This window comes from Rhizobium sp. FKY42, from assembly GCF_005222835.1.
In the GTDB taxonomy this organism is placed as follows: domain Bacteria; phylum Pseudomonadota; class Alphaproteobacteria; order Rhizobiales; family Rhizobiaceae; genus Neorhizobium.
Window position 1 is genome coordinate 228542 of sequence record NZ_STGA01000029.1, and the last position, 56617, is coordinate 285158.

The 56617-nt window shown below is 57.7% G+C and carries 53 protein-coding genes and 1 tRNA gene (2 of these 54 cut by a window edge); 26 read left to right on the plus strand and 28 right to left on the minus strand.

What is annotated here, in order from left to right:
• The 4 genes from E8M78_RS11925 to E8M78_RS11940 form a co-directional block, all read left to right on the plus strand.
• On the plus strand, positions 1-503 hold the 3' portion of the coding sequence (locus tag E8M78_RS11925; RefSeq protein WP_170973401.1) for an HD family hydrolase. The gene continues 115 nt to the left of window position 1, outside the view; 503 of the gene's 618 nt are visible here — the last part of the coding sequence; its start codon lies beyond the left edge, outside the window; its stop codon occupies positions 501-503.
• Positions 500-1030 (plus strand): tyrosine phosphatase family protein, encoded by a 531-nt coding sequence (locus E8M78_RS11930; RefSeq protein WP_137135252.1) that lies wholly within the window; start codon positions 500-502, stop codon positions 1028-1030. Before E8M78_RS11925 ends, E8M78_RS11930 begins: the two co-directional genes overlap by 4 nt.
• Positions 1031-1110: 80 nt before the next feature.
• A complete protein-coding gene (locus tag E8M78_RS11935; protein WP_137135253.1) occupies positions 1111-1494 on the plus strand; it encodes a hypothetical protein in 384 nt (127 codons plus the stop codon).
• A 95-nt stretch (positions 1495-1589) separates the two neighbouring features.
• On the plus strand, positions 1590-2405 hold the full coding sequence (locus E8M78_RS11940) for a mechanosensitive ion channel family protein (RefSeq protein WP_137135254.1): 816 nt from the start codon (positions 1590-1592) through the stop codon (positions 2403-2405).
• Between the two features lie 41 nt (positions 2406-2446).
• Here the strand turns inward: E8M78_RS11940 and E8M78_RS11945 are convergent, their stop codons facing one another.
• Genes E8M78_RS11945 through E8M78_RS11955 form a run of 3 tightly spaced genes read right to left on the minus strand, consistent with a single transcriptional unit; the run spans position 2447 to position 5108 of the window.
• Positions 2447-3259 carry an ABC transporter permease gene (locus E8M78_RS11945; RefSeq protein ID WP_137135255.1) on the minus strand — a complete coding sequence of 271 codons (813 nt, stop codon included), beginning with the start codon at positions 3257-3259 and terminating at the stop codon, positions 2447-2449.
• The gene (locus tag E8M78_RS11950; protein WP_170973402.1) at positions 3256-4044 is read right to left on the minus strand and encodes an ABC transporter ATP-binding protein; all 789 of its coding nucleotides are present in this window, start codon (positions 4042-4044) and stop codon (positions 3256-3258) included. Before E8M78_RS11950 ends, E8M78_RS11945 begins: the two co-directional genes overlap by 4 nt.
• A gap of 32 nt (positions 4045-4076) precedes the next feature.
• Positions 4077-5108, minus strand: a complete 1032-nt coding sequence (locus tag E8M78_RS11955; protein ID WP_137135256.1) for an ABC transporter substrate-binding protein — start codon at positions 5106-5108, stop codon at positions 4077-4079.
• Between the two features lie 237 nt (positions 5109-5345).
• Here E8M78_RS11955 and E8M78_RS11960 point away from each other — a divergent pair, with 237 nt between their 5' ends.
• The 4 genes from E8M78_RS11960 to E8M78_RS11975 all read left to right on the plus strand — a co-directional run bounded on the left by E8M78_RS11960 (position 5346) and on the right by E8M78_RS11975 (position 10919).
• Complete coding sequence (locus E8M78_RS11960; protein WP_137135257.1) at positions 5346-8072, plus strand: DUF2339 domain-containing protein; 2727 nt, start codon at positions 5346-5348, stop codon at positions 8070-8072.
• Positions 8073-8080: 8 nt separating this feature from the next.
• On the plus strand, positions 8081-8728 hold the full coding sequence (locus tag E8M78_RS11965) for an HD domain-containing protein (protein WP_170973433.1): 648 nt from the start codon (positions 8081-8083) through the stop codon (positions 8726-8728).
• Entirely contained in the window at positions 8728-9573 is an 846-nt protein-coding gene (locus tag E8M78_RS11970) for an MOSC domain-containing protein (protein WP_137135258.1), read from the plus strand. Before E8M78_RS11965 ends, E8M78_RS11970 begins: the two co-directional genes overlap by 1 nt.
• A gap of 116 nt (positions 9574-9689) precedes the next feature.
• A complete protein-coding gene (locus E8M78_RS11975) occupies positions 9690-10919 on the plus strand; it encodes an MFS transporter (RefSeq protein ID WP_137135259.1) in 1230 nt (409 codons plus the stop codon).
• Here the strand turns inward: E8M78_RS11975 and recO are convergent, their stop codons facing one another.
• The gene (gene recO / locus E8M78_RS11980) at positions 10920-11687 is read right to left on the minus strand and encodes a DNA repair protein RecO (protein WP_137135893.1); all 768 of its coding nucleotides are present in this window, start codon (positions 11685-11687) and stop codon (positions 10920-10922) included.
• 163 nt (positions 11688-11850) lie between these two features.
• Here recO and E8M78_RS11985 point away from each other — a divergent pair, with 163 nt between their 5' ends.
• Positions 11851-12243 carry a hypothetical protein gene (locus E8M78_RS11985; RefSeq protein WP_137135260.1) on the plus strand — a complete coding sequence of 131 codons (393 nt, stop codon included), beginning with the start codon at positions 11851-11853 and terminating at the stop codon, positions 12241-12243.
• Between the two features lie 10 nt (positions 12244-12253).
• Here E8M78_RS11985 and era read toward each other — a convergent pair whose 3' ends face one another.
• The 7 genes from era to rpoZ all read right to left on the minus strand — a co-directional run bounded on the left by era (position 12254) and on the right by rpoZ (position 18493).
• The gene (gene era / locus E8M78_RS11990; protein WP_170973403.1) at positions 12254-13207 is read right to left on the minus strand and encodes a GTPase Era; all 954 of its coding nucleotides are present in this window, start codon (positions 13205-13207) and stop codon (positions 12254-12256) included.
• Between the two features lie 9 nt (positions 13208-13216).
• Positions 13217-13933, minus strand: coding sequence for a ribonuclease III (gene rnc / locus E8M78_RS11995; protein ID WP_137135261.1), 717 nt, complete (start codon positions 13931-13933; stop codon positions 13217-13219).
• The gene (lepB, locus tag E8M78_RS12000; RefSeq protein WP_137135262.1) at positions 13933-14676 is read right to left on the minus strand and encodes a signal peptidase I; all 744 of its coding nucleotides are present in this window, start codon (positions 14674-14676) and stop codon (positions 13933-13935) included. The genes rnc and lepB overlap by 1 nt, the downstream gene beginning before the upstream one ends.
• A gap of 65 nt (positions 14677-14741) precedes the next feature.
• Entirely contained in the window at positions 14742-15167 is a 426-nt protein-coding gene (gene acpS, locus E8M78_RS12005; protein ID WP_137135895.1) for a holo-ACP synthase, read from the minus strand.
• Between the two features lie 273 nt (positions 15168-15440).
• Entirely contained in the window at positions 15441-15593 is a 153-nt protein-coding gene (locus E8M78_RS12010) for a DUF3563 family protein (RefSeq protein ID WP_082547010.1), read from the minus strand.
• Positions 15594-15727: 134 nt separating this feature from the next.
• Entirely contained in the window at positions 15728-17968 is a 2241-nt protein-coding gene (locus E8M78_RS12015) for a bifunctional (p)ppGpp synthetase/guanosine-3',5'-bis(diphosphate) 3'-pyrophosphohydrolase (protein WP_137135263.1), read from the minus strand.
• A gap of 114 nt (positions 17969-18082) precedes the next feature.
• Positions 18083-18493, minus strand: a complete 411-nt coding sequence (gene rpoZ / locus E8M78_RS12020; protein WP_137135264.1) for a DNA-directed RNA polymerase subunit omega — start codon at positions 18491-18493, stop codon at positions 18083-18085.
• A gap of 289 nt (positions 18494-18782) precedes the next feature.
• On the opposite strand from rpoZ, the gene E8M78_RS12025 reads away from it, so the two are divergent.
• Both E8M78_RS12025 and E8M78_RS12030 read left to right on the plus strand, forming a co-directional pair.
• The gene (locus tag E8M78_RS12025) at positions 18783-19361 is read left to right on the plus strand and encodes an NYN domain-containing protein (protein WP_137135265.1); all 579 of its coding nucleotides are present in this window, start codon (positions 18783-18785) and stop codon (positions 19359-19361) included.
• A 263-nt stretch (positions 19362-19624) separates the two neighbouring features.
• A complete protein-coding gene (locus tag E8M78_RS12030) occupies positions 19625-19915 on the plus strand; it encodes a hypothetical protein (RefSeq protein WP_137135266.1) in 291 nt (96 codons plus the stop codon).
• Positions 19916-19948: 33 nt separating this feature from the next.
• Here E8M78_RS12030 and smpB read toward each other — a convergent pair whose 3' ends face one another.
• Both smpB and dapA read right to left on the minus strand, forming a co-directional pair.
• A complete protein-coding gene (gene smpB / locus E8M78_RS12035) occupies positions 19949-20425 on the minus strand; it encodes an SsrA-binding protein SmpB (RefSeq protein WP_062552777.1) in 477 nt (158 codons plus the stop codon).
• Positions 20426-20536: 111 nt separating this feature from the next.
• The gene (gene dapA, locus E8M78_RS12040; RefSeq protein WP_137135267.1) at positions 20537-21421 is read right to left on the minus strand and encodes a 4-hydroxy-tetrahydrodipicolinate synthase; all 885 of its coding nucleotides are present in this window, start codon (positions 21419-21421) and stop codon (positions 20537-20539) included.
• Positions 21422-21649: 228 nt separating this feature from the next.
• Between dapA and E8M78_RS12045 the strand changes: the two genes are divergently transcribed.
• Complete coding sequence (locus E8M78_RS12045; RefSeq protein WP_137135268.1) at positions 21650-23725, plus strand: lytic transglycosylase domain-containing protein; 2076 nt, start codon at positions 21650-21652, stop codon at positions 23723-23725.
• 186 nt (positions 23726-23911) lie between these two features.
• Positions 23912-24745: an alpha/beta hydrolase gene (locus E8M78_RS12050; RefSeq protein ID WP_246658302.1), complete on the plus strand. Its 834-nt coding sequence runs from the start codon at positions 23912-23914 to the stop codon at positions 24743-24745.
• Between the two features lie 316 nt (positions 24746-25061).
• On the opposite strand, the gene E8M78_RS12055 is transcribed toward E8M78_RS12050, so the two are convergent.
• The 4 genes from E8M78_RS12055 to E8M78_RS12070 form a co-directional block, all read right to left on the minus strand.
• Positions 25062-26102, minus strand: coding sequence for a porin (locus E8M78_RS12055; RefSeq protein WP_137135270.1), 1041 nt, complete (start codon positions 26100-26102; stop codon positions 25062-25064).
• Positions 26103-26879: 777 nt separating this feature from the next.
• Positions 26880-27920 (minus strand): porin, encoded by a 1041-nt coding sequence (locus E8M78_RS12060; RefSeq protein WP_137135271.1) that lies wholly within the window; start codon positions 27918-27920, stop codon positions 26880-26882.
• A gap of 395 nt (positions 27921-28315) precedes the next feature.
• Positions 28316-28406: transfer RNA gene (locus tag E8M78_RS12065), tRNA-Ser, on the minus strand.
• Positions 28407-28521: 115 nt separating this feature from the next.
• Positions 28522-29739, minus strand: a complete 1218-nt coding sequence (locus E8M78_RS12070; RefSeq protein ID WP_137135272.1) for an FAD/NAD(P)-binding oxidoreductase — start codon at positions 29737-29739, stop codon at positions 28522-28524.
• 210 nt (positions 29740-29949) lie between these two features.
• Between E8M78_RS12070 and E8M78_RS12075 the strand changes: the two genes are divergently transcribed.
• Positions 29950-30300 (plus strand): hypothetical protein, encoded by a 351-nt coding sequence (locus E8M78_RS12075; RefSeq protein ID WP_137135273.1) that lies wholly within the window; start codon positions 29950-29952, stop codon positions 30298-30300.
• Positions 30301-30412: 112 nt separating this feature from the next.
• Complete coding sequence (locus tag E8M78_RS12080; protein WP_137135274.1) at positions 30413-31525, plus strand: pyridoxal phosphate-dependent aminotransferase; 1113 nt, start codon at positions 30413-30415, stop codon at positions 31523-31525.
• Between the two features lie 62 nt (positions 31526-31587).
• On the opposite strand, the gene E8M78_RS12085 is transcribed toward E8M78_RS12080, so the two are convergent.
• Complete coding sequence (locus E8M78_RS12085; protein ID WP_062552785.1) at positions 31588-31854, minus strand: sel1 repeat family protein; 267 nt, start codon at positions 31852-31854, stop codon at positions 31588-31590.
• Positions 31855-32322: 468 nt separating this feature from the next.
• Between E8M78_RS12085 and E8M78_RS12090 the strand changes: the two genes are divergently transcribed.
• The 3 genes from E8M78_RS12090 to amn all read left to right on the plus strand — a co-directional run bounded on the left by E8M78_RS12090 (position 32323) and on the right by amn (position 34564).
• Positions 32323-32664, plus strand: coding sequence for a DUF2147 domain-containing protein (locus E8M78_RS12090; RefSeq protein WP_137135275.1), 342 nt, complete (start codon positions 32323-32325; stop codon positions 32662-32664).
• A gap of 170 nt (positions 32665-32834) precedes the next feature.
• Entirely contained in the window at positions 32835-32999 is a 165-nt protein-coding gene (locus E8M78_RS23290; protein ID WP_170973404.1) for a hypothetical protein, read from the plus strand.
• 68 nt (positions 33000-33067) lie between these two features.
• Positions 33068-34564 (plus strand): AMP nucleosidase, encoded by a 1497-nt coding sequence (gene amn / locus E8M78_RS12095; RefSeq protein WP_137135276.1) that lies wholly within the window; start codon positions 33068-33070, stop codon positions 34562-34564.
• Between the two features lie 111 nt (positions 34565-34675).
• Here the strand turns inward: amn and E8M78_RS12100 are convergent, their stop codons facing one another.
• The gene (locus E8M78_RS12100) at positions 34676-35641 is read right to left on the minus strand and encodes a lysylphosphatidylglycerol synthase transmembrane domain-containing protein (RefSeq protein WP_137135277.1); all 966 of its coding nucleotides are present in this window, start codon (positions 35639-35641) and stop codon (positions 34676-34678) included.
• 127 nt (positions 35642-35768) lie between these two features.
• Here E8M78_RS12100 and E8M78_RS12105 point away from each other — a divergent pair, with 127 nt between their 5' ends.
• Both E8M78_RS12105 and E8M78_RS12110 read left to right on the plus strand, forming a co-directional pair.
• Positions 35769-36788: a glycosyltransferase family 2 protein gene (locus E8M78_RS12105; protein ID WP_137135278.1), complete on the plus strand. Its 1020-nt coding sequence runs from the start codon at positions 35769-35771 to the stop codon at positions 36786-36788.
• Complete coding sequence (locus tag E8M78_RS12110) at positions 36769-38286, plus strand: glycosyltransferase family 39 protein (RefSeq protein WP_170973405.1); 1518 nt, start codon at positions 36769-36771, stop codon at positions 38284-38286. The genes E8M78_RS12105 and E8M78_RS12110 overlap by 20 nt, the downstream gene beginning before the upstream one ends.
• A gap of 7 nt (positions 38287-38293) precedes the next feature.
• On the opposite strand, the gene E8M78_RS12115 is transcribed toward E8M78_RS12110, so the two are convergent.
• The gene (locus tag E8M78_RS12115; RefSeq protein ID WP_281405062.1) at positions 38294-39658 is read right to left on the minus strand and encodes an aspartate aminotransferase family protein; all 1365 of its coding nucleotides are present in this window, start codon (positions 39656-39658) and stop codon (positions 38294-38296) included.
• Positions 39659-39803: 145 nt separating this feature from the next.
• Here E8M78_RS12115 and E8M78_RS12120 point away from each other — a divergent pair, with 145 nt between their 5' ends.
• Positions 39804-41159, plus strand: a complete 1356-nt coding sequence (locus tag E8M78_RS12120; RefSeq protein WP_246658331.1) for a glutamine synthetase family protein — start codon at positions 39804-39806, stop codon at positions 41157-41159.
• 8 nt (positions 41160-41167) lie between these two features.
• Here E8M78_RS12120 and E8M78_RS12125 read toward each other — a convergent pair whose 3' ends face one another.
• A complete protein-coding gene (locus E8M78_RS12125) occupies positions 41168-42112 on the minus strand; it encodes a diacylglycerol kinase family protein (protein ID WP_137135280.1) in 945 nt (314 codons plus the stop codon).
• A 219-nt stretch (positions 42113-42331) separates the two neighbouring features.
• On the opposite strand from E8M78_RS12125, the gene E8M78_RS12130 reads away from it, so the two are divergent.
• The gene (locus E8M78_RS12130; RefSeq protein WP_137135281.1) at positions 42332-42946 is read left to right on the plus strand and encodes an MFS transporter; all 615 of its coding nucleotides are present in this window, start codon (positions 42332-42334) and stop codon (positions 42944-42946) included.
• 60 nt (positions 42947-43006) lie between these two features.
• On the opposite strand, the gene E8M78_RS12135 is transcribed toward E8M78_RS12130, so the two are convergent.
• The 7 genes from E8M78_RS12135 to E8M78_RS12165 form a co-directional block, all read right to left on the minus strand.
• On the minus strand, positions 43007-43630 hold the full coding sequence (locus E8M78_RS12135; RefSeq protein WP_137135282.1) for a L,D-transpeptidase: 624 nt from the start codon (positions 43628-43630) through the stop codon (positions 43007-43009).
• 78 nt (positions 43631-43708) lie between these two features.
• On the minus strand, positions 43709-44779 hold the full coding sequence (locus tag E8M78_RS12140) for a neurotransmitter-gated ion-channel ligand-binding protein (protein ID WP_137135283.1): 1071 nt from the start codon (positions 44777-44779) through the stop codon (positions 43709-43711).
• A 3-nt stretch (positions 44780-44782) separates the two neighbouring features.
• Entirely contained in the window at positions 44783-45889 is a 1107-nt protein-coding gene (locus tag E8M78_RS12145) for a cache domain-containing protein (RefSeq protein ID WP_137135284.1), read from the minus strand.
• A 152-nt stretch (positions 45890-46041) separates the two neighbouring features.
• Complete coding sequence (locus E8M78_RS12150) at positions 46042-46743, minus strand: pentapeptide repeat-containing protein (RefSeq protein ID WP_170973406.1); 702 nt, start codon at positions 46741-46743, stop codon at positions 46042-46044.
• Between the two features lie 221 nt (positions 46744-46964).
• Positions 46965-48623 (minus strand): electron transfer flavoprotein-ubiquinone oxidoreductase, encoded by a 1659-nt coding sequence (locus E8M78_RS12155; RefSeq protein ID WP_137135286.1) that lies wholly within the window; start codon positions 48621-48623, stop codon positions 46965-46967.
• A gap of 145 nt (positions 48624-48768) precedes the next feature.
• Entirely contained in the window at positions 48769-49227 is a 459-nt protein-coding gene (locus E8M78_RS12160) for a DUF4334 domain-containing protein (protein WP_170973407.1), read from the minus strand.
• A 143-nt stretch (positions 49228-49370) separates the two neighbouring features.
• Positions 49371-49610: a GXWXG domain-containing protein gene (locus E8M78_RS12165; protein ID WP_137135288.1), complete on the minus strand. Its 240-nt coding sequence runs from the start codon at positions 49608-49610 to the stop codon at positions 49371-49373.
• Between the two features lie 137 nt (positions 49611-49747).
• On the opposite strand from E8M78_RS12165, the gene E8M78_RS12170 reads away from it, so the two are divergent.
• From E8M78_RS12170 to E8M78_RS12185, 4 genes are all read left to right on the plus strand, one after another.
• The gene (locus E8M78_RS12170; RefSeq protein WP_137135289.1) at positions 49748-50536 is read left to right on the plus strand and encodes an SDR family oxidoreductase; all 789 of its coding nucleotides are present in this window, start codon (positions 49748-49750) and stop codon (positions 50534-50536) included.
• Positions 50537-50722: 186 nt separating this feature from the next.
• On the plus strand, positions 50723-52066 hold the full coding sequence (locus E8M78_RS12175; RefSeq protein ID WP_137135290.1) for an efflux RND transporter periplasmic adaptor subunit: 1344 nt from the start codon (positions 50723-50725) through the stop codon (positions 52064-52066).
• Positions 52063-55191 (plus strand): efflux RND transporter permease subunit, encoded by a 3129-nt coding sequence (locus E8M78_RS12180; protein WP_137135291.1) that lies wholly within the window; start codon positions 52063-52065, stop codon positions 55189-55191. The genes E8M78_RS12175 and E8M78_RS12180 overlap by 4 nt, the downstream gene beginning before the upstream one ends.
• A gap of 176 nt (positions 55192-55367) precedes the next feature.
• A protein-coding gene (locus E8M78_RS12185; RefSeq protein ID WP_137135292.1) for an Hsp70 family protein crosses the window boundary here: on the plus strand, positions 55368-56617 show its 5' portion. It continues 46 nt past the right edge of the window; 1250 of the gene's 1296 nt are visible here — the first part of the coding sequence; it begins with the start codon at positions 55368-55370; the stop codon falls past the right edge of the window.

Below are 56617 nucleotides of genomic sequence, written 5' to 3' on the forward strand. Positions count from 1 at the left end.
CACGGGTGGCGCGTTGGAACGGCCAGACGCGCGGCGATCACGCCTATTCCGTTGCCCAGCACAGCTTGATGGTCGAGATCATCTTTCGCCAACAGAACCCTGCCGCATCGCCCATCGACTTACTGCTGACGCTTCTGCACGATGCACCGGAATATGTAATCGGCGACATGATCTCCCCTTTCAAGGCGGTGGTCGGCGGCGGGTACAAGGCGGTGGAACATCGCCTGGAGGCGGCGGTGCACCTGCGTTTCGGCCTGCCTCCGCATCCTTCGCGAGAACTTAAGGTGAAGATCAAAAAGGCGGATACAATTGCTGCCTATTTCGAAGCCACGGAGCTTGCCGGCTTCTCTCAAGATGAGGCACGCAAGTTCTTTGGCCTGCCGCGCGGAATAACACGGGAAATGCTACCTCTCGAACCGATGTCGGCACTTGCGGCGCAGGCTGAGTTTTTAAGCCGTTTCAATGTGCTGGAAACGCAACGCGTGACGGGCGTTTCGACATGACCGGTTTCGTTGTAGGGCCGTTGGAGAAGATCGCGGAACTGGCGGTCAGGCACCGCTCCACCGAGATGGTGAGCCTGATTGCGGAGAACCAGGACTTCCATCGTCCAGGCGTCATTCGGGCCGACCGCCATCTCAAGCTGAAGATGAACGATATTGCCTTTGCGGGAACGGGCAATCTCTTCGCACCAGCAGAAGAGCACGTTTCCCAGTTGATCGATTTCGCGCAGAGCTGGGATCAATCGGCGCCGCTTCTCATCCATTGCTGGATGGGAGTATCCCGGTCACCCGCCGCTGCGCTTATCGCCTGTCTTGCCATTGATCCTCATCAGGACGAGTTCGATCTCGCTGGCAGATTGCGCGAGGTCGCGCCACATGCCACGCCAAACACGAGATTGATCGAGTTCGGGGACCGCATTCTAAAACGTGAGGGTCGCCTGGTGGCAGCCGTAAAATCGATGGGCCGCGGCGCTGACACCGATGGGCGGGCAAGTTTCATGTTACCGCTTTGCCGTGATCCAAATTCATGAGCTGATTCAACATTGAGTGACTTTGTTTAAGTCAAGTAAATGCATCCTTTGGTAGAAACCACCACCAGAGGAGAATATTCATGTATCAGAAACTTTCCGCATTTGCTTTGTTCATTGCCATTGCGACCCTGCCAACTTCAGGCCTATCTCAGTCAATTCCGTACAATCCCCGCGCCTTACAAATCCCGGAAGGGCATGTATCGATAAATGTGAGCCTTGGCCTATCCAATCCCATTGTCGAGGGCACGGCGGTTGAGGAGCAGATAGAGGCAATCCAGAAGCGAGCCTACCAACTGGCTGGAAAGCAGTGCCAGATCATTACTCAGTCTATAGCCGATAGCTGCAAGCTGCTTGGCATAACCACCAACATCAATACGCAGCGCCAGTCACCGATGTCGCAGATTGGAATCACCCTGCAGGTCAATCTTGCAATCCGTTTTCGTGATGAGATCAGCAAGCCCTGAAGAGGCAAAAAGGTCGTGACCCAGCTCTCTTGATACCTCAAATGTCTGCCCCAATTAGCCTTCCGTAATCAATAACGATAGGCAACCTTCCCCGCATGGATCAACAGGCTACCGATTTCGTCGTGGCAACACGCGCAGCACTCGCCCAGCTTTCCGCTCTCGCCGTTCAATATTCGTTTTCCGTGGTCGGCGCACTTCTGCTGCTCATCGTCGGCTGGCTTGCGGCGGGAATTTTTTCCCGCTGGGCGCATGAAGGACTCGGGCGTATTCGCGGTTTCGATGCAACGCTGGCGCAGTTCTTCGCCAACATCATCCGCTACGCCATTCTGATTATCGTCGTTGTGATGGTCCTTGGCCAATTTGGCGTGCAGACCGCATCCATTCTGGCGGCTCTCGGCGCCGTCGGTCTCGCCATTGGTCTCGCCCTGCAAGGCACGCTGCAAAACATTGCGGCGGGCATCATGCTGCTTGTCCTGCGCCCCTTGCGCGTTGGCGAATACATCGAAACACCGAGTGTGAGTGGCACCGTGCAGGATATCGGTCTCTTTGCGACAGAATTGAAGACCTATGACGGTCTCTACCGACTGACCCCAAATTCCCTGCTCTGGAACGTGCCGGTGACAAACCACAGCCGCCTGCCGACGCGCATGCACGATCTGAAGCTGCACGTCGCCGATCAGGATGCGATCGAGCGCTCCATGCAGATGCTGCTCGACATGGCAACATCCGACGAGCGCGTTCTGAAGCAGCCCGCTCCTGTCGCCTTCGTGACCGACCTGACCGATGGTGGCGCCGTCATCTCGTTGCGGTACTGGGCCAATACGGGTGTCTGGTGGGCCGTATCGCGAGATATGACCAAGCGCGCAAAGGAAGCATTTCACACAGCGGGCATCACGGTGCGCACCGCATGAAAATTGGAGATGGCGGCGAGCGAACTCGCCCCCAGCCTTGGTTACTGTGCCATCGTTGACCGGTGCGCCCAGCCGGTCATGCGGCGCTCAAGCCAGGCCATGATGGCGTACATGACGATGCCCTCGATCGCCAACATCAGCAGTCCCGCAAAAACCAGCGGCACGTTGAACTGGCTCTGAGCTGAACTCATCATATTGCCGAGGCCATAATTGGAAGCGACAGTTTCCGACACCACCGATCCGACAAAAGCGAGCGTAATCGCCACCTTCAGGGAGCCAAAGAAATAGGGCATGGAGCGCGGGATACCCACCTTCAACATGATATCCATCTTCTTGGCACCGAGCGCCCGAAGCACGTCCTCTGTTTCCGGTTCAATCGTCGCAAGGCCCGTGGCGACGTTGACGACAATCGGGAAGAAGGAAATCAGGAAGGCCGTCAAAACAGCCGGAACCGTGCCGATGCCAAACCAGATGACAAGGATCGGAACCAGCGCCACCTTCGGAATGGCATTGAAGCCAATCATCAGGGGGTAAAGACCGGCATAAATCGTCTTCGACCATCCAATGAACAGGCCAATAGCAAGCCCCGCAACGACCGCAATCGCGAAGCCAAGGGTCGTCGTGTAGAGCGTCTGGATGGAATTCTTCCAGATCGGAGACCAGTATTTGGCAATGGCGCCGAACACATCGGTCGGTGCGGGCAGCACTGTCGGCGGCATATCAAGCGCAATAACCAGCAGCTCCCAGGCGACGAAAAGCGCGATGGTGTAGAGCCAGGGCGCTGCCTTGACCCAGTTGATCCGCGCCATGACGGGCTTTGTGACAACGGGCGGGGTTTCCAGAACAGCACTCATGCAGCCACCCTCGCCTTTGCGATTTCGCCGTGCAGCTCGTGCACCATGTCATTGAAAGCAGCCTGATACATGACTTCGAGATCACGGGGACGTTCAAACGGCACGCGATGCTCCTTCAAGATTCGGCCCGGCCTCGCACTCATGACGAAGATCTTGTCAGCGAGGAACACCGCCTCGCGCAGATCATGCGTTACCAGAATGATCGTCACGCCCTGAGCGGCATGGAGATCACGGATCACGCACCAGAGTTCTTCGCGCGTGAACGCATCCAGAGCGCCGAATGGTTCATCCAGCATCAGCAGTTCCGGTTCGTGGATCAGCGCCCGGCAAAGGTTGGCACGCTGCTGCATGCCACCGGATAGCTGCCAGGGGAATTTCGATCCGAAACCTTTCAGACCCACGATTTCCAGCAGCCGCTCCGCCTTTTCGACATACTCCTTCTTGTTGGCCCGCAGGCGATGCCGATGTTTTTCGACGATCTCCAGCGGCAGGAGAATGTTTTCAAGCGTGGTCCGCCACGGCAGCATGGTGGGATTTTGAAAGGCCATTCCGACAATCGAAACCGGTTTGGTAACCTGTTGTCCCGCAACGACGACAACGCCAGTCTGCGGAATATGGAGGCCGGTCACCAGCTTCATGAGCGTGGATTTACCGCAGCCCGATGGTCCGACGACCGCGGCAAACTCTCCCTTGTCGACCCGCATGGTCAGGCCGGATACCGCCAGCGTGCCGCTTGCGCCCCCGTAGCGCATATCGACATTATCGATGGAAACCAGATGAGACATGTTCTCTCCTTCGCACTGGCGGTGTCGCTGCCTTACGGCAGCATCCGCTCGGCCTTCGGCGGCAGGTAGCTTGCATCGAAGACCTGCTCGGCCTTGACGTTGCCCTTCAGCCCCATGGAAATCTTCAGCGTTTCGATCGAGGCACCGAGACGCGCCATATCCACGCCACCGAAGCCGTTTTCCTTCACATAAGGGGTCTTGATGTTCATGGCGTTTGCCATGTTAAGGCGCTCAAGCTCGATCTTGCTATCGAGGGTTTCGTTACGCTTCAGAACAGCTGCAACACCTTCTTCCGGTTTTGCCACGGCATCGGCAAAACCCTTCGCCAGTGCCTTCATGAAGCCCTTCACCGCAGCAGGGTTTTTCTGAGCGAAATCAGTATTGATCAACACGGCGTTGCCATAAAGATTCAAGCCATGTTCCGCCATCAGGATCGTGGAAATATCCTCATCCTTGATGCCCTGCTTCTTAAGGTTCAGGATGACCGAGAAGGCAAAGCCAAACACGGCATCCACATCGCCCTTGGCAAGCATGGGTTCGCGAACCGGGAAGCCGATCGATTCGATCTTGATCTTGCTGTCATCGATCTTGGCGACCTGCTTGAAAGCCTTCCACTGGGCGAATGCACCATCCGGCGGCGGTGCGCCCAGCTTCTTGCCTTCCAGCGACTTGGGATCGGTGGTGATTCCGAGCGATTTACGGCCAACGACCGCAAAGGTTGGGCGCTCATAGACCATCATTGCTGCCTTGATCTTCTGGTTCGGATCTTCATCCAGGAACTTGATCAGCGAGTTGATGTCACCAAAGCCCATCTGGTAGGCACCTGTTGCAACGCGCGGGATGGCTTCGACCGATCCATTGCCGGTGTCAATCGTAACGTCCAGACCTTCCGCCTTGAAGTAACCCTTATCGACAGCCAGCAGAAAGCCTGCAGCCGGCCCTTCGAACTTCCAGTCGAGCGTAAACTTGATGGCTGTGTCTGCAAAGGCAGGCGCGGAAAACCCGGCGCTCAACGCCACTGCAGCGATGACCGGAAGCTTGGAAAACAGACGGCGCGTGAACATTCATTCCCCCTGAAGGCGTTATTAGGATGCGCACATGAAAGCCGTTCATCACGTCTGTTGCAAGCCTCATTTGCATAAAATATGGACATTTAAATTTTTTGTACTTTTTTTAGACTCCATGCCAATTACTTAGGCCGGACATGCTTTTCGCTTCGGCACCCATCCGGTGTTTTGCAGCCTTTCCTTTACGGCGTAGCAGACGATATAACGGGTTCCGAAACCGGACGCGGGGCGCCTATGTACGAATTGCTGGTTCTTGTTAGTTTGCTGGCTCTCTTTGTCGGGCAGCGTCGCCTAACCAACCGGGTTCATCAGTTGGAAACGGAACTCAAGCTGCTGAAACTGCAGCGGGAAGCGGTTGACCCAGTCGGAGCCAGAATTCACGCGCCGGATCAGGCGACAGAGGAATCAGAGTTTGCTTCTGACGAGCCGCCTGGCGAGCCAAGCATTGCGGAGGCTGAGACTGAAGTTGAGGGAGCGACATCTCCTCTTCCGGTCGCGGCCAATTCAAGCCCAAGCGAAAGCCTTGAAAGCAGGCTCGGCGCGCAGTGGACGGTCTGGGTGGGCGGCCTGGCACTCGCTCTTGGCGGCGTTTTCCTTGTTCGCTATTCCATCGAAGCTGGCCTCCTGGGGCCAGCAGCGCGACTAACGCTTGCTACGATTTTCGGGCTTCTGCTGGCGGCAGGCGGTGAAATGTTGCGCAGGGGATCACTGCCCAGACTTCCACAGGCCTATAACAACGCCATGATTCCTGGTATTCTAACCGCCGCGGCAAGCGTGACCCTGCTGGCGACGGTGTTTACCGCACATGCCTTCTATGGCTTCCTCGGGCTGACAACGGCCTTTGTCCTTCTCGCACTTGTTTCCTTCGCCACGCTGGCACTTTCCTTGTTGCATGGGCAGGCGCTTGCGGGGCTCGGTCTGGTTGCGGGTCTGGTTTCGCCGCTACTTGTGTCCAGCGACGATCCGAGTTTCTACGTTCTGTTTGGCTATCTCACCACGGTTTGGTGCGCCGCGACGCTGGCTGCCCGGATTCGTGAGTGGCGCATTCTGCCCGTTTTCGCCAACGTCCTGATGATGTGCTGGATCATGTTCAGCTGGGGAAGCGCCTATATTCTGGAGCCCAGCGCCCTGCCACCACCGCCTGCCTCTGGCATCGCCTTGATGGTCATGATCGCAGGAACCGCCTTCTTCTGGCCAGGTCGCCGGTTTGAGGCAGACATAACGGAACCGGCAGCCGAACGCGGCCTGTGGCGCTATACGCGGCGACTGCTTTCGCGCTCGCCCAAGGCCATCATGATTTCAATCTCACTGGCGGTCATGTTGTCGGTGTTGACCATGGTTGCGGCGGATCTTCCGACTCATGCAGATTCCGTGATGATCTTTGTGGCGGTCACGGGCTGCCTTGCGAGCCTCGGCGCTGGTCGCCGATCCGCGACAATTCCTGCAATCTTTGCTGGGTTAACCGCCATCTGGGGCATCGCGCTCTTTGCGTTGCTGGATGCATCCCGCGTGGTCAGCTCCGCTTTGCCGCAGACTGCGGCTCATGGCTGGCTGAGCAGCATTGCACCGGAAGCAATGGGTGGCCTTGTCCTCGGCGGCGTCTTCACCCTATGCGGCTGCCTGTTCATTCGCCGCAATGACCGGATCGACCCGGAATTCAGCGTGCTGTGGGCGCTTCTCGCATCGGTCATTCCCCTCGGTATCGCCTCCATCACGTTCATCAACTACGGAGCGCTGAACGGTGACTGGTGGCACGCCATTGCGATGCTGCTGACGGCAGGGGCGCTTCTCGCGACGGCATTGCGTATCTCGAAATCAGAGACCGAACCGGCGTTTGCGAACATGCCGCGTGACTTGTTCATACTGGGCTCGTTCGGCGCACTCACCCTTGCGCTGCATTGCCTGACCAAGGGGCTCATCACGACAATCGGCGTTCCGATCATCGGCGCAGCCTATGTGCTGGCGAGCGCGCGCTTCCACTGGCGCGGTCTGCCCTGGGCGATGATTGCCGCCGCCTTCGTGACACTGGTCCGGATCGGGTGGGAGCCGACCATCGTCGGGGCGCAAAATCTTTCGACGACGCCGGTCTTCAACCAGTTGCTGGCGGGATACGGCGTTCCGGCCGCGCTGCTGACCTTTTCCGCATGGTATCTCCGGCGCTGGGACGGTCGGCGTACCTTGAACGCACTCCAGGGGCTGGCGGCGCTCATGGGGCTGATCGCGATTGCCATACTCGTTCGCCATGCCATGAACGACGGCGTGCTGAACGATGCCGTGCCGACCCTTGGCGAACAGTCGATCTATACGCTGCTGCTGATCGGCTTGTCAGGCATTTTGATGACGCTGGATTTTGGCAATCCATCCGGTGCTTTACGCTACGGCTCCATTCTCGCAGGCGTACTTGCAACGTTAAACGCACTCTTCCTGCATCTCGGTGCGCTCAATCCCTTCTTCACGGATGAAAGTCTTGGCACCTGGCCTTTGGTGAACCTGCTGCTGCCGGGCTATCTTCTTCCTGCGCTCGCCTATGCGGGGCTTGCCTATTATGCGCGTGACAAGCGCCCGCGCCCTTATGTGGTGATGCTGGCGATCGCCGCAGCGGTTCTTGTCTTCGCGTGGGCAACGCTGAGTGTTCGCTGGTTCTGGCAAGGGCCGCATATTGCGGAGTGGAAGGGCTTCCTCTCTGCCGAAACCTATACCTACTCCGTCGTGTGGCTGGCGATTGGAGTTGGCCTTCTGGTTCTCGGATCGCGTTTCAATGCCAGAAGTTTGCGTCTTGCATCAGCCGTGCTGGTTCTGATCGCGGTCTGCAAGGCTTTTCTCATCGATATGTCCAATCTGGAAGGGATTCTTCGCGCCCTCTCCTTCATCGGCCTCGGCGGCGTTCTGATCGGTATCGGCCTGTTCTATCAAAAGGTCTTGGCCCGCACAGCGCCAGCCCAGGATGAGCCAGCGGCATGATGCACAAAATGACAGATCATTTTGCGCCGTTTCAGGATCTGGCGTCGGCGCTGCTGCCACATGCGTTTGATGTAGAAGATGGCGCACATGATGCGGCGCATCTCGCCCGCGTGTTCAAGAACGCCATGCGCATTCATGCGGCTGAAGGCGGGGATGCAGAGGTGATCGCCGCCGCCGTTCTTCTGCATGATTGCGTGAATGTGGAGAAGAACTCTCCCGACCGTCCCCATGCATCACGTATGGCAGCGCGAAAAGCGAGTGTGCTCATCCAAAACCTTGGCGGCTTCACAGATAGAGTCGATAAAGTCGCCCATGCTATTGAAGCACATAGTTTTTCGGCAGACATCCAGCCGGAAACCATTGAAGCTAAAATCCTTCAGGATGCCGACAGGCTGGATGCAATTGGTATGATAGGAGCCGCCCGCTGCTTCTACATATCAGGCTGCATGGGCAGCAGTCTCTACGATCCCGCCGATCCGCGGGCCTTGCATCGCGATATCAACGGCAGCCGTTTTACGCTGGATCACTTCCCCGAGAAGCTGTTCAAACTCACCGAGGGCTTTCAAACGCAAACCGGGCAGGCCCTTGCGCAAACGCGGCATGCGCGACTAAAGCTTGTCTACGATATACTTCTGGACGAGATCGAGAACGGCTGATGCGTGTTTCCGCCCTGAATATTTTTCCGCTGAAAAGCGCCCGTGGCATCAGCCTTAACGAGGCCCAGGTGGATGCCTTCGGGCTGGCCGCTGACCGCCGCTGGATGGTGACCGAACCGAACGGAAAGTTCGTGACTCAACGTGACCTGCCGCAGCTGGCGCAGATATCCGCCTATGCAGACGAGAATGGCCTTACGCTGCGGATGGGTAGCGATGAGCCCTTCCTTGCGCCATCCTCTCCGGATCGCCGCAGACAAGACGTCATCATCTGGGACTCGACGGTGAGTGCGGCAGTTGCCGACGATGAGATGAACCAGACGCTCTCCCGCTGGATGGGGCGCCCTCTGCAGCTTGTCCATTTCGATGAGGCATCGCGCCGGACGGCGAGCGTGAACTGGGTGGGTGAGGAAACGCCGGTGGCCTTCGGTGATGGCTATCAGGTGCTGATCACCAACACGGCCTCGCTGAACGCGCTGAACGAAAACATGGCGGCCCATGGTGAAACCACCGTGGGAATGGAGCGCTTCCGCGCCAATATCGTGCTGGAGCATGATGTAGCCTGGGCCGAGGACGGCTGGGAAGCCGTCAAAATCGGCGAAATTCTCTTCAGGCTCGTCAAACCCTGTGCACGCTGCATCATGACGACTCAGGATCAGGCAACTGGATCCCGCGACATTGCTTCGCCTGTGCCTGCCATGGGTCGGATCCGCATGTCAGCGGATCGAAGCGTGCCCGGTCCGCTTTTCGGCTGGAATGCCGTGCCTGTGGGTAACGGTACGATCAAAGTGGGCGATGAAGCGCAGCCCGTCGGCGCAAGAGAGCCATGGGCGATCAAGAAGCGATAAGGGAGAAGCACGCTTATCCGCTCATTCATCACAGAGTTGAATGTAAGCGATAAAGAAAACTCACTTGGTTTTGATCATGGCCCGGTTATTCTTCGGCGAAATGGGATGATACCGATATGACCAAGCCAAGTGCCGCCGTTTCACCAATGCCCTGGCTGATCATTGCCAGCGGCTCCCTTATTGTTATGCTCATCTTCGGCCCCCGCTCGGCCATGGGCTTTTTCCAATTGCCGATGCTTTCGGAAACCGGTTGGGATCGCAGCACCTTTGGCCTTGCCATGGCGCTGCAAAACCTGTTCTGGGGTCTGAGCCAGCCCTTTTTCGGAGCAATCGCCGACCGCTTCGGCACGGCGCGTGTTCTTGTCGCTGCTGGTATTTTGTACGCGGCAGGTCTTTTACTCATGGCGCATGGCACGGCGCCCGTCTGGCTGCATGTTGGCGGCGGTATTCTGGTTGGTCTTGCCGTGGGCGCCGGTTCCTTCAGCGTAATCCTCTCGGCATTTGCCCGTAATGTGACCCCGCAGCAGCGTTCCATGGCTTTCGGCATTGGCACGGCGGCGGGTTCTGCTGGCATGTTCCTCTTCGCACCGCTCAGCCAGACGCTGATCAATCTCTACGGCTGGTCGGATAGCCTGGTCATATTGGGCGGACTGATGCTCATCATTCCCTTGCTCGCCTTCCAGCTCAAGGGGAATGCCAATTCCGGCACTCAGAGCGCTTCCAGCGTTCAACAAAGTGTTGGGCAAGCGCTACGCGAGGCCTTTGCGCACCAGAGCTATCTGCTGCTGGTGAGCGGCTTTTTCGTCTGCGGTTTCCAGGTCGCGTTCATTACAGCACACTTTCCGGCCTATCTTGGCGATATCGGCATAGATGCGAAATACGCCGTGATCGCCATGGCGCTGATCGGCTTTTTTAACATCATCGGTTCACTGGGTGCAGGTTGGATCGGCCAGCGGTACTCAAAGCCTTACTTTCTGGCCTACATCTATATCGGCCGGTCTATCGCCGTGACAGCCTTCCTGCTTCTGCCGCAGACTCCGCTTTCGGTGATCATCTTCGCAACCGTCATGGGCCTGCTCTGGCTATCCACGGTTCCGCCGACGAACGGTCTCGTGGCCATCATGTTCGGCACGCGGCATCTCGGCCTTCTGGGCGGCATGGTATTCCTCTCGCACCAGATCGGCTCCTTCCTCGGTGTGTGGATGGGCGGCTATCTGTACGATCACTTCGGTTCGTATGATCCGGTGTGGTGGCTGGGTGTCGGTCTCGGGATCTTTGCTGCAATCGTGCACTGGCCGATCCGCGAACGTCCGGTCGAACGGCTTCTGACCGCGAACCCGGCCTGATCAAGCGTCCGGCGGAACCGGCTCGCTCGGCTTGTTCTTGCGCTCCAGCGCCTTTAGCGCTGCCTGGACGAAGCCGTCGCGGGCGGCGTTTTGCTGCAGGCCTCTGGGCTCGTAGACATGTCGGTGGAGAAAAAAACCGCTGAGGCGGAAGGCATCCGCCAGTTCACGCACGCCCGCCGGTTCGGAAGGCTCCGGTGAGAGAAATCCGGGAAGCGGCAGCATTCTGTCCGCATAGGGCGCACCTGCATCGCGACTGACCGCGCGCCCGCTTTTCGGGGACACATAGATAAGCCCCTCCCGCGCACCCGTGGCCGCGCATTCGCCCAGATCGAGCCCGAAGCCGAGATCGTTCAGAACGGCAAGTTCGAAGCGAACATAGAGTTCGCCGGCCCCGGCGGGATCTTCCATATGATCGAGAATGGCATCCAGAGCATCGAACAGATGCGGATGCGGATCGCGCTCCGGCAGCAGGCGAAGCAGCGCCCCCATGGCCTGCACGCCATAAACCGCGGTCGCGCTTTCCATGAGACGCGCCGCCCGAAGGTGGATCGGCTCCAGTTTGTAATCGCCCAGGTGCTCGTCAAGCCTCGCGCGCCAGACCGCATCCACACGGTTCCCCGGTTGAAGCACTGGCTGCATGGTGCGGGAACGTCCACCGCGGACAAGGCCCATGTGGCGACCGCGCGTCTTCGTCATCAGTTCCGCAACGACGCTCGTTTCGCCATGGCGGCGAACACCGATGACAATGCCTTCATCCTGCCACTGCATAGTGCCCGTATATTCCTTCTGAAACGCAGTTTCACCTGACATCGGGTCTACGCGCAATCGCGCAGACGTGCTGGAACAAAACATAGCATCAGGTGCCTGGAAGCGGGAACCAAACAGGGGGCTGATCGGTTGCTGCGCCGAGAGTAAAAATTCCGGAGAAACCATGCGCAACGCGTCGCTCGCAGTCCTTATCACCCTTCCCGCATTGATCTCCGTTGCGCCGCAAATGGCCCGCGCGCAATCCGTCGAACTGGAGCAGGCCTGTGTCGCAGTGGCCAAGAGCTTCATGCTGGTTCCGACGCTGAAGACCGGCGTCGTGCAATCCTTCCCAGAGCTTGACCCGCCGGGTGCACGCCTCACTTACTCTACACGGGCAAACCCGGAGCCGACCGACTATACGAACGAGATCAATTGCGAGTTCGAAAAGGCTCAAGCCCCGTACGGGCTCAAGCGCTTTTGTATTTCCAACACCTGTTATTCAGCAAGCGAGAAGGAAGACGAGAACCGCCGCCGCTTCCTGGAAGTGAAGGCGCTGATGGACCGTCAGAAGCGCTAACACAAGGGGCTCAGCCCCTCGGGAACTCCAGCCCCATCTCGCGGAAACGTTCCGGATCATCGCCCCAGTTTTCGCGAACCTTCACGAACAGAAACAGGTGAACGGGCTGTTCGAGGATTTCGGACAGCTCCTTGCGGGACGCGGTGGAGATTGCCTTGATCGCTTCGCCACCCTTGCCAAGCGCGATTTTCTTCTGGCTGTCGCGCTCGACATAGATCACCTGTTCGATGCGAACGGATCCATCCTTACGCTCTTCCCACTTCTCGGTTTCAACATGCGAGGAATAGGGAAGCTCCTGATGCAGGCGCAGAAACAGTTTTTCGCGCGTGATTTCGGCGGCAAGCTGGCGCATGGGCAGATCGGAAATCTGGTCTTCCGGATAGTACCACGGGCCTTCCGGCAGAACCTCTGCGAGGTGATCCATGAGATCTTCGCAGCCGGAACCCGTTGTTGCCGAAATCATGAATGTCCGCTCGAACTTGACCGATTCGTTCGCAGTCTGCGCCAGCTTGAGCAGATCCTCCGGCTTCACACGGTCAATCTTGTTCAGAACCAGTATCTTCGGCTGATGAACGTCCTTCAGACCTTCCAGGATAGCTTCCGCATCGCCCCGAAGGCCGCGCTCGCTATCGATCAGCAGCATGATGAAATCGGCATCCTTGGCACCGCCCCAGGCGGATGTCACCATCGCACGATCAAGACGCCTGCGCGGCTTGAAGATACCTGGTGTATCCATGAAAACGATCTGCGCGTTTTTGTGGATGGCAATCCCCCGCACGATAGCGCGCGTGGTCTGAACCTTGTGGCTGACGATCGAGACCTTGGCGCCGACCAGCCGATTGACCAGCGTAGACTTGCCAGCATTCGTCGCGCCGATCAGAGCCACGAAGCCGGAATGGGTTTTTGGCGCATCCGCCACTGGAGTGCCGACACCATCGTCGGCAATATTCTGTTCTTCGCTCATCTTGACCCTTCAGCCTTCTTGTTCAGGCTTTTGCCAGATGCCTTCGCGCTCCAGCAGTTTCGTTGCTGCAACCTGCTCCGCCGCCCGCTTGGAGCGTTCGATACCGGTCTCGGGCTCCACACCCTCGATTTCGACCGTCACGGTGAATTGCGGTTCGTGGTCGGGACCGGAACGATCATCAACACGGTAGTGAGGCGTGCGACCGAACTTCGCGTGCGACCATTCCTGCAATTCCGTCTTGGCATCACGGCGGCCATTGGCAGAGCTTTTCGCCCGCTTTTCCCAATGCTTGAGAATGAAGCTTCTCGCAGCCTCCAGTCCAGCGTCAAGATAGATGGCAGCAATCAGGCTTTCCACAACGTCGGCCCGCACGTTCTGCATGCGCTTGCCGGTCAGCTTCTTTACATCGGAACCGGTTCGAATGAACTGGTGAAGACCGAGATCATCCGAAACGCTGGCGCAGCTTTCCGCGCTGACCAACTGGTTCAGGCGAACGGAAAGTTCGCCCTCCGTCGCCATCGAATAGGTGCTGAACAACAGTTCTGCAACGCACAGGCCAAGCACACGGTCGCCCAGAAACTCAAGCCGCTCGTAGTTCGATGCCTTGCCGCCGCCGGTGCTTGAATGCGTCAGCGCGCGATCCAGCCACTGCTTATCCGCAAACGTATGCCCGAGCGCCGTTTCCAGCTTTACGCGCTGATCTGCGGACAGGTTCGTCGCCTTCATTATTGAACGCCCTTGAAGAGACGATCCCAGCGCATGTTGACAGGCCACTTCCAGATTTCGCTGAAGGAGGTATCGTTGCCCAGCGAGAAGAAAATGATGCTGGCGCGACCAACAAGATTTTCCGCAGGAACGTAGCCGACATCAAAGCGGCTATCGAGAGAGTTGTCGCGATTATCGCCCATGAAGAAATAATGTCCCGCAGGAACGACGAACTCGCGTGTGTTATCGCCACGACCGTCCTGGATCTGATCCAGCGTTTCGTAAGCCTTGCCGTTATCCAGCGTCTCACGAAAGACCGGCACATCCGTGCCTGGGTCGAGACGGTAGTCCGATGTGAATTTTCCATCAGGTTGCTTGGGAACCGGCTTGCCGTTCAAATGCAGGACACCGTTGATCATCTGAATGCGGTCACCCGGCAGGCCGATCAGGCGCTTGATGTAGTCCACATTCGGATCTGTCGGCAGACGGAAAACGATGACATCGCCGCGTGTCGGTTCGCTGGCCAGAATGCGCCCCGAAAACAGGTTTGGCGACAGGGGCAGCGAATACTTGGAGTAGCCGTAGGCGAACTTGTTGACGAAGATGTAGTCGCCCACCAGAAGCGTCGGCATCATCGAGCCTGACGGAATTGTAAAGGGTTGAAACAGTACAGTACGGATAACCAACGCCAGCAGAAGCGCCTGGATGATGACCTTGATGTTTTCCCAGAGGGCGCTCTGTGACTTTTCGGCTTTTTCGGACACGGTTGACGTCTTTCGTTATCGGCTTTCGCGCTTCTCTAACCCCTTCCAGGGGAGCGGGCAATGCCTCAGCGCGACAGGATGGAGGCTTCACTAGAAATGGGGCGTGCCTCGATGATCACAAAGGCCTGAGCGTAAGGATATTCATCGGTAATGGTCAAATGAATCACAGCTTCGTGCCCGGCAGGCATCATCGATGCCAGATGCGCGCCCGCGCCGCCTGTCAGCAGCATTGTGGGTTTGCCCGATGGCAGGTTGACGACCCCCATGTCGCGCCAGAAGACACCCTGCGCAATGCCGGTGCCCAAGGCCTTGGAGCAGGCTTCCTTGGCAGCGAAGCGTTTGGCGTAGGAGGCGGTACGCGTCTTGCGCCCGTCGGACTTGCGACGTTCAATTTCCGTGAAACAGCGATGGGTAAAGCGCTCGCCGAAACGCTCGATGGATTTTTCAACCCTGCGGATATCGATCAGGTCGCTACCCATTCCAATGATCATGGTGATCCTTTCGCCCTGGCCAACAAAGCCACCCTCAAGATGGGTCTGTGCCGCATGCTGGCGCTCAAGCGACAAAGGCCGCACGCCAGCCCCTCAAGGCGATACCGCAAGGACGCATATTCTGCAATCACCGAACGGCGCCAAACAGGCAAGAGCGCCGCGCTACTCATCCCGAAAGTGCGCTCCCAGGCGGAGCCATGCACCTATCGGACCTTCAGTCATGTATTTTGCACCGCACCATGATTGTGCGAAGCAGGTTGTTGATCGTCCTGCTCAGAAGGACTTGCGGAACATACCACGATCGACCTGACGCATGCGGTATTCGAGTTCGATTGCGTCGCTTGCGTCGTTCAAATAGGCCATTTCACGTTCCTGAACGGTCGGAGCGCGAAGGGCGCGGGCGAGCTGTCTCATAGGCTTGAACATGTGTTCGTCTCCTTGTTGCGATGCACAAAACATAAGACGAACCGATTGAAACCACCAGAGCCAGTGCGCTTCAGCTGCCATGCATTACGCGCATGGCTTGATTAGAAGAATGGCAACGAGCGATTAACGAATGATCAATCGTACAGCCGCTTGACCGTGGAGATGCAATCCAGTTCCTTCAACTGCGACAGCAGCTGATTCAACTGACGCAAATCCCAGACTTCCAGTTCCAGCGCCAGTTCCGAGAAGTCGGTCGCGACACGACCCATGGTCATCATGCGGATGTTGATGTCGAGGCGGGCAATCGTCTGGGCAACGGTGGCCAGAGTACCGGGCTCGTTCAGGGCATTGATGACAACCTTGGCCATGAAGCGCGACTTGTTGGCCTCATCGAGATCCCAGCGAACATCGATCCAGCGTTCCGGCTGATCATCGAAGCGTTGAAGCGCGGAAGACTGGATTGGGTAGATAGTCAGGCCCTTCCCCTCCTCCATGATACCCACGATGCGATCTCCGGGCACCGCACCGGACGGGGCAAACTGCACCTCGATATGATCGGCCAGGCCGCGGATCGGCAAAGGATCGGGACCAGAGCCATTCGCTACTGCCGCTTCACTTGCCTCTTGCGCCGTGCGCTCGCGACCCGGAAGACGGAACATCATGCCTGAAGCGCTCTGCATGTTGAACCAGCCCTGATCAGCCGCTGGCTTGATGGTGGCGCGCTCGTCCTTGTAATCGGGGAAGACGGCCCGGAAGACATCGAGCGAGGAGAGCTCGCCGCGCCCGACAGACGCAATCGCGTCTTCCACATCCTTGTGGCCAAGTCTAAAAAGAGCTGGCTTGAGGATATCACGCGAGAACTGTTTGCCTGCACGCTCGAATGTGCGCTCCAGAATGCGATAACCAAGCCCTGCATATTGCTTGCGGATTGCCATGCGGGTCGCGCGCCGGATGGCGGCACGCGCCTTGCCAGTCACCACAATCTCTTCCCAGGCAGCAGGCGGAACCTGCACGCCGGACCGAATGATCTCGACTTCATCGCCATTGTTCAGGCGGGTGACAAGCGGCATGATGCGGCCATTGATCTTGGCACCGACTGTCGTATCGCCAATGTTTGTATGGACCGCGTAGGCGAAATCGATCGGAGTGGCGCCGCGCGGCAGGGCAATCAACTTACCCTTTGGCGTGAAGCAGAAAACCTGATCCTGGAACAGCTCGAGCTTGGTATGTTCGAGAAATTCTTCCGGATTGTCCCCTTCCGCCAGCGCCTCAATCGTATGGCGCAGCCAGGAATAGGCGTTGGATTCCTTCGAGAGAAGCTCGCCTCCCTCCGTGTTTTCGCCATCCTTATAGAGGCTATGCGCCGCGATACCGAATTCCGCTATCTCATGCATACGCCGCGTGCGGATTTGCAGTTCGATACGCTGCCGCGACGGGCCAACGATCGTGGTGTGGATGGAGCGATAATCGTTCTGCTTCGGGGTCGATATATAGTCCTTGAAACGGCCTGGAACGACGCGCCAGCGGGTATGGACGATACCAAGCGCACGGTAACAGGCTGGGATGTCGTCGACCAGGATACGAAAGCCATAGACATCCGAAAGCTGTTCGAAGGACAGGGATTTGGACTGCATCTTGCGGAAGACGGAATAAGGCTTCTTCTGTCGCCCTTTCACGTAAGGGTTCAGCAATCCGTTGGCGACGAGAAGCTCGCGCAATTCCTCCTCGATCTTCGAGATGAGCCCTTCGTTGCGCGAAGAGAGCTCTGCCAGACGCTTCGTGACCGTCTCGTAGGCTTCGGGATTCAAATAGCGGAACGAGAGATCCTCAAGCTCGTCACGCATGTCCTGCATACCCATGCGGCCCGCAAGCGGCGCATAGATATCCATGGTTTCTTCGGAAATACGGGCGCGCTTGTCGTCACGCATGTGCTCAAGCGTGCGCATGTTGTGCAGGCGATCGGCAAGCTTGACCAGAAGAACGCGCACATCATCGGAGATCGCGAGAAGCAGCTTGCGAAGGTTCTCTGCCTGCTTGGCTTTCTTGGAAACGAGATCAAGACGCTTGAGCTTGGTCAGACCTTCGACGAGCCGACCAATATCCTCGCCGAAGAGTTCATCGATTTCGGCACGGGTCGCGGTGGTATCTTCGATCGTATCGTGCAGGAGAGCCACGGCAATGGTCGACTCATCCAGATGCATATCGGTCAGGATGGCGGCAACTTCCAGCGGATGGGAAATGTAAGGGTCGCCGCTGGCACGCTTCTGCTGGCCATGTTTCTGCATGGCGTAGACATAGGCTTTGTTAAGCAGAGCTTCGTTTGCGTCGGGCTTGTACTTCTGGACGCGCTCAACGAGCTCGTATTGCCGCATCATGCCGTGGAAAATCCTGTCGAACTTGAAAACAAAAAAGGCGCGCCGACCTATGCGTCGACGCGACCATCAATATATCCGCTACGCCGCATCAGATACAGCGTCGACTGATAAATATCAGTAGTCGTCGCTCTTTTCCGGCGGAACGAGACCTTCGATACCGGCCAGCAAATCTTCTTCCGACATCTGGTCGAACGTCAGCGTCTCAGGAAGATCGTCTTCGTCAAGCACCTTGTCCTGACCGGAAGCGCCTGCATTAGCGGCAATAAGGCTGGACGGATCGGGTTCCGGCTCATCGACTTCAACATGCTTCTGAAGGGAATGGATCAGATCTTCCTTAAGGTCGTCGGGCGAAAGCGTCTCGTCGGCGATCTCGCGCAGTGCAACAACCGGGTTCTTGTCGTTGTCGCGATCAACGGTGATGGAGGCACCCTGAGAAATCTGACGTGCGCGATGGCTTGCCAGAAGCACAAGCTCAAAACGGTTATCGACTTTGTCGATGCAATCTTCTACTGTGACTCGAGCCATAGCCTGTCCTTTACGGTCGGTATTTCAGGATTTGATATGCCGGATACAGGCAACGGCCCCGAAATTCAAGTTTTTCCTGTCGCGGCCGCGATTTACCCCCTTCTCACCACAAAGTCTATGGTATATTCAACCATAAGTTGCTTGGATAAATTTGAGCCGTGCCGTAAAGGCTGGTTATATGAAAATATCATAATGTTACCAGCCATTTCTACAATTCTGTTGTGAAATTTTTCGTACGACAGACATAGTGGCCGGGTCGCAGTAGGATTTCTGGGACGGATGAGGATTTATGTTTGACCCCCGCGAAAAAATAGCTCTCTTCATCGATGGCGCGAATCTTTACGCAGCCTCGAAAAGCCTTGGTTTTGACATTGATTATCGCAAATTGCTGAAGGCTTTTCAGAAGCGCGGCTATCTTTTGCGAGCCTACTATTACACAGCGCTTATCGAAGATCAGGAATATTCGTCCATTCGCCCGCTGATCGACTGGCTTGATTACAACGGCTACAAGGTTGTGACGAAGCCTGCCAAGGAATTCACCGATTCCATGGGCCGCCGAAAGGTAAAGGGCAATATGGACATCGAACTGGCTATCGATGCGATGGAACAGTCCGAGACCGTTGATCACCTTGTGCTGTTTTCCGGCGACGGCGATTTCACAACGCTTGTGGAAGCACTGCAGCGCAAGGGCCGCAAGGTATCTGTCGTCTCGACCATGGCGACGCAGCCACCGATGATCGCAGACGACCTGCGCCGTCAGGCGGACCATTTCATCGATCTTCTGTCTCTGAAGACGGAAATCGGTCGCGATCCCTCCGAGCGCCCTGTGCGTCCACATGATGTCGGCGCAGATCTGCCGACCACCTGATCTGCTTCATCATAATCCATTAAAGGGCGCCCAAATGGCGCCTTTTTCCTGTTCGCGTGGTTTTGCGGCGCGACATTGATCATAAAACTTGATCTTATCTATCTCAAACATTCGCTGGACGAATTGAAGCCGCAGCAGCATTGTCTGGCACAGAGCTTGCGGCAAAAGCCGCGCGTCATCAACCCCTCACCCCTTCGCCGATCCCCTGCCTGCATGCTGCAGAGCGGGCATCACCTCTTCGTGCCGTTTGAAAGGATATTGCCATGCGCACGATCAGCCACGCTAATTCTCTCGTCATCTCCGCAATCACGGAGACCAGCCGCGCGGTTTACGAAACCATTGCTATGCTTACGAGAGTGGCTCTTCGACGCCAGGTGAGGATCTCGAATAGCATTAGCGATCTCAACCCTAATCAAATGAAAGATCTCAATGCGGATCTGGAGGGGGAAAGCATGCGCAACAATCCGGCATTCCGCGCCTATGAGCAGGAGCGGGCCCTGTACGAAGCAAAGCAGAAGGCCCTGCTTTTTACGCTGGGCATGAGCGGAAGGTAACCCTCCCAACCAAACTCATAGGGCAGCAACAGATTAGCCGGTCTTCAACAACCGGCTTTTCTGGCGATTCCAGTCGCGTTCCTTTTCGGTCTCGCGCTTGTCGTGCAGTTTCTTGCCCTTTGCCAGAGCGAGCTCCAGCTTGGCCCTGCCCTTTTCATTGAAATAGATCTTCAATGGCACAAGCGTCATGCCTTCACGATTGATACCTGCCCTCAGACGGCTGATTTCCCGCTTGTTGAGCAGCAGTTTACGGCGGCGCCGGGGCTCATGATTGAACCGGTTCGCCTGCAGATATTCCGGCAGATGCGAGTTGATCAGCCAGATCTCGTCACCCTCGTCCGAGGCGTAGGATTCGGCAATATTGGCTTTTCCATCGCGCAGAGATTTGACCTCCGTGCCGGTCAGAACCAGACCTGCCTCGTAGGTATCGACGATCTCATAGTTGAAGCGCGCCTTGCGGTTCTCCGCAACGATCTTGTTGACGACGCGCTGGCTGCCTCTGGGTGCCATATGCTTATTCCAGTTCCTGATGATCCGCCCGATAGCCGGACGATATCAATGATGTAGTGTGTCGCCTCGCAAAAGCAAAGACGGCAGCCAAGCAAGGGGCTGCCGATCTTTTCAGTTCAGGAGACCTGCATGCTTGAGTGCCGCATCGATGGCAGCCTCGGTGGCGGGTTCAAGCGTAGACATGAGTGGCGAACGCGCATGGCGATTGAGGCCACGCGTGCGCGACAAAGCGTACTTGGTGCCGCAGACACCCGGCTCCATGAAGATGGCCTTATGAAGTGGCATCAGGCGATCCTGGTATTCCAATGCCTTGGCGTAATCACCGGCCAGCGTCGCCTGCTGGAACTCTGCACAGAGGCGCGGCGCCACATTGGCAGACACTGATATGCAACCGACGCCGCCGTGGGCATTGAAACCGAGAGCCGTGCCATCTTCACCAGACAATTGGATGAATTGCTTGCCGCATGTCATGCGCTGTTCGGAAACACGATCGATCTTGCCGGTCGCATCCTTTACGCCCACGATGTTAGAATGTGCCTTGACCAAGGCCCCCATCGTTTCCGGCGTCATATCGATGACCGAACGCGGCGGAATGTTGTAGATGATGATAGGCAGCTTCACGGCCTCTGCAACGGCCGAGAAATGGGCAAACAAGCCCTTCTGCGTCGGCCTGTTGTAATAGGGCGTGACAACAAGAAGGCCATCAGCACCGGCAGCTTCCGCATGCTGGGCAAGTTCGATTGCTTCGCGCGTATTGTTGGAGCCGGCGCCCGCAATGACGGGCACACGCTTGCGAGTAACTTCGATGCACAGTTCAATGACGCGCTTGTGCTCATCATGTGAGAGCGTAGGAGATTCGCCCGTGGTTCCGACCGGCACCAGACCAGTGCTGCCTTCCGTAACCTGCCACTCCACGTGAGCAGCAAACGCCTCCTCATCCACTGCGCCCGCATCGGTAAACGGCGTGATGAGCGCGGGCATGGACCCCTTGAACATGCAAAGTCTCCTCGGCGACCGTACTCATTCTTCGGCCGCATTATTCTTGTTTAAGTGCGCGCACCATAAAGGGCGAGTTGAGCCGCGACAAGCGTGACAAGGTGCGTTTTGCAATAGATCGTGATAGAAGATTGCGGATGCGGGGGCACTGCGGTAACGGGCTGTTAATCAAGATGGAGCGTAATTAACTATCGGAACGGATTGCAACTGTGCGAACATGAGTGCGGGATGAAGACCTCTCTCTGCGTGACAAGTCTGACGCTTTTATTGACGGCATCCGCGGTCGTTTGTGCGCCACTGCCGGATGGTCCGCTTCCGCATCCTGTTTCCCGGCCAAAAGACTTTCAGCCCGCCGCCGTGCCTGTTCCGGAAATTACCGGTTCCATTCCGCGCGCCACTCAGCCGCAGGATGCCGATGCCTCTCTTTCACTTCTTAAGCAGGGCCTGGATTCACTGTCCAACCGGGATATCACGTCGGCGCTTGCCGCCCGGGACGCGCTGACCCCCGGTTCGCTTGATCATCATCTGCTAACCTGGGCGATTGCAACGTCGGGTGCCCGTGGCGTCCCCTCCTCCGAGATTGCCGAAGCCCAACGGGAACTTACCGGCTGGCCGGGGCTTTCCAGGCTACGCGCCAATTCCGAGCGATCGCTTTTCGCAGAAAATCCTCCGCCTGCTCAGGTGCTTGCAGCGTTTGGCAGCACACTTCCAGAAACGCCACAAGGTGCCATTATTCTTGCCAGATCGCTTGCGGCGCAGGGCAATGGACCAGCGGCTGCAAAAGTTCTGCGGCCATTCTGGATCGGCTATACGCTGGACAAGGATCTGGAGGATCAGATCCTGCGGGAATTCGGCTCTGTGCTGACACCGTCCGATCATCGAGCGCGGATGGATTACCTCATGTACCGGGGACGTTCAGCGCAAGCACAGCGCTTCAGCGAACTCGGTCGCGCTGCATCTCTCTACAAAGCCTGGGTTGCGGTTACTGCGAACGCCAAGAACGCGCCTGCACTTCTGAGCAGCGTCGATCGGTCGCTGCAGGACGATTCCGCCTATCTCTTCGTGCGGATCGAACTCCTCCGCCGTCAGGATCAGTACGAGCAGGCGGCCGCTTTGCTTGCCCGTGCTCCCAAGGACCGCGGAGACATGGTGAACGCCAGCGAATGGTGGAACGAGCGCCGGATCATCGCACGGGGTCTGGCGGATAAAGGCGATTTCAGGTCTGCCTATCAGGTGGTCGCAGCCCACAACGCGAAGAGCCCGACAGATATCGTTGATGCCGAATTTCATGCGGGCTGGTATGCGTTGCGCGGCATGCGCGACCCAAAGGCTGCTTCCCAGCATTTCGAACGGATTCTGAAGGCCTCGAGCAGGCCTCTGTCGGCTTCGCGCGCCTGGTACTGGCTTGGCCGCTCTGCGGAAGCAGGTGGCCCAGGCAATGCCAGCGACTACTTCTCGAAGGCCGCCGCCTATTCCGCGACCTTCTATGGACAACTTGCAGCCGCACGCCTCAATCGCCCTGCCCTCAATGTTTCCTATCCATCGCCCAGCGCCCAGGATCGGCGGCTGTTCGAATCGCGGGAAGCGGTGCGCGCGATCGACAGGCTGGATCAGGCCGGGCATGTGAAAAGGGCGGACGCTCTTTACAAGGCATTGGCCGACGAGATGACCAGCCCTGGGGAATTGGCGATTCTGGCGGCGCGCGCAGAGCGGAACAACAACCACGCCATGTCGCTTGAGATTGGCAAGTCTGCCTTCAATCGCGGGCTGGATGTCGCCGCATTGGCATTTCCGATCGGCGTCATCCCGCCCTCTGCCAATATCAATGGTTCCGGCAAGGCGCTTGCCTATTCCATCGCGCGGCAAGAAAGCGCTTTCAACCCCACCGCAGTTTCCGGCGCAGATGCGCGCGGACTACTGCAACTGCTACCCGGCACAGCAAAGGCTGTTGCCGGACGTCACGGCATGCAGTTTACGGCCGCCAAGCTAACGTCCGATCCGGGCTATAACGCAACCCTTGGCGCGCATTATCTGGGTGAGCAGATCGACGCCTTCGATGGCTCCTACATCATGACCTTTATTGCTTACAACGCAGGGCCGCGGCGCGTACCGGAGTGGATTGCGCGTTATGGAGATCCACGCGGCAAGACCATCGACGAGGTCGTTGACTGGATAGAACGGATCCCCTTCCCGGAAACGCGCAACTACGTACAGCGAGTTATGGAAAACTATCAGGTCTACAAGGTTCGCCTGGGGCAGAAGGCCGACATAGTGGATGACCTCCGGTTTGGCCGCCGGTCATAGCCATTGGAAGACACCTGCGCTTCACGGCCTGGTCCGGCTGCGAGAGGAGTGCCTTGCGGATTTCCGGGACCCGTGAAATTTTGCCTGACATCAGGATAGAATGCCGTTGCCACAGGCACAGGAGGGAAAAGCGTGCAACCAATCAGAAGCGACCTCCATTTCGCCACGTCAGCAGATGGAACACGCTTGGCGTACCACGTATATGCTCCCAACAACGCCGTTTCAGATGCGCTTCCGCTGGTCTGCCTGGCTGGTATCACCCGCAACAGCCGCGATTTCCGTGTATTTGCCGAAACTGTCGCCAGCGATCCGATCAAGCCACGCACCGTAATTTGCATCGATTATCGCGGACGCGGAGCCTCGGACCGAGCTGAAGATGCAGCAACCTATTCCATCCTCACGGAAGCGCAGGATTGCCTGTTGGTTCTGGATACACTCGGGATCACGCAAGCGATCTTCATAGGCACCTCGCGCGGCGGCCTTATTCTTCACATCCTCGCGCAACTTGCCCCAGAGCGAATAACAGCCGCGGTATTGAACGATGTCGGTCCGGAACTCGGATTGGAAGGACTACAACTGATCCAGAGCTATCTCAGCCAAGGCAACACCAGCACCATTCCAGACTGGGCATCCGCAGCGCAACAGCTATCCCGCTTGCATGGAGCCGCCTTCCCTGCTCTTGAGCCGAGCGACTGGCAGGACATGGCTCACGCCATCTATACCGAACACGGCGGAAAAATTGTTCCTGACTGCGATCCAGCCATCCCGCTTGCGTTCGCATCCATTGATCTTGAACAATCTCTCCCTCACTTATGGTCGCAATTCGACCTGCTGAGCGACAGGCCGATGATGGTTGTTCGAGGCGAACATTCCACCTTGCTGACCGAGCCAATCGTAGCGTCCATGAAAGACCGGCATCCGAAACTGCGTGTCTTGACAGCTGCCGGCCAAGGTCACGCACCGCTTCTGCATAAGCCTCAAGTGCGCGATGATCTGGTAGCCTTTCTACGAACGGTTTAGTCGACTGATACGAAGCGTCATTGAAGACGACTCTTCGTATTCAATTTTCGAATTTCTCAAGCCACTGACGCAATCGAGATATTCGAAATCCCTCAAAGGTGAGGATGCGTCAGCATCTTCGATGCCTTGGTGTGATTGAGTTTTCGCGCCAAATCGCCGCAAAGATGCAGTTCGCTCCCGGTGTTCAAGTCCTTGTTTGTCTCGTGTGGTACCCGCGAGACCAGCGCGCACTTCCGCAAATACGCATCTGCCAACCCTCCTCAAACAAGAAAACCCGCCTTTCGGCGGGTTTTCGATGTCTTATCGTCAGACGCACTTAGAATGCGCGCTGCAGACGGAAGAAGCCAGTCCAGCTTTCCGCACCGTTGTCGATATCCTGGTAGTTGGCAGTAACCTTGGCCGAAAGGTTCGTGGCCAGCTGGTAATCTACGGTTACGCCAGCGCGCCATGCATCGCCACCGACAAAGTCGCCGACGCGGTTGGTCTGTACCTTCCAGAGGTACTGAGCAGCCGGGGTGATCGTGAACTTGTCGTTGAGCTTGATGGCGTACTCACCAGCGACAGTCCATTCGGACTCATCGTAGTAAGCATTTGCACCGCTAGCCCAGGCAGCGGAAAGGCCGAGCGTGCCAGGACCAAGGTCGGCATAGGCAATCGCGCGCAGAGCGCCGTTTTCCTGGTCGATGTCGTAAGAACCAATCAGGTTACCGCGGATCGCACCTTCGGAAATGCCAACTGCGCCGCTGATGCCGACATTGTTGTTAGCCTTCGGAACGAAACCGTAAGCAACACCGAGGTTCGAACCAGCAGCATAGGCGCTTTCGAGTTCTTCAACCGCGACGCCAGCGAAGAAGGCGCCCGATGTGTAGGTGTAGCGGATTGCGTTGTACTGAGTCGTGTTGGACGACAGGAGGTCTGTTTCACCAGACAGATCGTCATCCCACCAGCTGTAGAAGAAACCGACCTTCAGGCCACCAACTTCGATGAAGGCCTGATCGACGTTTATGCCACGGCTGGTGCTGTTGTCAGCATTTCCGCGAAGGCCGATAAAGCCGCGCAGGGTGCCAAGCTCAGTATTGGAGCGAGCGTCGAACTCCAACTGACCACGCGAGAAAGCGTTCCAATCAGAGCGACCCGATGCATCACGACCGAAGTCTGTCTGGAAGCGAACATAGCCGCCGATCTTCAGGCAGGTTTCAGAACCAGGAATGTAGAAGAAGCCAGCACCGAATGCGTCGCAGACGCGAACATATTCCATTGGCTCCGGCTGAGCAGCAACGATAGCATCGGCAGCATTGGATGCCGAAGCAAAGGACAGCGCAGCTACAGAGCTTGCGGCGAGAACCTTGAAGTTCATGTTTTTCCCTCGAAAATTGAAACCATCGGGCGTCAGGTCGCTTGGGTCAACCTGATGTAGGCACATTAAAGCACCGGCTTTCGCAGTCGCAAAATTAAAAAGCTCCAATTCTTGATTATCAACGCGTGTTGAATTCGGAATTGTTGCGAAAGCGTGACACATTCGCGTCAGGGCAACATCTAATAGTTAATCATATCAATCCAACACACGCCGGGCATGTCAGAAACTAACGAAATATTAATGAAACCAAGGATTTCACCGACACATTTCCGCCTCAATCCAGACCCGACTGGTCAACACCATGCAGATGTGGAATCAATCGGCGGCTGGCGGAGGTCATTCGGCAGGACTCATCGCTATCCCGCGCCTGCGTGCGAGACGGCTTATTTCTGGGCACGAATAGCACCTAACAAAATATGACGTCGCCTGGGGCCCTGCTCTCCCGCAGACTGTTCTCAGCAATTCTGACAATTCGGACCTCAGACTTTAATTGCCGCGAACAAAGCAGGTCGTGTGCGTCTGATATCAAGGAATCAAAATCTGCGTCATCGCCAGATTTAACCTGCTTCCGAGATGCACCAATTCGACCTTTCGCTATTCGTGATTCTGCGTGAACAGATCCCTGAAAATGGCAACGTGACCTGAACGGACTAGCATCGAGTCCTGATCATGAGAGGCCCGAGCCAAACATCAATGAATGCCCAGCTTCGTCACAACTTCAAACGCAAAAAGCCCGACACAAAGCCGGGCTTCCGCAATCAGACCTGAACGGTAAGATTAGAACGAACGCTGCAGACGCAGGTAACCGCTCCACTGCTCCTGTGCACGGTCCGGATCGTAGTACTGAACCGAAGCCTTTGCAGTCAGGTTCTTGGCGAGCGTGTAGTCGAGCGTCAGACCAGCCTTCCAAGCGTCACGCGAACCAACGAAATCGCCGAAGCGGTTCTGGTCGAGAGTCCAGAAATACTGGAAGCCGGGCGTGATCTTGAACTTGTCCGTGACCTTTACAGCGTATTCAGCTGCAACAGTCCATTCAGCCTTGTCGTAGTAGACGTTCTGGCCGGAAGCCCAGATCGCTGCGAGGCCGAGCGTGCCCGGACCGAGGTCAGCTGTCAGGATACCGCGGATGGCGCCGTTTTCCTGGTCGATGTCGTAACCGCCGAGGACGTTAACCTTCACGCTACCGAATGCGCCACCAACGATACCGGAGATACCGACATTGTTGTTTGCGTCGAGAGCGCGGGAGACGCCGAACGGAGCGACAGCTGCAGTTGCCGTTGCGCCTTCAAGTTCGTCAACCGAGAGACCAGCGTAGAAGTTGCCAGCCTTATAGGTGTAGCGAACAGAGTTGAAGATAGCGTTCTGGTTGATGTCGTCGGTTTCACCAGAGAGGCTGTCATCCCACCAGTTGTAGAAGTAACCAACCTTCAGGCCGCCAACTTCGATGAAAGCCTGATCGAGGTTTACACCACGGTTGCCGGCGTTCTGAGCATTGCCCTGCAATGCAATGAATCCACGGATCGTGCCGAGTTCGGAGTCCGAACGAGCGTCGATTTCGAGCTGACCACGGGTACGCGAATTCCAGTCAGACGTACCGGAAACGTTGCGGCCGAAGTCCGTCTGGAAACGAACGTAACCACCGATCTTGAGGCAGGTTTCAGAACCCGGAATGTAGAAGAAACCAGCGCCGAATGCGTCGCAAACGCGAACGTATTCCATCGGCTCCGGCTGAGCAGCAACGATAGCGTCGGCAGCCTGGGCGCCGGATACTGCTGCAAGGGCAGCAGCGGAGCCGAGAAGAAGGCTCTTGATGTTCATAATGACCTCCAGTCAAGTTTAACGAGGGTTTGGGTTTTTAGATCGAGAAACGACCTTCCCTGCCCCACACCCGTTTAGTCAGAAGGTAGACGATCCACCGCCTCGCTTCTGATGGTGAACATACTCGGTCGTCTGACGCTTGCAATCGTGAAGTTGACCCCAATCAGACAAGCCGGGCTGCTTCACAAATGGCTGTTGCTCAAACGACACAAAAGCGCGTGGACAACGTTTCAAATTTTACCAATGATTAAGAAAGTCGTTGTCCGACAGGGTGTTACGCGCAGCCAGACCGGTAACGGCCTTGTTGCGCAATTGCATCAGCGTCCCACGTCAGGAGTCTGCCTTGTGCTCTGTGATGTGCGAGATATCTACAATGCGCGCTTTCGCATTAATGGTGGCGGAGAGGAAGGGATTCGAACCCTCGATACGCTTTTGACGTATACTCCCTTAGCAGGGGAGCGCCTTCGACCACTCGGCCACCTCTCCGGTGCCGACGTGATTATGTCGTCGAGCCACCGATTGCAAGGCATTTTGCGAGACTGCCCGCAAAATCCCCCGATATTATCTGAAATCCTTGAGCTTTTTGCGATACCTTCAGGATTCAGGCAAGCAACTCCTTGAGATCACGCGTCGGATCCTCAAGAATCAATCGGTTCACAGGTATGTTCGAATCCAGCAGTTTCTTGCCTGTGACATAGGCCTTGGCATCGTTGATGGCGTCGACCGCCACGAATCGATCCTGCCGGAAATACCAGATCGACTGGCTCCCCGGTCGCACTCCCTGCCTCACGAAGGTTTCGTCGAACCCGACGTTCAGTCCGGCAATCTGCAGTTTGACGTCGTACTGATCAGACCAGAACCATGGTTTCGGCTCGTAGGCCTTTTTGTTGCCAGCAAGAATCGCGGCTAGCGCCTCGGCCTGATCGACAGCGTTCTGCACTGATTCTAACCGTATCATTGTGTCCTGCCACGGCAGGTTGGTGCAGTCGCCGATCGCATGGACGTCCGGATCCGATGTCCGCGTCATCGAGTCGACCACTATTCCATCCGTCACCGTCAAACCGGCGGCCTGGGCGAGTTCCGTATTCGCCGTCACGCCGATTCCGACGATGGCGAGATCGAGATCGATGACGCTTCCGTCTGCCAATTCGGCGCCCACCAGCTTGCCCCCCTCCCCAACCAGGCGACGCAAGCCCGTCGATTCGCGAATCGTGACGCCGTACGATTCGTGAATCGCACGCATCGCGTCCGCAGTCTGCGAAGAGGCGACACGCTTGAGGATACGATCCGCCATTTCGATGAGCGTGACCCGAAGCCCTTTGTGTCTCGCCACGGCTGCCGCTTCCAGGCCGATGTAACCGCCGCCGATCACCAGAGCCCGGGCCCCTGGTTTGAGTGCCGCAGCCAACTGGTCCGCATCGCGCTTGTCCCGCATGACGAAGACGTTTTCGAGATCGCCCCCGATGGCTGCGGGAAGGCGCCGGGGCGTAGCTCCTGTCGCGAGGACGAGTTTATCGTAGTTTAGGCAAGAACCGTCCTGCACGCGAACAGAGTGAGCAGCAAGGTCGATCTCATCCACAAACGTCGAAAGCCGCAGATCGATTGCCTGCTCGGCGTACCAGGCGTCCGGGCGCATCTGAAGACGGTCGAACTCCATCTCGCCCAGCAGATACTTCTTGGAGAGAGGCGGACGTTGATAGGGAGCGACATCCTCCGCCGTCAGGATCGTGATCGAGCGGCTGTCACCAAGGCTGCGAAGCTTGGCCACAAGCGAAAAGGCAGCCTGTCCGCCCCCAACCACCACCAGATCAACTGTCATTGCCCGCTCCTTCATTCGCGTCTTCCGCCCTTTTCCTATCGAGCATAGAGACTGCTTGGGTAGCGCCGTGCGTCGGCAGCGTCAACGAAGGAGACGGCTGGCGCGACATAACGTCAGAACTTGAGCTGCCCGTCATATTTTATGGAGCGCCTTTACCGCTTGGTAGGTGATATCCCTTATTCTTGGGTTCCAATAGCGATGGAGGGCGTCATGTCCTTGAATATCAACCTTGATCCGAAAGCGAACATCCCGCGCGACCAGGCATTTCCCAAATACGTCATCGATCGGCCGGGCAAAGTCATTTTCGTCGGCCATCATCTGAGCACGGCCTCTCACTTCCGCTGCATCGTGCGCAACATCTCCCTTTACGGCGCGGATCTGGATGTCAGCCCCAACCTGACGATGCCGAAAAACTTCTTCCTCGAAATTCTCGGCATTCATGACGAAATCGGCTGCACCGTGATCCGGCGCGAAGCTGAGCATGTGGTTGTCGGCTTCAACATGCTGTTGGCGCCAGAATTCCTGCATCACGTCATCCGGCGGGGGTTCGAAGACGCCTGACAGGCGTTCCGGGTCTGATGGGCGAGTGTACCAGTCTCGCCGCAAGTGTACTTGCGGATACGCCGGAGCAATTTATGGTGCGGCCCTCATTGCCCTTTGAGCCGGGAACATCATGCCAAGCTTTGCGCGCTTCACACATCTTCTTTCCTCACTGCCCGCGACTGTTCCGTTTGTGGGACCAGAAGCAATTGAACGCAATCGTGGCCTGGCTGTGAGGGCCAGAATTGGTGCCAACGAAAGCGGTTTCGGTCCGGCACCGTCCGTCGTGGCCGCCATGGCGGAAGCTGCCTCTGACACCTGGCGCTATTCCGATCCGGAGAACTTCGAACTCAAGCATGCCTTGGCAGAGCATCTCGGCTGCTACCCGGCCAACATCGCGGTGGGCGAAGGCATCGATGCCCTTCTCGGCCATATCGTGCGAATGATCATAGAACCGGGCATGCCAGTGGTGACATCGCTTGGCGCCTATCCCACCTTCAATTTTCATGTCGCTGGCTATGGCGGGCGACTTGTGACCACACCTTACGTGCAGGATCGGGAAGATCCTGCCGGTCTGCTTGAGCTTGTGAAGCGCGAAAATGCGCCGCTGGTCTATTTCGCCAATCCGGACAATCCCATGGGAAGCTGGTGGAATGCCGATGCCGTGGTGGAATTTGCCGAAGCGCTGCCGGAAACCTGTCTGCTGATCCTCGACGAGGCCTATTGCGAAACAGCGCCGGACGGCACGACCCCGGCACTCTCGCGTTTGATCGACCGGCCCAATGTGATGCGCACGCGCACGCTTTCAAAAGCCTATGGACTTGCCGGAGCGCGGGTTGGATATGTTATCACGACGCCTGAAAACGCGCAGGCTTTCGACAAGATTCGCAATCATTTCGGAATGGCGCGGATCAGCGTGGCTGGCGCGCTGGCGGCCCTGAAGGATCAGGCCTATCTCGCGGATGTCCTGCAGAAAATCTCTGCCTCCCGTGACGCGATTTCCGACATCGCCAGAGCGAACGGGCTTCTGCCCCTCGTGTCAGCGACTAATTTCGTCGCAATCGATTGCGGGCGCGATGGCGCCTATGCGCGGGCCATCGTGGACGGCCTGATGGAGCACGGTGTGTTCATTCGCATGCCGGGCGTCGCGCCGCTCAACCGGTGCATCCGCATTAGCACAGGTCTGCCGCAAGACATGGCACTGCTGGCGGAGGCCCTACCGCAGGTCTTGAAGACGATCGGCTGAAGAGTACAAAGCTCTTCAGCCTCTTCGCCGATCTGCCGGTTCAGGGATAGAAGAGCGATGGATCAGTGCGTGGTCATCCAGTCGCGCGCTGCGCGAAGGGCTTCCGCAAGCTGCATCTTGGTCATCATGTGAGAAAGATCGGCCCGCAATTCCGCGGCGCGATCTGATCCCTTGATGGCGGCGATGTTGAGCCACTTGTGAGCCGCAACCAGATCTACCGGGCAACCGCGTCCGGTGGCATACATCAGGCCCATGTCACAGAAGAGTTCAGCGCGGGCCTCGCCACCCATCGCCGTCATTTCGCATTCCTGAATGTCAAAGCGTGCCATTGGTTTAATCCCTGTTGAACCGGTTATTCTTGCCCTGTTTTCGAGAGCCCTTGCGGGCATCGAATGCGCGGAACCTCTCTGGGTTCTCATCACCTCCGACCGGCAGATTTTCTGCTCGTCTTCATGAGTTCACTATGCGGCAGGGGCTTCAAAATTCGCCTAAAATGCATGATTAATTTGAAACAAACAAAGTCCAAACAGTTGGTAAACCTCAGTTTTTGTTAAACATCACATCCCTTGCACACCAGTGGATTCCGCGTTTCGTTAGGTTTACGGCAACCATGGCGTTTTCACCCTTTCTTGACCATGATTTCGCATGCAAACTCTGATGTCAGGATCGGGCCTGACGAGCTAGCGCCTATTTACCTTTACGTGTGCGTAAGCTAATCTCGCTGCATTACCCTGGAATGCGGAGGAGGAACTGCGTTCGGGGAGGATGGGTTTCACTTTGGCGGAGGAGCGTCACATATGATTCGCATGACTGGAATGATCGCAGGGGCAATGCTGGCGTTCTCAGGGATTGCCTGGGCCGCAGAGCCGATCGAGGGCAACTGGAAGACTGCCAGCGGCGAGACGGCAGCCATTGGCAAGTGTGGCTCTGCTTTCTGTGTAACGCTGAAGACCGGCAAACATGCGGGCAAGCAGATCGGCAAGATGAGCGGCACCGGCGGCAATTACAGTGGTGAGATTACTGATCCGGAAGCCGACAAGACCTATAGCGGGTCGGGCGCGGTCAGCGGAAACTCTTTGAAAATGAAGGGCTGCGTCATGTCGGTGTTCTGCAAATCCCAGACCTGGACGCGCCTCTAATCCAGCTCGTGCACTATTTCGGTCTGAAGTCCGCCGGTCGCTCCGGCGGATTTTTTGTTTCTCGTTCTTCATTAAGACTCTTGAATTGCGGATGAACGGTTGCCTCAGAGCAGGTTCAGGCAAGTCTCGTCATCTTTGATAAAGGGATAAGGCATGAGGGGTGGACAGACATGACAAAGCTGGCGCGCAGGATGACAATCATAACGCTGACGATGGTGGTATTTGCGATTTCGATGTCGGCACTTGTGAACCAGACACGAAAGGCGAATGCCGTGTCAGACGCTTCCACTTTTCCCTGCCGGACCATCGGCGGAGAATGCGGCGCCCTCCTCTGAATTCAAAACTCCGCAATCTGCTTCCCGACCGTAATTGGCTTGTCAACAAGTCCACACTATAATGGCTCATGACAAAACGAATCTTTTCCCAATCTGCCCCCACCTTCATCAATCCACCGGCTTATGAGCCCAAGGTCTTCAGCGATTCTGCCGCTGCGGTGGATGCGTTGACCGAGCTTTACGAGCGCAATACCGGGTTCCTGATCGAGGCATTCGGAAATTTGGCAAAGGGCCAACCGATCGAAGGTCGCTATCGCGCCTGCTATCCACAGGTGAGCATCGAAACGACCAGCTTCGGGCATATCGATTCGCGCCTGTCCTACGGCCATGTCACGGCGCCGGGTCATTACACGACCACCGTCACGAGGCCGAAGCTTTTCCGTCATTATCTGAAGGAACAGCTTGGCCTTCTGATGCGCAATCACAACGTTCCGATTACCGTTTCGGAATCGCAGACACCGATTCCGCTGCATTTTGCCTTCGGAGAAGGCGCGCATATCGAGGCATCCGCCTCTGCGACGGTATCGGACATGCCGCTTCGCGATATCTTCGATACGCCGGATCTCAACAACACGGACGATCTGATTGCGAACGGCGAATATGATCAGGTTCCGGGTGAGCCCGCGCCGCTTGCGCCGTTTACGGCACAGCGCATCGATTACTCGCTGGCCCGCCTCAGCCACTACACGGCGACAAGCGCGGATCATTTCCAGAACTTCGTGCTCTTCACCAACTACCAGTTCTACATCGACGAGTTTGCGGCCTGGGCGCGTGAATTGATGGCGAATGGCGGCGAAGGCTATACCGCCTTTGTCGAACCCGGCAACATCATCACCCCTGCCGGAAGTCGCACAAACGAAGCGCCTGTACGCCTTCCCCAGATGCCGGCCTACCATCTCAAGAAGAAGGGTCATGCCGGGATCACGCTGGTGAATATTGGTGTTGGCCCGTCCAATGCGAAGACGATAACCGACCATATCGCTGTTCTGCGCCCGCACGCCTGGCTGATGGTTGGTCACTGCGCCGGGCTTCGCAACAGTCAAAGGCTCGGCGATTATGTTCTTGCACATGCTTACATGCGCGAAGACCATGTGCTGGACGATGACCTGCCGGTCTGGGTGCCGATCCCGGCGCTTGCAGAAGTTCAACAGGCGCTGGAAGATGCCGTCGAGGAAATCACGGGCCTGGAAGGGTTCGAGCTGAAGCGCATCATGCGAACAGGCACGGTTGCCACCATCGACAACCGTAACTGGGAGCTTCGTGATCAGGCGGGGCCGGTCAAGCGGTTGTCGCAGGCACGTGCGATTGCGCTGGACATGGAATCGGCCACCATTGCCGCCAACGGTTTCCGCTTCCGCGTTCCCTATGGCACGCTGCTGTGCGTTTCCGACAAGCCTTTGCATGGCGAGTTGAAGCTGCCGGGAATGGCGACTGAATTTTACAGGACGCAGGTTCGCCAGCATCTCAAGATCGGCATTCGCGCTGTGCAGAAGCTCGCCGCCATGCCGACGGAGACGCTGCATTCGCGCAAGCTGCGCAGCTTCTATGAGACGGCCTTCCAGTAATCCGCCAGATTACAGCGTCGGGCGACCAATCGGAAACGGCCCGCCGCTCTAAATTCTTTGTTGACGCATCGGTTGAGCGAAAAACCGGATTCCACTTTTTCGCCCGATGCTCTAGCGGGGTGTTTTTGAACGCCCCGCAACCAGCGTAGACATTCCTGCTCCGATGACAGAGCTGAGAATGATCAGCAGATGCGCATTGATGGCGGCCTGCCCCAGCTCAGCCAATGCGCTTTCCGAACGTCCTGCACCGAACGCAAGGGCTCCGGCTGTTATTCCTGCCGGATAGGTTCCGATGCCGCCCGGCGCATGCAAGGGAAGTACCGAGGAAAGCTCTCCCCCCAGCCCGCCGCCGAAGCCTGCGGCAAGGCCGATGTTCGCCAGCAGAACCAGAACCCAGGCCATGACAGCGATCTTCACGAACCAGTTGATGAGGGTCACACCCCAAGCACGGATGAATGCTGGCAGGTCAGCGGGAAGCCCTTGCTCAAGTTCCGCCATCATGTACTGAAGTTTGGGGTGAGAGATCTTTCGCGCCTGCCTCAGCAGATGATCCTTAAGGGCGAAGGCGATCGCAGGACTGACCGCAAACAGCCCCCAGACAAGCCAGAGCCAGACATTCCGGTGTTCCAAGGCCAGACCGAACCCCGCTGCAGCAAACAGCGCATGCAGATCGAGAAGCCGCATCACAAGCAGCGCAGCGCTTGCCCGCGTGATGGAGACGCCGAACTCCTGCTTCATCAGCAACGGAAAGCTCAATTCACCGCTGCGGAACGGCAGCATGACGTTCAGGAGATTATGAACCTGAACGACACGAAAAAGACGGCGAAAGCTGCCTTCCGTTTCCCTCGGGAAATAATCGTAGATCCGCCAGGTGCGCAGCACATAGGTCATCAGCAAAAGCAGGAGCGCGGTACTTGCTATACCCAGCCCGGCCGTTCTCCAAAGCCCTACGATTTGCGCCCAGCCCCAGACCCACTGGATGAAGCCGACATAACACACCACCGCGCCAAGTGTCACAAGTGTGGTCGCATGGCGGAGTATCCATGGCTTTTGGCTGGCAAGCCTTTCGTTCTTCATATAGAGGACGCGTCCATAAGCAATAGATCCACTTCGGCAATTCCCGGACGAGATATCGTCACGCGATATCATCCGGCCGGGTCGATAGCCATCAAGGCAAGCCCCCGAGGTTTAGGAGAAAGACCAGGTGCGTACAACTGTGGAATTGATCGGCGCGGATGCGGTGGACACAGGCGGGCTAGAACTTTCGCTCGTCGTGCCTGTCTTCAACGAAGAGGAAAGCGTCGGTCCGCTGATTGCGCGCGTTCAGGAGGCGATGGCTGGCTTTGCCGGACGCTGGGAACTGATCCTCGTCGATGACGGCAGCACGGATGCCACCTTGACCGCCGCCCGTTCCGCCATCGGGCGCGAGGGACTGGAACTTCGGATCGTCGCCATGCAGCGAAATTTCGGCCAGACTGCCGCCATGCAGGCGGGAATCACCGAAGCGCGCGGGCGGCTGATCGCGACGCTCGATGGCGATCTGCAGAACGACCCGAAAGACATCCCCGCCATGGTGGCCGAACTGGAGCGTCGCGAACTGGACCTGCTGGTCGGCTGGCGCAAGAACCGACAGGATGGCCTTGTCCTGCGCAAGATTCCTTCCTGGATCGCCAATCGCCTGATCGGCCGCATTACCGGCGTTCGTCTGCATGATTACGGCTGCAGCCTGAAGATCTATCGTGGATCAGTTATCAAGCAGGTTCGGCTGATGGGTGAAATGCACCGCTTCATCCCGGCGTGGGTCGCCAACGTTGTGCCGAGTTCCCGTATCGGAGAAATGCCAGTCACGCACCATGCGCGGCAGCACGGCGTTTCGAAATACGGCATTTCGCGCACGTTCCGGGTCATTCTCGATCTTCTATCGGTCCTGTTCTTCATGAAGTTCAAGGCGCGGCCGGGCCACTTCTTCGGCTCACTCGGCCTTGGGATCGGCGCGCTCTCGGCGCTCATTCTGTTTTACCTGTTCATCGACAAGTTCATTCTTGGCAATGACATCGGCACACGGCCGCTCTTTCTTGTCGGGATCATGCTGTTCCTGTCCTCGGTTCAGATGATCACGACCGGCATTCTCGCGGAAATGCTGGCGCGCGTTTACTTCAAGGATGACAGCAGCCTGAGTTATGTGGTCAGGGAAGTCTACAGCCGTGATCAGCAGAACCCGTAATCTTCTCGTCCGCCAGCCGGGCGTCATTGTGTGGGCAGTCCTCGCCTACTTCATTCTCTGCGTCATCATGCGGGTTCTGCGTTCCGATAGTCTGCAGAATGACGAAGCGGAACAGGCATTTCTGTCGCAGATGCTGCTCCTTGGCTATGGACGGCAACCGCCGCTGTATGACTGGCTACAGATCGGCATGAACGCCATGTTCGGCCTGTCGGTGGCGACGCTTTCGGCGCTGAAGAACAGCCTGCTGTTTCTCTGTTGCATCTTCTATGGCCTTGCGGCGCGTCAGGTCATGGAAGACAGAAAGCTGCCGCTCATTGCCATGCTGGGTTTGCTGATGGTTCCCTCCATAAGCGTTCTGGCGCAGCGGGATCTGACCCATGCCATTGCGACACTCTGTTTCGTATCGCTGTTCCTTCTTGCATTCCTGAAGACGCTCGACAGGCCAAGTCTCGGCTCGTACATCCTGCTCGGATTGACGGTCGGGCTCGGCTTTCTCACGAAATACAATTTCGTCATCATCCCGATTGCCGCCATCATCGCCGTCCTGCCGGAACCGGATTTTCGCAAGCGATTGTTGGACTGGCGCCTGATTCCTGCCATGCTGGTTGCGGCAGCCATTGCCCTACCGCATCTCATCTGGGCGCTGATGAACCTGGATGTAGCAACCACCGGCACAGTGGAAGCCATGCGCGAGGGTGCTTCCGGCGACCTGGCGCGTGACAGCATCCGCGGCCTCATTTCTATCCTGCTATCGACCCTGAAGGGCACCTTGCCGGTCATCGCGATTTTTGCCTTGATCTTCTACAGGGATCTGGGAGCGATCTTAAGAGCCAGCGATCGCTGGAGCCGGGTTATCGGATGGATGATCGTCGTCTGTCTTGTGCTGGTCGCGCTGATCGGCCTCGGTTTCGGCGCTTCCAGCATCCGTCAGAAATGGCTTTCTCCCTTCCAGATGCTGATTCCTCTTTACCTGACCTTGAAGATTGCCGCGGCCAGAATCGACACCCGCTACAGCGTGGCCCGCATGGGCATTCCGGTCATGGCCATCGTGACAGTCAGCGTCTTATATTTCGCAGTCGCCAATATCATCGCGCCCTATATCGGCCGCTACAGCAAGGAGCACACGCCTTACCAGCCCATGCTGGAACGGGTCGTTGGCGAGCGCAATGAGCGGCCCGCTTTCATTGTAACCGACGATCTCATGATGGCTGGCAATGCACGGCTGGAGTTCACCAGCGTTCCGGTGCTGATGCCGCAGCTTCAGCCTATCGCATTTGCCGATGCCGTGCGACGCGGTCCGGGCCTCGTGGTCTGGCCGCTTCGGGATGGGCGCGAAGGTCTCTCGGACGAATTGACGGATTTCCTCAAGGCGAACGATGTGTCGCCCGCATCGCTGAAGATCACCTATGTCGATATTCCGTACAACTTCGCGCAGGACGGCGATACCATGCGGTTCGGCTATGTCTGGCTGGAGCAGGCCTCCCTGCCCCAGCGCTGAACAGCTTTCAATCGAGATTCTGCGCTCGTAAATGGTCGAGGCCATGGCGGATGTATTGAACCAGCCCGTCAACCTCCTCGCGGCTGATGATCAGGGCGGGCGAAATCAGCATTCGGTCTGCCGTTGCCCGCATGATGAGCTGGTGATCGTAGCAGAAGCCACGCACCACACGCCCGGCGCGATCGGGATCCTTGAATCGCTGGCGGGTGGACTTGTCCTTGGCCAGTTGGACCGCGCCCAGCAAACCGACCGACTCGACCTGGCCGACCACCTCATGATCCTCAAGGGTCTTCAGGGCCTGAGCGAGATAGGGACCGATATCGTCGCGTACCCGCTCCACCAGCCCCTCCTCTTCCACGATCCGAAGATTTTCCAGCGCTGCCGTGGCGCAAACCGGATGGCCGGAATAGGTGTAGCCGTGATTGATGTCACCGGCCTCAGCCAGCACAGCGGCGACTTTCTCGCTGATCAACACGCCGCCGATTGGCAGGTAGCCGGATGAAAGCCCCTTGGCGATCGATGCCATATCGGGTTTGAAGCCGAAATGCTGATGGCCGAACCAACTGCCGAGGCGGCCAAAGCCGCAGACGACTTCATCCGCAATCAGCAGAATGTTTCGTGCCCGGCAAATACGCTCGATCTCGGGCCAGTAGGTATCCGGCGGGATGATGACCCCGCCTGCGCCCTGGATGGGCTCGCCTACAAAGGCCGCTACATTCTCCTCGCCCAGTTCATCGATCTTGGCCTCCAGCTCGCGGGCCATCTTGAGCCCGAATTCGGCTGGCGTCAGATCACCGCCGTCTGCGTACCAATAGGGTTGGCCGATGTGGTGAATGCCCTCGATCGGCAGATCACCCTGCTCGTGCATGTGCTTCATCCCGCCGAGTGATGCGCCTGCCACGGTAGACCCGTGATAGGCGTTGCGCCGCGCGATGACCTGCTTTTTGGACGGTTGGCCCAACACCTTCCAGTAGATCCGGGCCAGCCGGAACCAGGTATCTGTCGCCTCGGACCCTGACGATGTGAAAAAGACATGGCTCATCAGGCCTTGCGTATAGCTCGTCACCTTTTGGGCAAGAAGGGTTGCGGGCTGGGTCGATGTACCAAAGAAGGTATTGTAATAGGGCAGCTCGTTCATCTGCCGCATGACGGCTTCACCGATTTCCTTGCGCCCGTAGCCGATGTTCACGCACCAGAGACCGGCGAAGGCATCCATGTAGGGATTGCCCTGCGAATCAAAGATCCAGACACCTTTGCCTCTCGCCATGATCTGCGTGCCATGACGCGCCATGTCCTTCATGTCACAAAAAGGATGGATGTGATGCGCCAGATCGATTGCGCTCATGTTCTGGGAATTACGAACCGGGTCCAAAGACTTCCCCCGTCTGACTTGTTTACGATGTTGGCGAGTGAACGGAGGCCGCCACGTTGTAAGCCCCTGTTCGATCCGCTACGAACATGGACCAACAGCAGCAGGCTTGGCAAGCAAGGTCCACCCGGACTGGCAGCCATTGATGATGACAAAAAGCAGCGAGGCGCGGATGCCGGTCGAGACCCAGGAACCGAGAATCGAAATCTTGCTCGTCGGCATGAACGGCGATCTTCGCGGCAAGCAGATTCCGCTCAGCGCACAGAACAAGGTCTGGGATGGCAAGGTGCGCCTGCCGACATCCACGCAATCGCTGGACATCTGGGGAGACGACAACGACGATATCACGGGCCTCTCGCTGACGCTCGGCGATCCCGACGGCTGCTGCATACCCGATCCCAGGAGCCTTGCACCCATGCCCTGGGCGCCGCAAGGGTCCGCGCAGGTTCTCTCCACCATGCATGAACTGACGGGCGAGCCGAGCTTCATGGATCCGAGGGCGATCCTGTCCTCAATGCTTGCCCGGTTCGCAGAGCGGGGACTGACGCCGGTTGTCGCAACCGAGCTTGAATTCTACGTGATCGAGGATGATTGGCGTGAGAGCGGCAAGCCGCGCCCGCCGAAATCTCTGACCTATCGGGGGGAACCGAACGGGTTTCAGCTTTACGACATGAGCGCAGTGGATGCGCTGCAAGACTATCTGGATACGTTGCGCGAATGGGCGGATCTGCAGGGCCTGCCAGCGGATGCAACCACGGCTGAATTCGGCCCCGGCCAGTTCGAGATCAACCTGAACCATCGACCGGATGCTCTGGCGGCGGCCGACGACTGCATCTACCTCAAGCGCCTTGCGCAGATGGCGGCACGCAAGCACGGCCTTCGCTCCACCTGCATGGCCAAACCCTATGGCGAACATGCCGGTTCCGGCCTGCATGTGCACGCCAGCGTTATTGATGGGTCAGGGCGCAACGTGCTGGATGCAGCAGGTGGAGAACCGACCGCCCTGAAATCGGTCTGCGCCGGAATGCTGGATACGATGCGCGATGCGCAGCTCATTTTTGCACCCTTTGCCAATTCCTACCGTCGGTTCCAGCCGGGTTCCTTTGCTCCCGTGGATATCGATTGGGGCGTGGGTCATCGCGGAACGGCAATCCGCATTCCGGAAACCGATGGTCCGGGCGCACGTATCGAGCATCGGGTGGCGGGTGCAGACGCCAACCCCTACCTGCTTCTGACAACGATTCTCGGGGGCATTCTGAGAGGGCTCGATTCGACGCTGGATCCGGGTCCGGCAACCGAGGCTGGCCAGCAAGCCACGAGCGGCCGAAGACTGACCCATGATTTTCTGACCGCAGTCGAGGATTTTGCGCAGTCTGGCTTCATTCGCGATACGTTCGGCGAGCGCTATCAGCGCTTGTATGCGGATACCAAACGCAAGGAGGCAATCACCTATCTGCGCACCGTATCCGATTTCGACTACCAGACCTATCTCGCCCGCATCTGAACGGAAAGCTACTGACTGACCATGCCATCCTGGCCCTGCACCTGTAGTGCGGGCTGCTGCGGCTGGCGGACCAGCACTTTCAGCTCTCCGGCGTGAATGCGCAGTTTTACATCTCTCGCCATGGGCAGCAGTTCACCGTCGATCACGCAGCGGACGTCATGCCGCCGCCTGGGAAAGTGAAGCTCCAACTCGGTGGCCGTCATCGCAGTTACGGCTTCATTTTCCTTCAGCTTGCCGCGAAGAATATCGATCGTCAGCTTGGCAACGCCCGCAGGCGTCAAAGCATCCGCAATATAGAAACCGAGATGGCCGCCCGTGACACTGTCGGCATAGAGAAGCGCATCCTGCCCGAACTCGTTGTTGGACACCGAAATGGCGGAGACCTTCCGCAGACCGCGACGACCTTCGGCGTTGAACTCCACCTCGAAAACAGGTGGATTGAACATCACGCCCAAAGCCGCTCGGGCATTGGCTCGCATCTTTCCCAGGCGCGAGGCATAGCTCATCTGATTGCGATATCGCACCATACGGGCATGCAGACCGGCGGAAAACTGGTGCACAAAGCTGTGGCCATTGGCGCTGGCAATATCCACGTCCTCCACCTCGCCTCGCGCCAGAACATCGATAACCTGCCATATATCGAGAGGCAGTTTGAGAGTGCGCGCGAAGAGGTTCATGGTACCTGCGGGCACAATGCCCAGCACGAGACCGCTTTTCCAGGCGATACCAGCCGCCGCTGAAATCGTTCCGTCGCCGCCACCGGCAATCAATCCGTCGACGCCACTTTCCGCGACTTCTTCCATGGCGTGAACGACATCATCTCCGGCCACGACGCGGCATTCGATGTCATGCCCCTCCTCTGCGAAGATGCGCGAGGCATGGTCGCAATAGGCGTCCATGTCGGTCGTCTTGAAGGTACCGCCGTCACGGTTGAAGATCGCAATGAGTTTCATTGAAGCCCGCGTTCCATCTCAAATCCGCACCACAACGGCGCCAGAGTTAAATGGTTGCCTTTTATGGATGCGACAAGCCCGACCAGTACATTGCCGGACAATCCGTTTGCGATTTCCCAAATTAAATCTTTTCGCAGTGCAATATGTTATGTTAGCCTTATTAAGCGATATCAAAGACATCGCCTTCAAAGTTTCTACTCCCGTCAGACAGCGAATTTCATGACCGATACCCTTGCCGCAGATCGGGCTAACGAGCCGTCAGTCCTGCGCGACCGAACCGCTCTTTCCCTTTCTCCCGCCCTTTCTCCCATAACAATCTTGCTCATCGAGATCGCACTGGCGGTCGGTGGGTTCGGCATCGGAACCGGCGAATTTGCCATCATGGGCCTGCTGCCGGATGTTGCTGCTACCTACGGAGTCAGCATTCCTCAGGCGGGCTATGTCATCACTTCCTATGCACTGGGCGTGGTAATCGGCGCGCCAATCATCGCAGCACTGGCAGCTCGTGTCAGCCGTGGCAGCCTTTTGCTGATGCTGATGTCGATATTCGCAATCGGCAATATTCTGAGCGCCGTGGCTCCGGACTTCGCCACGTTTACCGCTCTGCGCTTCGTCACTGGCCTGATGGACGTTGCCGCGGACGCGCAAACACTTGCTGCGGCGTCCAGTCATGCGGCTTTCAACATTGCCAGTGCGCTTGGGGCGTGGCTGGGTGGCCTCACGATCGCCTGGGGCTATGGCTACGGTTCCACCGGTTACGTTGGCGCAGCACTTTCGCTGTTGGGCCTTGCGGTCTTTACCGTGTCTGTCGCTCTGGAGCGCAAAAAAAGCTGATCAGGAGCAAAGGCGGCAGCTGGTTTCCCGGCGCCGCCTTGTTCTTCCGGCTTGCGAAAATCAGGCGCGGGCTTCCTGAATGACGACAACCTTGTCGCCGACTTTCACACGGGAATAGAGATCCACGACGTCGTGGTTCATCATGCGGATGCAGCCACTCGACATGGCATGACCGATCGATTCAGGCTGATTTGTACCATGGATACGGAAGTGGGTGTCGCCACCGCCGCGGTAGAGATACATTGCGCGTGCGCCAAGCGGATTATTGGGGCCACCCGGCATTCCACCGGCAAGCTTCTTGTAACGGGCTTCTCTGCGCTGCATGTTGGCGGTCGGCGTCCAGGTCGGCCATTCGGCCTTGCGACCAACATAGGCATTACCGGCCAGCGCCAGACCCGCCCGGCCCACACCGACGCCGTAGCGCATGGCGCGACCGTTATCCAGCACGTAGTAGAGACGACGCGCGGGCGTATCCACCACGATCGTTCCCGGCTTGTGTTCCGTTACATAGGCCACTTCGGTCCGGCGCAGTTCCGGCTTGATCTTGTCGAGCGGCACTTCCTTTAGGGGATGCAATTCGTTCGGCCGGGCCGAGTAATCTGCCTGCTGGGTTCCGGAGGTGGAGGCGCATCCGGCAAGGAGAAGCGGAAGCCCGATCAGCAGTCCGCGGCGCGAGATCGACATGAATGTGTCCTTATTGCGGTCATCTTGAGATGAGTCGCAAGTTACGGACATTATGGTTAATGAAGCACTAATTCAGGCTCAGGCAAGCGAACGCAGCGTGACGCAGATGCAGATGATGGTGAACATCAGCGGCATGACATACCTGACCACACGGCGAACCTCGCTGGACAGGAAGGGATAGGCCGAGCGTCCCGGAAAGCGCTCACTTTCCATGAACAGATCGATCAAAAGCGCCAGGATCAGATAGAAATATCCGATCGAGATCATGAATGCGATCGGCGACGTGACTGACATGCTGCCGGGGAAGCTTGCCTCGAAGGTGAAGCTCAACGCTGCCAGCGCCAGAAGCGCCGAATAGGTGACGCCCGTTTTGTCGCCGATCAATCCTTTCGGCTGCCACAGGATGAACAAGGATACAGACAGGACGGCGATGAACGGGATAAAGATGCGCAGGAAATAGCGTGGCCATTTGCGATCGATGGCAACCTCTGCCGTCAGCTTCGCAAAGGGCCTTGCACTCCACCCATAAAACTGGGCCGTCGTGAAGGACAGGTTTTTCGCGCTCCAGTCCGAGGCCGATAGCTGGGGCGGTAGTTCGGAGAGCTGGCGATCCTGAAAGTCCTGCACGAAGACCACATCATCAGCCGGATAGTACTGGGAGACGAAGGCTAGCCTCACATGCTGCTGATCGAAGGGAAAAGCCGATAGGTCGCGGGCAAAACGGAAGCTCCCCTCAAGCCTGCGCATCGACGTCACCTCGCCATTGCTGCGGATCGACAGAGCTTCGAGCTGGAGCGTTTCGTCTCCGCTGCGATTCTCGATCTCGACAGCCGGGTTCCAGATCGTGGCGAGCTTCGCAGTGGCTTCAGCGCCGGTGAAATCCTGCCGGTCGCGACCGAACTGAATGGCATTGAACTGAAGTGCAGGATCTTTCCAGCGCTGCTGAACTTCCACGACCAGTTGCGCATCGCCGGTGGTCTCATCGATCTTGAGAATATCAAGAACACGGACAACCAGATGGATCTGCAAGGGGCGCTGTACGCCTTGCGGAAAAGGCTGACGTCCAGTCCCCTCCTGCGCAGAAGCACCGAACGATCCGAGCAGGATGACGAGATACGCAACGACAAGCCGAAGGAACACATTGCACATGGTTCAAGGCTCCCCGGCCCGGTCCCGTCTGGTGGACATGGCATCGGAGACGGCTTTTTGCAGATCGCGGAACTCCTTCAGTCCGCTGGTCGACTGCGATGTGGCGGCATCATCAGGCGAAGCCTTCACCCGGACCGCCAGATCCTTCAGGGGCCTGATCACGGCTGCGCGCACTGTGCTCATGAAGATCGCTGTCACGATCAGGAGACCGGCCAGAAAGACCGACCCGATCGTGACCAGTGAACGGTTGTAGTAGCTTTCCAGCGATCCGAAATCACTGACAGTGAGGATCGTTCCGATCATGTTGCCGCTATAGTCGATCAGCGGGCGACCCTGAACGGTCAGATCCCGGTCCCCCAGTCGATGGAAGAAAAGAAGCTCGCTGCGGGAAAGCTGAACCTTGCCCGCGCCGAGAATGCCTTCAAACAGGCTCTTGTCGGTGGCGGCATCAAGAACAAGACCATTGGCGGACACGGCAGCACTGCCCACATCTTTCAGATAGCGACGATCAAGCACGAGAGCGAAATCACTGCCGCTGGCAGCCTTGGCGAGATCGGCAAGCGCCTGCAGATCGACGCCAACCTCCACCGTTCCGATGAAGTTGCTTCCACTTGTGTCGAAGACCGGCGACACCGCGCGCAGGCTCAAGCCCCGCACCCCAAGCTCCAGCCCCTTCTGCGTCTGCCGATCGTGATTGGCAGCCACCACCATGGGACGGAAGGTGGAAAGATCCTGCCCGAAATTCTGCGGTTCCCACACGCGCAAGAAAGACTTCATCGACGCATCATGGAAATGCACCACGCTGACGCCCGCCAGCCGTGCAAGCCGCTCGAACATTGGCTTGGCATAGGCCTGAAGCTCGCTGCGAGAACCCGCGGCCAGATGCGCACGGATTGAAGGATCAGCGGCCAGAAGCTCTGAATGCGTTGCGGAAAGAATGGCGGCCTGATCCATCGTGGTCGAAAAAACCACCGAGGTCTGATCGATTTCACGTTGGCGGGCGTCGGTCAGAAGTGCCTGCTGGTCGGCAATCATCAGCCAACCGCCTAGAAGCAGCACGAGACCGACGCAGGCCGAGGAAACGAAGGCGAGAAAACGATCGAGCGACATGAACCCAAGCTTTGACCAGCAGAGACTGTCGCTGTTTCACTGGTAAAGTGTAATTGAGTCAATCAAGCGAAGGGTTGCCCACAAGAGCGATCATCAATGCCGATTGATAATTCTCGGTACCATCAGGGAAAACAACCTGAATAGCACCCGGATCAATCTTCTTCGCAAGGCCATTCAACTGGAATGGTCAGACCTTGGGGCAACTTCGTCTTGCTGTTCCCGCACGACAGAGCGATTTGATCCTGCTTGAGACCCGTCGCCTGGCTGAGGTCTACGCCCTCGAAACGCGTGAGAAACAGGAACGCATTGGCGAAATCGACCGGCCCCTTCATGGAAGCATTTTTGAACGAGGCTCGTGCAAGATTTGCCATGGCAAAATGTGTATCGCCCAGTTCCGCACCCTTGAAGACTGCCCGTCCAAGTTCCGCCTTGGTGAAATCCGCTCCCAAAAGCGTCGCTTCTGTAAAATTGGCGCGCTGCATCTCGGCCATGGTGAATTTGGTCTGGGTCGCCATTACGCTTCCGAAGTCGCTGCGATAGCCCTCGACCTTCTGAAGCGAGGCGCTGCTCAGATCTGCTTTGACGAAGGATGTGCGAATGATGGCTGCCTTGGTGAGATCGGCACCAACCAGCTTGCTGCGGCTGAAATCGGAATTGCTGAGATCCGCCTCCGCCATCTTCGCCTTTTCGAAATTGCTGTCCTTCAGCATCAGCATTCGCTTCTTGCAGTCAGCCCAGTTGACTTCCGGGCCTGCATCCGTGCGGCAGCGGCCACCGCCAAATCCGTTATGCTTGTTGGGGAATAGCAATACCAACCCACCCGCGATCACGATGATCGGGATGAAAATCTTCATCTTGCTCTGGCGGATTCGACTCCAGGCTCTCGACCAGAAGGACTTCGGTTTCCGCTTGACGGGTGCGTTCATGGTCTTGCCAGTGCACTTTTCCAACACAATTGCGTCAGTCTTAGCGTGGTTACCCCTTAGCCGAAAGAGGAAAGCGATGCGTCTCGACCGCTTTCCCTGCTCACTGGCTGTTCGCTCAACGAAATCGCTGACGTGCGGTTCCGCAGCCTTTACATGCTCGGATAGACCGGCCCCTCACCGCCCTGCGGCGGCACCCAGTTGATGTTCTGGTTCGGGTCCTTGATATCGCAGGTCTTGCAGTGCACGCAGTTCTGCGCGTTGATCACATAGACCTGTTCACCATCCTTCTCCACCCACTCGTAGACGCCTGCAGGACAGTAGCGTGCGGACGGTCCGCCATAAACCCCAAGCTCGGAACGCTTCTGCAAGTCAATGTCCTTCACCTTCAGATGAACCGGCTGGTCCTCTTCATGGTTGGTGTTGGAGAGGAAGACCGATGACAGGCGATCGAACGTCAGCACGCCATCTGGCCGCGGGTAATCAATCTTCTTGTGCTGGGCTGCGGGCTCCAGCGAAGCGGCATCGGTCTTGCCATGCTTCATGGTGAAGGGTGACGTACCGAAAATCTGGTTGATCCACATGTCGATGCCGCCGAGCGCGACGCCAAGCGCCGTGCCGAACTTAGACCATAGCGGCTTCACGTTGCGCACCCGCTTTAGATCCTTGCCGATGGCGGTCGAGCGCCATTCGTTTTCGATCTCGGCAGGCTCGTCATTGGCGCGGCCTGCAGCAATGGCTTCAGCAATCTTTTCCGCTGCCAGCATGCCGGAGAGAACGGCGTTGTGGCTGCCCTTGATGCGCGGAACGTTGACGAAACCGGCAGAGCAGCCGATCAGCGCACCGCCGGGGAAGGAAAGCTTCGGCACCGACTGATATCCGCCCTCTGTGATCGCACGGGCACCATAGGAAATGCGCTTGGCACCTTCGAACGTGTCGCGGATGGCGGGATGCGTCTTGAAGCGCTGGAACTCCTCGAAGGGGAAGAGGTAGGGGTTCTTGTAGTTGAGGTGCACGACGAAGCCGACAGCCACGAGATTGTCATGCAGGTGATAGAGGAAAGAACCGCCGCCGGTCTTCATGTCGAGCGGCCAGCCGAAGGAGTGCTGAACCAGACCCGCCTTGTGGTGTTCCGGCTTGACCTCCCAAAGCTCCTTGAAGCCAATGCCGTATTTCTGCGGCTCGCGACCCTCATCGAGCTTGAACTTCGAAATCAGTTGCTTGGCGAGCGAGCCGCGAACGCCTTCGCCGATCAGCACATATTTGCCGAGAAGCGCCATACCACGGGTGAAGTTCGGGCCGGGTTCGCCATTTTTCTCGATACCCATATCGCCGGTTGCGACGCCGATCACCGCGCCCTGTTCATTGTAGAGAACTTCCGTCGCCGCAAAACCCGGATAGATATCGATGCCAAGCGCTTCCGCCTTTTCGGCGAGCCAACGACAGACGAGACCAAGTGACACGATGTAGTTGCCGTGATTGTTCATCAGCGGCGGCATGAAGGCGTTCGGCAGCCGGATGGAACCTGCCGGCCCGAGAAACAGGAACTGGTCATCCGTAACCGGCGTCTTGAACGGATGGCTTGCATCCTCGCGCCAGTCCGGCAGAAGCCGGTCGATCCCGATCGGATCCACGACAGCGCCGGACAGGATATGTGCGCCAACTTCCGCGCCCTTTTCCAGCACGACGACCGAAAGTTCGGGGTTCAGCTGCTTCAACCGGATTGCCGCCGACAGGCCGGCCGGCCCTGCCCCGACGATCACCACGTCGAATTCCATGCTTTCGCGCTCAGGAAGCTCCATATCGCTCATTCTCTCACTCCGCTCGGCCGGTTCCCATCTCACCACTTCCTTGTCAAAACATGAGCCCCTTGTCGAGCGAACATATGACATGGGGGTATGAGCGGTCGGCCCCTCCTAGATCTGGGAGCAAAGATAAATAACGTTTACGTTCACGTCAATATTCGCGGATTTGCGAGGGGGAGCGAGGCCGAATCTGTGTCCCTGCGATTTCCTCGGCCCTTTCGAGAAGAAAGGCGTAGTGATCGTTCTGTCCAGCGACACTCATCAATCCCATCAGGCGATCGGTATCGATCCGGCGGAAATGATCGGTGATCGGTTGATTTTCATAGAACATGGCGGCACTTGAGGCATTGCGGAATTCGGCGGATTTGACAGCGGCGACAGGTCCGCGCGCCCACATTCCTTTCATCGCATAGCCGAACAGGTTCCGGAACCACTGCCGATGCGCAAGACGACTGAAGCGGAGAACCAGACGCAGCGGCAGATGCTTCGGGTCTAGGGTGAGGACCCAATCATCTTGTTGAAATGGTGTGAGGCGATCCGGATGAGATACGAGGCGAAAAACGGAGGCGATGCTTATGCATCGGCGAGGCTTTTCAACAACGTAGATCACCGGATCGGCCACATCCGAAGGACACGCGAACGGCTTCAATCTGCTTTGTCGAGGCTCTCGAATGGGTATGGGACCCATACATCGAGCCTCTCCTCGCATATTCTTGCCGTTCATCGTGCCATTTCAATAACATGATTGGGTCCTCACCCTAGCGGCACGAGCCTTCGGCTTCCCACACTAAATAAAAGCGCATCTGCCCTGCGGTCGGCATGGAAGCGCTTTCCGTACCAGCCAAGGCTCTCCAGCGCTCCGTCCAGCGGATGACCGGTCGGCAGGCTGGACCCCTTCCACAGGCCGATAAGTTCGGACGGCGTGATCGGGTCCAGGGAATCGAAGAAGACCAGGGCTTCTTCCTGTGTTTCGAATTTCAGCGGGGATGACATGAGTCTAGTTATAGGCCGTCTGGTTGAGGGGGCAACTTTATCAGCAACATTCGATGAAAAGATCATTCACAACCCTTCACCATCGGACCGTCCGGCGATAACGTCCTCACCCTAAGCATGCAGCAAGGAAATTGATCATGGATTTCGGCATTACCGGCAAACGCGCACTGGTGTTGGCCTCATCACGAGGCCTTGGACTTGGCATCGCCACCGCGCTGGCTCAGGAGGGTGCAAATGTTCTCCTGTGTGGCCGCAGCGGAGAACGTCTGGCGGAGAACTGCGCAAGAATCAACGCTCTGGGCAAAGGCAAGGCCGACTGGGTCTGGTCCGATCTTGCCGAAGACGATGCGGTCACGGCACTTGTCAAAGCTGTCGAGGAGAAGTTCGGCGGCGTCGATATCCTGGTCAACAACACCGGCGGCCCAACACCGGGCACGACGGAAGACATGACGCCGGAAAAGCTGCACAGCTTTTTCCAGACCATGGTCCTGCGCGTCATTACTCTGACGAATGCACTGTTGCCCAACATGAAGGAGCAAGGCTGGGGCCGCATTCTGACCGTTGCCTCGTCCGGCGTCATCGAGCCAATTCCGAATCTGGCACTTTCCAATACCTTGCGTGGCGCGCTCGTCGGCTGGAACAAGACCCTTGCAACAGAGGTTGCGGCGCACGGAATTACGGCGAACATGATCCTGCCGGGTCGCATTCATACGGACCGTATCGACGAGCTGGATGGTGCCAATGCCAAGCGCCAGGGCAAGTCGCTCGAAGAGGTTCGCAGTGCCTCGATCGCCTCCATTCCGGCAAAGCGTCTCGGCACCGTCGAGGAATTCGGCGCGGTCGGCGCCTTCCTGTGCTCAGGCCCAGCCGCCTATGTGACAGGCAGCGCGATCCGTGTTGATGGCGGCGCTGCGAAGTCAATCTGATCGGCACACGCCTTCCCGCCCGTATCGCGGGAAGGCGTCCCTTTCTTCAGCGCGAAATAGAAAAACCCACATTACATAAGTTTAAGATGCTTTTTGCGCGCATGAAGCGTTTTGTTCATGGCATCGACCTGTCTCTGCTTGTGCAGAACAGTGCTTCCCTGTCTTTTTCCCAGCGCGGACAAGCCCATGAAGACGTTTTTCTCGACCGTTGCAGTCCTTGCTATCCTGGCTGCGGGTGCAGTCTATTACAGGGATCAACTCCCCGAGCAGATCAGGCCACCGACCTGGCATCAACTGGCGCTGGCTGCCGGGTTGAAATCGGATACGCCTGAACCGGCAGTAACCGATGGAAGCCGCAGGCAAGGCGGCCAGAAGCCGGGTTCTGGCGAGACCGCGCAGGCAAATGGCGAAGGGCGTGGTCAGGGTCAGGGTCAGGGTCAGGGTCAGAACCGTCGCGGCAACGGCGGCCCGTCCGCCGTCAAGACAATTGCCGTGACCTCCGGCACCCTGCCCATGGATGTGGTGGCGACGGGCTTTGCGGAAGCGGCCGATACGACCACGATCGCAGCACTTCAGTCCGGCCCGATCGTAGAGATTTTGGTGAAGGACGGCCAAGAGGTCAAAAAAGGCGACGTGATCGCACGTCAGGATGATCGCACGGCCCGTGCGCTGGTTGCCAAGGATCAGGCAAATCTCGCCAGCGATCAGGCGGCTTTGGCGCAGGCCGATGCCGCATTCGCCAGAACACAGAACCTGCTGAAGCAGAATGTGCAATCGGAACAGAGTTACGAGCAGGCCAAGGCGACGCGTGATTCTGCCGCAGCCAAAGTGGAAGCCGACAAGGCCACTCTGTCCTCGGATCAGATCGCGCTTGGCAATCTCGAACTCAAGGCGCCCTACGACGGCCGTCTGGGCAACATCGCCATCAGCCCCGGCGCCTATCTCAGCGCAGGCGCAAGTGTGGTGACCATAACCCGTTACGATCCCATCTATGTGAATTTCCGCATGGCCCAGCGCTATCTGCCGCAGCTTCATGCCGGACTGAAATCCGGTGCGAAGGTCGATGCGGATACTTCCGCAACCGGTGGCGTTGCCGATCAGGGTGTGCTTTCCTTCTTCGACAACAATGTTGATCAGGCCTCGGGAACGGTTCTCGCCAAGGCGGAATTCAAGAACGACAGTGCCCTTCTATGGCCTGGCGAAAGCCTGAATGTGACGGTGCACTTCGTGACCGACACCAAGAGGCTGATCGTACCGACGGTGGCCGTGCGCCAGGGTGCCGATGGGCCGTTCGTCTATACGGTGGATGACAAGTCGAAGGTGCATGCGACGAAGATCGTGCTTGCTCGCACGAATGGCGATCAGGCCGCGATTGCGTCCGGCCTCACCGAGGGTCAGCATATCGTCGTCGAGGGTCAGGTGCAGCTGGCCGATGGCCAGACGATTGTCGAGCAGTTCTCCGGCAGCCAGACGGCCGCAAAGCCCGCACGAACGGAACAGGCGGCGCTGATCGAGGGAGCCAAGCCATGATCCCGGCCTTTTGTATTCGACGCCCCGTCGCCACGACATTGCTGGCCATCGGCGTGGTTCTCGCAGGTCTTGCCGGTTACAAGCAATTGCCCGTGGCGGCCCTGCCGAAGGTGGATTTTCCCACCATCAACGTTTCCGCCGCCCTTTCCGGTGCCTCGCCCGAAAGCATGGCGACCTCGGTCGCAACACCGCTCATCAAGCAGTTCGAAACGATCCCCGGCATCAGCGAAATCAGCGCATCGAACTCGCTCGGCAATACATCCATCGTCCTTCAGTTCGATCTGAACAGAAACATCGATGCTGCGGCGGCAGACGTTCAGGCGGCGATTTCCAACGCCACTCGGCAGCTACCGTCCAATATGACGACCCCGCCCAGCTATCGCAAAACCAACCCGGCCGATGCGCCAATCCTGCTGATTACCATCAATTCCGATGAGATGCCGCGCTCCAAGGTGGACGAGATCGCCCAGAACGTGATTTCGCCCATGCTGTCCACGCTGTCGGGCGTGGCGCAGGTCAGCGTCTATGGATCGCAAACCTATGCGGTGCGCGTCGAGCTTGATCCCTCCAAGCTCCAGGCGCGAAACCTGGGTGTCGATACGGTCACCAGCGCCATCGCCAATGCCAACAACCAAACACCGGTCGGGACGCTTCAGAGCCGCAACCAGCAGCTCACCATCGATGCCAAGACGCAGCGCACGAATGCGGAGGAATTCCGCACACTCGTCATCGCCAACAAGGGTGGTGCCCCCATCCACCTGGGCGACGTGGCAACGGTGCAGGACAGCGTGGAAAACCTGAAAGGCGGCAGCTGGTATGACGGCAAGCAGGCAATCATTCTCGCGGTACAACGCCAGCCGGATGCCAATACCGTTGACGTCGTAAACGAGATCAAGGCGAAACTTCCCGCGCTCAAGGCGCAATTGCCGCCATCCGTGCATTTGAACGTCATGAATGACGCCTCGACCTCCATCAAGGATGCGATTTCCGACGTTCAGTTCACGCTGTTTCTCACGATTGCGCTCGTCATTCTTGTCATCTACCTCTTTACCGGTCACCTGACCGCGACGCTCATTCCGGGTCTTGCCGTTCCCCTCTCGCTGATCGCGACCTTCGGGGGCATGTATGTTCTTGGCTATAGCATCGACAATATCTCGCTTCTTGGCCTGACTCTTTCGGTCGGGTTGGTGGTGGACGATGCCATCGTCATGCTGGAGAACATTCTACGACTATCGGAAGAAGGAATGTCCATGCGGGAGGCCGCGCTGAAGGGTGCGGCGGAGGTGAGCTATACCATTATCTCCATGTCCATTTCTCTTGTGGCCGTTTTCATCCCCATTCTGCTGATGGGCGGCGTCGTGGGACGGCTGTTCAACGAGTTCGGCATGGTCGTTACCATGGCCATCATGGCCTCGGCCATCGTTTCGCTGACGGTGACGCCGATGCTGGGCTCGCGCCTCTCCAATCATTCCGGCAAGCCGCCCTTCATCATCCGCTGGTTCAATGCCGGGTTTGACTGGACTCTGCGCGGTTACGATCGCTCCGTGTCCTGGTGCCTGCGGCATCGCGGGCTCATCCTGCTGCTCTTCATCGGCAGCGTTGCGGCCTCCGGCTATCTGTTCAAGACGCTTCCTTCCAGCTTCTTTCCGCAGGAAGATATCGGCAGGCTTTCGGTCTCTACCCGCGCCCGTGAGGATATTTCCTATGAGGCGATGCAAGACCTGCAGCAGCAGGTGGCGGACATCATTCGCAAGAACCCTGCGGTCCTGCATGTCACCTCCATCGTCGGCGGCAGCGCGCGTAGTCCGTTGAACAACGGCACGATGTTCGTGGAGTTGAAACCGAAGGAAGAACGCGGGGCACTGACGGAGACCATCAACGAACTGCGTGGAGCGACTGCGAAAGTGGCGGGCCTGAAAACCTACATCACGCCGCAGCAGAGCTTGCGCTTCGGCGGACGCTCGACCGCAAGCCAGTACCAGTTGGTCGTTCAGGCGCTCGATACCGCCACGACCACGGAATGGTCTGGCAAGATGATGGCCGCGATGCGCCAGGACCGCATGTTCACCGATCTTGCAACCGATGCGCAGAATGGTGCGATTGCCGCCAACATCGAGATCGACACGGACAAGGCAGCCGCCTACGGCATCACCAACGACCAGCTTCGCAAGACATTGGAAATGGCCTTCGGCGGCTATGCCGCGGCACAGATCCAGTCAACAGGCGACAGCTACGACGTGATCGTCGAGTTTGACCAGAGCCGTTCCTACGACGACGAGTTCCTGCGCAATATCAACGTCATGTCCCAGCAGACGGGAACGCTGGTTCCGCTTTCGAACTTCGCAACGGTGGAGCGCCGCGCGGCACCCGTGACCATCAACCAGACAGGTCAGCTCGTATCCACGACGATCTCCTTCAACCTGCCGGAAGGTGTTGCGCTTTCGGAGGCAACGGCGCGGATCGACCAGATCAAGTCCAGCATCAACATGCCAAGCGATGTCTTCACGTCTTATGGCGGCACCGCGGCAATCTTCCAGCAGAGCCAGGGCAATACCGGCCTGCTGATCCTCGCGGCGGTTCTCACCATCTATGTGGTGCTGGGCGTGCTTTACGAAAGCTTCATCCACCCGCTGACCATTCTGTCCGGTCTGCCAGCGGCTGCTTTCGGCGCACTGATCGCACTGAAGGTGATGAACTTCGACCTGTCCGTGATCGCCCTCATCGGCCTTCTGATGCTGATCGGCGTCGTGAAGAAGAACGCCATCATGATGATCGACGTCGCGGTGGAACTCATCCGGGACAAGGGGGAAACTCCGGCGCGCGCCATTCATGAGGCCTGCGTGCGGCGCTTCCGCCCCATCATGATGACGACGTTCTGCGCCCTTCTCGGCGCGCTGCCGATTGCGCTTGGTGAGGGTGCCAGTTCGGAATTGCGCCAGCCGCTCGGCATCGCCGTTGTCGGAGGGCTCATCGTCTCGCAATTGCTGACGCTGTTCATCACGCCGGTTATCTTTGTCGAGATGGATCGCTTGGGCAAGGCGCTTGGCCGCCTGTTCCGCCGCAAGGGGCATGACGATCCGGCCAACAGCACCTTCCAGCAGGAAAGCCGTGCTGCCGCCGAATAGGCGGATCATTCATAGCATGTGCGAGACAGGGGCGGGATTTTCCCGCCCCTTTTGTCTTGCCAAGCAGCCGATCCTGTGCGATCAGCCCGCCTCCCTATTTTTCAGGGGCGCCGTTTGCGCCTCCATCGGATGCGCCAGTCGCATTCGTATCCAGCACTTTCAGAAAGGATGCGGCCATGGCACGTGCACTTGGGCTCGACTTCGGCACGACCAATACTGTTCTCGCGCTCGGTGAACCGGATGCCAATGCCACGCATTCCGTGCCTTTCGTCAGCAGTGCTGGAACAAGCGACAGCATGCGGACCGCCCTCTCCTTCATGAAGGACAAGGCGCTCGGCGCGCAGGCGCTGAAGGTCGAGGCAGGACAGGCCGCCATTCGCCAGTTCATCGACAATCCCGGCGACTGCCGGTTCTTGCAGTCAATCAAGACCTTTGCCGCAAGCGCAGCATTCCAGGCGACCCTCGTTTTCGCGCGCAGGCAGCAGTTCGAGGATCTGATGGAGATCTTCCTGCGCAGGCTGAAGACCTATGCCGGGGACGCCTGGCCGAACGAGATTTCGCGACTGGTCGTCGGGCGGCCTGTCCGGTTTGCAGGCGCGAACCCGGATGAGGCGCTCGCCTTGCAGCGGTATCGCACGGCGCTCGAACGTTTCGATTTCCCGGAAGTGCATTTCGTTTATGAGCCGGTGGCAGCCGCCTATTACTTCGCGCAGTCTCTGACACAGGACGCCAATGTTCTGGTGGCCGACTTCGGGGGCGGCACGACTGACTATTCGTTGATCCGGTTCGAGCGCCACGCAGGGCAGTTGCGCGCCATTCCGATTGGTCACTCCGGTGTCGGGATTGCGGGCGATCACTTCGACTATCGCCTGATCGACAATCTCGTCTCGCCGGAAATCGGCAAAGGCAGCCATTTCCGCAGCTTCGACAAACTGCTGGAGGTTCCAGCAGGCTATTACGCCAATTTCGGACGCTGGAACCAGCTGTCGATCTTCAAGACAACGCGCGAGTTCACCGATCTTCAATCGCTGGTTCGCTCTGCAACGGAGCCGGACAAGCTGGAACTGTTCATCGAGCTTATCGAGCATGATGAAGGTTATCCGCTCTACCAGGCGATCTCCGCCACCAAGATGGCGTTGTCGAAGGCAGAAGAGGCGGAGTTCAACTTCTCTCCACTGGGCAAAGCGGGGCGCAGAACCGTAAAACGCAGCGACTTCGAAAGCTGGATCTCGGAAGATCTGGCGCGCATCGAAGAGGCGCTGGACGAAGTTCTGGTCAAGACAAACACAGCTGCCGATCAGGTCGACAAGGTCTTCCTCACGGGCGGCACCTCGTTCGTGCCTGCCGTGCGCCAGCTGTTCGTCAACCGTTTCGGCACGGAACGGATCGAGAGCGGCGGAGAGTTGCTGTCCATCGCGCATGGACT

What these genes read in the sequence shown, in the direction of transcription:
- E8M78_RS11930 (WP_137135252.1), top strand. Translation starts at nt 500, where the DNA reads ATGACCGGTTTCGTTGTAGGGCCGTTGGAGAAGATCGCGGAACTGGCG.
- E8M78_RS11935 (WP_137135253.1), top strand. Translation starts at nt 1,111, where the DNA reads ATGTATCAGAAACTTTCCGCATTTGCTTTGTTCATTGCCATTGCGACC.
- E8M78_RS11940 (WP_137135254.1), top strand. Translation starts at nt 1,590, where the DNA reads ATGGATCAACAGGCTACCGATTTCGTCGTGGCAACACGCGCAGCACTC.
- E8M78_RS11945 (WP_137135255.1), bottom strand. Translation starts at nt 3,259, where the DNA reads ATGAGTGCTGTTCTGGAAACCCCGCCCGTTGTCACAAAGCCCGTCATG.
- E8M78_RS11950 (WP_170973402.1), bottom strand. Translation starts at nt 4,044, where the DNA reads ATGTCTCATCTGGTTTCCATCGATAATGTCGATATGCGCTACGGGGGC.
- E8M78_RS11955 (WP_137135256.1), bottom strand. Translation starts at nt 5,108, where the DNA reads ATGTTCACGCGCCGTCTGTTTTCCAAGCTTCCGGTCATCGCTGCAGTG.
- E8M78_RS11960 (WP_137135257.1), top strand. Translation starts at nt 5,346, where the DNA reads ATGTACGAATTGCTGGTTCTTGTTAGTTTGCTGGCTCTCTTTGTCGGG.
- E8M78_RS11965 (WP_170973433.1), top strand. Translation starts at nt 8,081, where the DNA reads ATGACAGATCATTTTGCGCCGTTTCAGGATCTGGCGTCGGCGCTGCTG.
- E8M78_RS11970 (WP_137135258.1), top strand. Translation starts at nt 8,728, where the DNA reads ATGCGTGTTTCCGCCCTGAATATTTTTCCGCTGAAAAGCGCCCGTGGC.
- E8M78_RS11975 (WP_137135259.1), top strand. Translation starts at nt 9,690, where the DNA reads ATGACCAAGCCAAGTGCCGCCGTTTCACCAATGCCCTGGCTGATCATT.
- recO (WP_137135893.1), bottom strand. Translation starts at nt 11,687, where the DNA reads ATGCAGTGGCAGGATGAAGGCATTGTCATCGGTGTTCGCCGCCATGGC.
- E8M78_RS11985 (WP_137135260.1), top strand. Translation starts at nt 11,851, where the DNA reads ATGCGCAACGCGTCGCTCGCAGTCCTTATCACCCTTCCCGCATTGATC.
- era (WP_170973403.1), bottom strand. Translation starts at nt 13,207, where the DNA reads ATGAGCGAAGAACAGAATATTGCCGACGATGGTGTCGGCACTCCAGTG.
- rnc (WP_137135261.1), bottom strand. Translation starts at nt 13,933, where the DNA reads ATGAAGGCGACGAACCTGTCCGCAGATCAGCGCGTAAAGCTGGAAACG.
- acpS (WP_137135895.1), bottom strand. Translation starts at nt 15,167, where the DNA reads ATGATCATTGGAATGGGTAGCGACCTGATCGATATCCGCAGGGTTGAA.
- E8M78_RS12010 (WP_082547010.1), bottom strand. Translation starts at nt 15,593, where the DNA reads ATGTTCAAGCCTATGAGACAGCTCGCCCGCGCCCTTCGCGCTCCGACC.
- E8M78_RS12015 (WP_137135263.1), bottom strand. Translation starts at nt 17,968, where the DNA reads ATGATGCGGCAATACGAGCTCGTTGAGCGCGTCCAGAAGTACAAGCCC.
- rpoZ (WP_137135264.1), bottom strand. Translation starts at nt 18,493, where the DNA reads ATGGCTCGAGTCACAGTAGAAGATTGCATCGACAAAGTCGATAACCGT.
- E8M78_RS12025 (WP_137135265.1), top strand. Translation starts at nt 18,783, where the DNA reads ATGTTTGACCCCCGCGAAAAAATAGCTCTCTTCATCGATGGCGCGAAT.
- E8M78_RS12030 (WP_137135266.1), top strand. Translation starts at nt 19,625, where the DNA reads ATGCGCACGATCAGCCACGCTAATTCTCTCGTCATCTCCGCAATCACG.
- smpB (WP_062552777.1), bottom strand. Translation starts at nt 20,425, where the DNA reads ATGGCACCCAGAGGCAGCCAGCGCGTCGTCAACAAGATCGTTGCGGAG.
- dapA (WP_137135267.1), bottom strand. Translation starts at nt 21,421, where the DNA reads ATGTTCAAGGGGTCCATGCCCGCGCTCATCACGCCGTTTACCGATGCG.
- E8M78_RS12045 (WP_137135268.1), top strand. Translation starts at nt 21,650, where the DNA reads ATGAAGACCTCTCTCTGCGTGACAAGTCTGACGCTTTTATTGACGGCA.
- E8M78_RS12055 (WP_137135270.1), bottom strand. Translation starts at nt 26,102, where the DNA reads ATGAACTTCAAGGTTCTCGCCGCAAGCTCTGTAGCTGCGCTGTCCTTT.
- E8M78_RS12060 (WP_137135271.1), bottom strand. Translation starts at nt 27,920, where the DNA reads ATGAACATCAAGAGCCTTCTTCTCGGCTCCGCTGCTGCCCTTGCAGCA.
- E8M78_RS12070 (WP_137135272.1), bottom strand. Translation starts at nt 29,739, where the DNA reads ATGACAGTTGATCTGGTGGTGGTTGGGGGCGGACAGGCTGCCTTTTCG.
- E8M78_RS12075 (WP_137135273.1), top strand. Translation starts at nt 29,950, where the DNA reads ATGTCCTTGAATATCAACCTTGATCCGAAAGCGAACATCCCGCGCGAC.
- E8M78_RS12080 (WP_137135274.1), top strand. Translation starts at nt 30,413, where the DNA reads ATGCCAAGCTTTGCGCGCTTCACACATCTTCTTTCCTCACTGCCCGCG.
- E8M78_RS12085 (WP_062552785.1), bottom strand. Translation starts at nt 31,854, where the DNA reads ATGGCACGCTTTGACATTCAGGAATGCGAAATGACGGCGATGGGTGGC.
- E8M78_RS12090 (WP_137135275.1), top strand. Translation starts at nt 32,323, where the DNA reads ATGATTCGCATGACTGGAATGATCGCAGGGGCAATGCTGGCGTTCTCA.
- E8M78_RS23290 (WP_170973404.1), top strand. Translation starts at nt 32,835, where the DNA reads ATGACAAAGCTGGCGCGCAGGATGACAATCATAACGCTGACGATGGTG.
- amn (WP_137135276.1), top strand. Translation starts at nt 33,068, where the DNA reads ATGACAAAACGAATCTTTTCCCAATCTGCCCCCACCTTCATCAATCCA.
- E8M78_RS12100 (WP_137135277.1), bottom strand. Translation starts at nt 35,641, where the DNA reads ATGAAGAACGAAAGGCTTGCCAGCCAAAAGCCATGGATACTCCGCCAT.
- E8M78_RS12120 (WP_246658331.1), top strand. Translation starts at nt 39,804, where the DNA reads ATGACAAAAAGCAGCGAGGCGCGGATGCCGGTCGAGACCCAGGAACCG.
- E8M78_RS12125 (WP_137135280.1), bottom strand. Translation starts at nt 42,112, where the DNA reads ATGAAACTCATTGCGATCTTCAACCGTGACGGCGGTACCTTCAAGACG.
- E8M78_RS12130 (WP_137135281.1), top strand. Translation starts at nt 42,332, where the DNA reads ATGACCGATACCCTTGCCGCAGATCGGGCTAACGAGCCGTCAGTCCTG.
- E8M78_RS12135 (WP_137135282.1), bottom strand. Translation starts at nt 43,630, where the DNA reads ATGTCGATCTCGCGCCGCGGACTGCTGATCGGGCTTCCGCTTCTCCTT.
- E8M78_RS12140 (WP_137135283.1), bottom strand. Translation starts at nt 44,779, where the DNA reads ATGTGCAATGTGTTCCTTCGGCTTGTCGTTGCGTATCTCGTCATCCTG.
- E8M78_RS12145 (WP_137135284.1), bottom strand. Translation starts at nt 45,889, where the DNA reads ATGTCGCTCGATCGTTTTCTCGCCTTCGTTTCCTCGGCCTGCGTCGGT.
- E8M78_RS12150 (WP_170973406.1), bottom strand. Translation starts at nt 46,743, where the DNA reads ATGAAGATTTTCATCCCGATCATCGTGATCGCGGGTGGGTTGGTATTG.
- E8M78_RS12155 (WP_137135286.1), bottom strand. Translation starts at nt 48,623, where the DNA reads ATGAGCGATATGGAGCTTCCTGAGCGCGAAAGCATGGAATTCGACGTG.
- E8M78_RS12165 (WP_137135288.1), bottom strand. Translation starts at nt 49,610, where the DNA reads ATGTCATCCCCGCTGAAATTCGAAACACAGGAAGAAGCCCTGGTCTTC.
- E8M78_RS12170 (WP_137135289.1), top strand. Translation starts at nt 49,748, where the DNA reads ATGGATTTCGGCATTACCGGCAAACGCGCACTGGTGTTGGCCTCATCA.
- E8M78_RS12175 (WP_137135290.1), top strand. Translation starts at nt 50,723, where the DNA reads ATGAAGACGTTTTTCTCGACCGTTGCAGTCCTTGCTATCCTGGCTGCG.
- E8M78_RS12180 (WP_137135291.1), top strand. Translation starts at nt 52,063, where the DNA reads ATGATCCCGGCCTTTTGTATTCGACGCCCCGTCGCCACGACATTGCTG.